This window comes from Paenibacillus sp. J2R1T-4, assembly GCF_059692235.1.
The window spans coordinates 115,343-173,013 of the sequence record NZ_JCAUBA010000013.1 but is presented as its reverse complement, the minus strand read 5'-3'; the positions used below and the strand labels follow the sequence as shown (position 1 = coordinate 173,013).

At 46.6% G+C, this 57,671-nt stretch carries 40 protein-coding genes (2 of these 40 running past the window's edge); 15 read left to right on the top strand and 25 right to left on the bottom strand.

Annotated features, from left to right (window positions below):
- The 3 genes in view from AC58QD_RS21325 to AC58QD_RS21315 are tightly spaced (at most 37 nt apart) and all read right to left on the bottom strand, a layout consistent with a single transcriptional unit that may run on beyond the window.
- Positions 1-168, bottom strand: partial view of a restriction endonuclease gene (locus AC58QD_RS21325; protein WP_497337016.1) — the 5' portion only. The gene continues 738 nt to the left of window position 1, outside the view; 168 of the gene's 906 nt are visible here — the first part of the coding sequence; it begins with the start codon at positions 166-168; the stop codon falls past the left edge of the window.
- Positions 169-184: 16 nt separating this feature from the next.
- Positions 185-1,051: a phosphorothioated DNA-binding restriction endonuclease gene (locus AC58QD_RS21320; protein WP_497337014.1), complete on the bottom strand. Its 867-nt coding sequence runs from the start codon at positions 1,049-1,051 to the stop codon at positions 185-187.
- 37 nt (positions 1,052-1,088) lie between these two features.
- The gene (locus AC58QD_RS21315) at positions 1,089-1,415 is read right to left on the bottom strand and encodes a pyrophosphohydrolase domain-containing protein (protein WP_497337013.1); all 327 of its coding nucleotides are present in this window, start codon (positions 1,413-1,415) and stop codon (positions 1,089-1,091) included.
- A gap of 105 nt (positions 1,416-1,520) precedes the next feature.
- Between AC58QD_RS21315 and AC58QD_RS21310 the strand changes: the two genes are divergently transcribed.
- Positions 1,521-1,916, top strand: a complete 396-nt coding sequence (locus tag AC58QD_RS21310) for a (deoxy)nucleoside triphosphate pyrophosphohydrolase (RefSeq protein WP_497337011.1) — start codon at positions 1,521-1,523, stop codon at positions 1,914-1,916.
- On the opposite strand, the gene AC58QD_RS21305 is transcribed toward AC58QD_RS21310, so the two are convergent.
- From AC58QD_RS21305 to AC58QD_RS21280, 6 genes are all read right to left on the bottom strand, one after another.
- Complete coding sequence (locus AC58QD_RS21305; RefSeq protein ID WP_497337009.1) at positions 1,913-5,101, bottom strand: DUF3427 domain-containing protein; 3,189 nt, start codon at positions 5,099-5,101, stop codon at positions 1,913-1,915. The two genes, AC58QD_RS21310 and AC58QD_RS21305, sit on opposite strands and share 4 nt — an antisense overlap.
- A gap of 35 nt (positions 5,102-5,136) precedes the next feature.
- A complete protein-coding gene (locus AC58QD_RS21300) occupies positions 5,137-5,283 on the bottom strand; it encodes an HTH-like domain-containing protein (RefSeq protein WP_497337007.1) in 147 nt (48 codons plus the stop codon).
- Between the two features lie 38 nt (positions 5,284-5,321).
- Complete coding sequence (locus AC58QD_RS21295) at positions 5,322-6,365, bottom strand: hypothetical protein (RefSeq protein ID WP_497337005.1); 1,044 nt, start codon at positions 6,363-6,365, stop codon at positions 5,322-5,324.
- A 66-nt stretch (positions 6,366-6,431) separates the two neighbouring features.
- Positions 6,432-7,355: an ADP-ribosylglycohydrolase family protein gene (locus AC58QD_RS21290; protein WP_497337003.1), complete on the bottom strand. Its 924-nt coding sequence runs from the start codon at positions 7,353-7,355 to the stop codon at positions 6,432-6,434.
- A 31-nt stretch (positions 7,356-7,386) separates the two neighbouring features.
- Positions 7,387-8,649 carry a hypothetical protein gene (locus AC58QD_RS21285; protein WP_497337001.1) on the bottom strand — a complete coding sequence of 421 codons (1,263 nt, stop codon included), beginning with the start codon at positions 8,647-8,649 and terminating at the stop codon, positions 7,387-7,389.
- 342 nt (positions 8,650-8,991) lie between these two features.
- The gene (locus AC58QD_RS21280; protein WP_497336999.1) at positions 8,992-12,678 is read right to left on the bottom strand and encodes a hypothetical protein; all 3,687 of its coding nucleotides are present in this window, start codon (positions 12,676-12,678) and stop codon (positions 8,992-8,994) included.
- A 225-nt stretch (positions 12,679-12,903) separates the two neighbouring features.
- On the opposite strand from AC58QD_RS21280, the gene AC58QD_RS21275 reads away from it, so the two are divergent.
- Positions 12,904-13,776 (top strand): alpha/beta fold hydrolase, encoded by an 873-nt coding sequence (locus AC58QD_RS21275; protein WP_497336997.1) that lies wholly within the window; start codon positions 12,904-12,906, stop codon positions 13,774-13,776.
- A gap of 103 nt (positions 13,777-13,879) precedes the next feature.
- Here AC58QD_RS21275 and AC58QD_RS21270 read toward each other — a convergent pair whose 3' ends face one another.
- The 4 genes from AC58QD_RS21270 to AC58QD_RS21255 all read right to left on the bottom strand — a co-directional run bounded on the left by AC58QD_RS21270 (position 13,880) and on the right by AC58QD_RS21255 (position 18,701).
- Positions 13,880-14,629, bottom strand: a complete 750-nt coding sequence (locus AC58QD_RS21270; protein ID WP_497336995.1) for an SDR family NAD(P)-dependent oxidoreductase — start codon at positions 14,627-14,629, stop codon at positions 13,880-13,882.
- A gap of 195 nt (positions 14,630-14,824) precedes the next feature.
- Positions 14,825-16,405 (bottom strand): DUF2339 domain-containing protein, encoded by a 1,581-nt coding sequence (locus tag AC58QD_RS21265; RefSeq protein WP_497336993.1) that lies wholly within the window; start codon positions 16,403-16,405, stop codon positions 14,825-14,827.
- A gap of 88 nt (positions 16,406-16,493) precedes the next feature.
- Positions 16,494-17,192 (bottom strand): LuxR C-terminal-related transcriptional regulator, encoded by a 699-nt coding sequence (locus tag AC58QD_RS21260; protein WP_497336991.1) that lies wholly within the window; start codon positions 17,190-17,192, stop codon positions 16,494-16,496.
- On the bottom strand, positions 17,193-18,701 hold the full coding sequence (locus AC58QD_RS21255; RefSeq protein WP_497336989.1) for a sensor histidine kinase: 1,509 nt from the start codon (positions 18,699-18,701) through the stop codon (positions 17,193-17,195).
- A 161-nt stretch (positions 18,702-18,862) separates the two neighbouring features.
- Between AC58QD_RS21255 and AC58QD_RS21250 the strand changes: the two genes are divergently transcribed.
- A complete protein-coding gene (locus tag AC58QD_RS21250; protein ID WP_497336987.1) occupies positions 18,863-19,306 on the top strand; it encodes an OsmC family protein in 444 nt (147 codons plus the stop codon).
- A 166-nt stretch (positions 19,307-19,472) separates the two neighbouring features.
- Complete coding sequence (lplA, locus tag AC58QD_RS21245) at positions 19,473-20,465, top strand: lipoate--protein ligase (RefSeq protein WP_497336986.1); 993 nt, start codon at positions 19,473-19,475, stop codon at positions 20,463-20,465.
- 1,139 nt (positions 20,466-21,604) lie between these two features.
- Here lplA and AC58QD_RS21240 read toward each other — a convergent pair.
- Positions 21,605-23,980: an Ig-like domain-containing protein gene (locus AC58QD_RS21240; protein WP_497336984.1), complete on the bottom strand. Its 2,376-nt coding sequence runs from the start codon at positions 23,978-23,980 to the stop codon at positions 21,605-21,607.
- Positions 23,981-24,337: 357 nt separating this feature from the next.
- Between AC58QD_RS21240 and AC58QD_RS21235 the strand changes: the two genes are divergently transcribed.
- Positions 24,338-26,776, top strand: a complete 2,439-nt coding sequence (locus AC58QD_RS21235; protein ID WP_497336982.1) for a hypothetical protein — start codon at positions 24,338-24,340, stop codon at positions 26,774-26,776.
- Positions 26,777-26,847: 71 nt separating this feature from the next.
- On the opposite strand, the gene AC58QD_RS21230 is transcribed toward AC58QD_RS21235, so the two are convergent.
- From AC58QD_RS21230 to AC58QD_RS21210, 5 genes are all read right to left on the bottom strand, one after another.
- Positions 26,848-28,212, bottom strand: a complete 1,365-nt coding sequence (locus AC58QD_RS21230) for an extracellular solute-binding protein (RefSeq protein ID WP_497336980.1) — start codon at positions 28,210-28,212, stop codon at positions 26,848-26,850.
- A 256-nt stretch (positions 28,213-28,468) separates the two neighbouring features.
- Positions 28,469-28,876, bottom strand: a complete 408-nt coding sequence (locus tag AC58QD_RS21225; protein WP_497336978.1) for a DUF6855 family protein — start codon at positions 28,874-28,876, stop codon at positions 28,469-28,471.
- Between the two features lie 142 nt (positions 28,877-29,018).
- Positions 29,019-31,052 carry a DUF5107 domain-containing protein gene (locus AC58QD_RS21220; RefSeq protein ID WP_497336976.1) on the bottom strand — a complete coding sequence of 678 codons (2,034 nt, stop codon included), beginning with the start codon at positions 31,050-31,052 and terminating at the stop codon, positions 29,019-29,021.
- A 205-nt stretch (positions 31,053-31,257) separates the two neighbouring features.
- Positions 31,258-31,767, bottom strand: a complete 510-nt coding sequence (locus AC58QD_RS21215) for a hypothetical protein (protein ID WP_497336975.1) — start codon at positions 31,765-31,767, stop codon at positions 31,258-31,260.
- A 346-nt stretch (positions 31,768-32,113) separates the two neighbouring features.
- Entirely contained in the window at positions 32,114-32,503 is a 390-nt protein-coding gene (locus tag AC58QD_RS21210) for a VOC family protein (protein WP_497336973.1), read from the bottom strand.
- A 338-nt stretch (positions 32,504-32,841) separates the two neighbouring features.
- Between AC58QD_RS21210 and AC58QD_RS21205 the strand changes: the two genes are divergently transcribed.
- The 5 genes from AC58QD_RS21205 (at position 32,842) to AC58QD_RS21185 (ending at position 41,084) form a co-directional block, all read left to right on the top strand.
- On the top strand, positions 32,842-35,220 hold the full coding sequence (locus AC58QD_RS21205; protein WP_497336971.1) for a hypothetical protein: 2,379 nt from the start codon (positions 32,842-32,844) through the stop codon (positions 35,218-35,220).
- Positions 35,221-35,407: 187 nt separating this feature from the next.
- Positions 35,408-36,019 (top strand): sporulation-specific diadenylate cyclase CdaS, encoded by a 612-nt coding sequence (gene cdaS / locus AC58QD_RS21200; protein ID WP_497337060.1) that lies wholly within the window; start codon positions 35,408-35,410, stop codon positions 36,017-36,019.
- A 154-nt stretch (positions 36,020-36,173) separates the two neighbouring features.
- Entirely contained in the window at positions 36,174-39,050 is a 2,877-nt protein-coding gene (locus tag AC58QD_RS21195; protein ID WP_497336969.1) for a PAS domain S-box protein, read from the top strand.
- Positions 39,051-39,084: 34 nt separating this feature from the next.
- Positions 39,085-39,987, top strand: coding sequence for an AraC family transcriptional regulator (locus tag AC58QD_RS21190; RefSeq protein ID WP_497336967.1), 903 nt, complete (start codon positions 39,085-39,087; stop codon positions 39,985-39,987).
- A gap of 101 nt (positions 39,988-40,088) precedes the next feature.
- Positions 40,089-41,084: a phytanoyl-CoA dioxygenase family protein gene (locus tag AC58QD_RS21185; protein ID WP_497336965.1), complete on the top strand. Its 996-nt coding sequence runs from the start codon at positions 40,089-40,091 to the stop codon at positions 41,082-41,084.
- A 353-nt stretch (positions 41,085-41,437) separates the two neighbouring features.
- Here AC58QD_RS21185 and AC58QD_RS21180 read toward each other — a convergent pair whose 3' ends face one another.
- The 4 genes from AC58QD_RS21180 to AC58QD_RS21165 form a co-directional block, all read right to left on the bottom strand.
- Positions 41,438-44,710 carry a choice-of-anchor I family protein gene (locus AC58QD_RS21180; RefSeq protein WP_497336963.1) on the bottom strand — a complete coding sequence of 1,091 codons (3,273 nt, stop codon included), beginning with the start codon at positions 44,708-44,710 and terminating at the stop codon, positions 41,438-41,440.
- 531 nt (positions 44,711-45,241) lie between these two features.
- Positions 45,242-45,694, bottom strand: coding sequence for a VOC family protein (locus AC58QD_RS21175; protein WP_497336961.1), 453 nt, complete (start codon positions 45,692-45,694; stop codon positions 45,242-45,244).
- Positions 45,695-45,907: 213 nt separating this feature from the next.
- Positions 45,908-46,627, bottom strand: a complete 720-nt coding sequence (locus tag AC58QD_RS21170; RefSeq protein WP_497336959.1) for a PHP domain-containing protein — start codon at positions 46,625-46,627, stop codon at positions 45,908-45,910.
- Positions 46,599-47,672 (bottom strand): ATP-grasp domain-containing protein, encoded by a 1,074-nt coding sequence (locus AC58QD_RS21165; RefSeq protein WP_497336957.1) that lies wholly within the window; start codon positions 47,670-47,672, stop codon positions 46,599-46,601. The genes AC58QD_RS21170 and AC58QD_RS21165 overlap by 29 nt, the downstream gene beginning before the upstream one ends.
- Before the next feature lie 301 nt (positions 47,673-47,973).
- Between AC58QD_RS21165 and AC58QD_RS21160 the strand changes: the two genes are divergently transcribed.
- The 3 genes from AC58QD_RS21160 to AC58QD_RS21150 are packed head-to-tail and all read left to right on the top strand — an operon-like array spanning position 47,974 to position 50,183.
- On the top strand, positions 47,974-48,675 hold the full coding sequence (locus AC58QD_RS21160; protein WP_497336955.1) for a PIG-L deacetylase family protein: 702 nt from the start codon (positions 47,974-47,976) through the stop codon (positions 48,673-48,675).
- A gap of 57 nt (positions 48,676-48,732) precedes the next feature.
- Positions 48,733-49,446, top strand: a complete 714-nt coding sequence (locus AC58QD_RS21155) for a glycosyltransferase family 2 protein (protein ID WP_497336953.1) — start codon at positions 48,733-48,735, stop codon at positions 49,444-49,446.
- Positions 49,447-49,463: 17 nt separating this feature from the next.
- Entirely contained in the window at positions 49,464-50,183 is a 720-nt protein-coding gene (locus AC58QD_RS21150) for a glycosyltransferase family 2 protein (RefSeq protein WP_497336951.1), read from the top strand.
- 159 nt (positions 50,184-50,342) lie between these two features.
- Here the strand turns inward: AC58QD_RS21150 and AC58QD_RS21145 are convergent, their stop codons facing one another.
- The gene (locus AC58QD_RS21145; protein WP_497336949.1) at positions 50,343-51,614 is read right to left on the bottom strand and encodes a DEAD/DEAH box helicase; all 1,272 of its coding nucleotides are present in this window, start codon (positions 51,612-51,614) and stop codon (positions 50,343-50,345) included.
- 198 nt (positions 51,615-51,812) lie between these two features.
- Here AC58QD_RS21145 and AC58QD_RS21140 point away from each other — a divergent pair, with 198 nt between their 5' ends.
- Together AC58QD_RS21140 and AC58QD_RS21135 are read left to right on the top strand one after the other, a co-directional pair.
- Entirely contained in the window at positions 51,813-52,427 is a 615-nt protein-coding gene (locus AC58QD_RS21140; RefSeq protein ID WP_497336947.1) for a response regulator, read from the top strand.
- A gap of 416 nt (positions 52,428-52,843) precedes the next feature.
- Positions 52,844-54,199, top strand: coding sequence for a sensor histidine kinase (locus AC58QD_RS21135; protein WP_497336945.1), 1,356 nt, complete (start codon positions 52,844-52,846; stop codon positions 54,197-54,199).
- A gap of 86 nt (positions 54,200-54,285) precedes the next feature.
- On the opposite strand, the gene AC58QD_RS21130 is transcribed toward AC58QD_RS21135, so the two are convergent.
- Positions 54,286-57,671: the 3' portion of an NACHT domain-containing protein gene (locus AC58QD_RS21130; RefSeq protein ID WP_497336943.1), read on the bottom strand. Its footprint extends 787 nt past the window's final position; 3,386 of the gene's 4,173 nt are visible here — the last part of the coding sequence; its start codon lies beyond the right edge, outside the window — the gene reads right to left on this strand; its stop codon occupies positions 54,286-54,288.

Below are 57,671 nucleotides of genomic sequence, written 5' to 3'. Positions count from 1 at the left end.
CCCTATAGAATAGTGAAGCCATGGGACATAAATCTCTGTCTCTGTGCCCATACTCGAATCATTAAGAGAATCTCCTAAAATCCAAACAGCAACCTCCAGCATTAAGCCAAATCCCAATAAACTTACAAGAAACTCTGAAATGGTTTGCTTCTTCCGTCTTCTACCCAAAACAGCACATCCTTTACTATTTCGCCTGATATCTAGCAGGTCCTCTAAAAACTTCACGGATATGCCATCCGAGAAAAAGATCTTTGGGTTGATACTGAGGGTGAATAGGCTGCCGTATTTCAGTTCCATGATATCTCATTAGCCATTCATCAAATCCCCTGGATCCATGGGCATCTTCAGCTACCAGCATCACTCGCTCTTGGGATATTGTAAATACACCTCTATCAAATAGTTTGTGATGTAAGGAACAAAGTGCTATTCCGTTGTCCTCATGATCTGGCCCACTGGCCTGATGCCATTGAATATGTGCTGCCTCTATGGCAACCAAATTTTGTCCTAATCGAACATTAAATCCACATACTGCACAGCTGTATTCGTATGCCCTTAGTATTCTTTCTCTAAAGTGAGGGTTACGGAAACGCTTAATTCTAAAAGAGAAATTAAGCCCAACTTCTTCCAGAATATCCTGATGGATGCTTTCCGGAAAATGCTCCTTTAATAATTGCTCTGCTGCTTCTTGAATTAATAAATCATTATTCTTAAAAAGAGAAAGCACTTCAGAATTGAATCCCCCAACTATTCGGTTAGCTAATTGTTTATCTGAAAAACTACTCTTATCTATTAAATCATTCAATTCCCAAATCCCATCATTAACCAATCGTACAAATGGTTCTTCAGGATGATAGGACTTCCTATGAGGACCAAATTCTATTAATAGCTTTTTCAGTTTCTCTCTTACTTGTTCATATGGCAATAAGGACTTGTTAGCCTGCAGTTGCCCAAGCGCATAGAGAATTAAGAGAGGCTTGTGAGGTGCGCGTTGTCCTTTCTTTTTCCAAATCGTTAAGTTTGAAAGGATATTCTTAAATTCATCAATATTCACTTTTTTCCCACCACCTAGTGTAACTATCAGATTTGTATCACTCTTCCTGGACCTCAATCAAATAGATGCGATCTTTAAACCCGCCGCGCTGTTCGGCCTTGTGTGATCTTACTTTTTCCAAGTCCTCCGGAGTCATTCCGTGAACCTCTGCAAGGGCGTGCAGCAGCTCCATGATATCAGCAAGCTCCTCGATAGCATCTTGGTCGTTGCTCGCCGCTAAGTATTCTCCGACCTCTTCGCCCAGCTTGTTTTTCAATTCTAAGATGTACTCAGAGTCATTCAGGATTCTAGTGGTTAAGGTTTTATTTTTCTTTTCTATGATTTGGGGGATAAGATCTCTGACTAATTTGTTGTAGGTTGGCATGGATAGGGCTCCTTGAGATGGTTTTATTGAGTCATTCTTGGAGACTTTATATAGTTATGAGATCGTGTTAATCTTAACGTATATTTATCTTAAAGGAGCTAACTAATGAAAAAGATAGACGTTGTAGGAGCTGTAATATTTAACAATAATAACGAAGTACTATGTGCACTTCGTTCACAAACCATGTCCTTGCCTGGCCTATGGGAATTCCCCGGTGGGAAAATCGAACCCAACGAGACCCCACAAGAATGCCTAGTTAGAGAAATTCAAGAGGAATTAAACTGCTCTATCCATGTTGGTGACCTAGTGGCTGATGCAACACATGAGTATCCTTCTATAATTGTAAGACTAATTACTTATAAAGCTATTATTACCCAGGGCACCCCAACACCAAATGAACATGAGAAGCTAGTTTGGTTACCGCTCGACCAATTAACTACTTTAGAATGGGCTCCTGCCGACCTGCCGACAATTGATCGACTTTCAATGAAAGCACACTAACGGATAAAATCCGTATACATGGACTCGGGAATGGGCTGATGGAGTTTCCACGTAATGTTCATTGGCTTATCTCCGTGACTACTTACGTAATCAATTTCACCTAGATATGTAAAAGGCAGGGTAGCTCCGTGCATGTTTTCAAATTTCCTAACAAGTAAATGGATATGAACTCCCTTTTGCTTATGGTGAATATACTCCTGTCCACGTTGGGAATCATGAGATGTAGGATTTTGACTCTGCCAATGAAAATGTTGCTGATCAACAAAGTAATCATGATAGAGGAGATGGTCAGCAACCTTCTCCCCCTTATTCAGGTTGATAAATAACAAGATGTGATTCCCTACTCTACTTACTCCTTCGCGCCATGATCCCTCTTTGGCTTCCGACTCAAATAAATAAATGAGATCATTCCTAGTATAATTCTGATATAACACGACGTTCTTTTGACTTTCAAAGAAAACATTCGGTCTATAAATCCTGCGAAACTCAGCTAACCCGTATTCTATTCGATCTTTTATGTAATTATATATGGTTTGATTGCTTATTATTTTTTCTGCATAAGATGATAGAGTGAATTGCCCATCCCTATACTCGCCAAATGCCCAATCCTGTTTAGGTAAAGAGGTTGCCATCTTCCCCATAGCCTTGTCGATTTTATTGCTATGAGCTTCTTCAGAGATCGGTAAAGCAAATCGATACTGCAACTCCGATATCACATCACTAATCGTTACAGCTTTCTTGTTCTCAAAGGCTTGAGCTAATAAGGAGAATTCATATGGCCATTTCACTGGGAGCATATTCTCTATACGTTTGATAAATGGAAGAATTTCTGGATGGTCAAGAATTTCTTGATCGAACTCTGTAAGGTCCTTCATCTTTCTTTTTGTTTCAACCCAGGACCCGTATTTCGCGATAAAAAAGTGTAAACTTGGGGCTCCATCAAAATACAAAAAGTCAGTCACCTCAGGGGAGTATCCCAGTTCTCTTCTGAATTGATTATATAAATCCATGAGCATTAAATCTTTATCCATACGGATACTATCGATTTTATTGAGGATCTGTTGCCTGGATACCTCTTCTAAATCAACGAAGCAACCTTCAGGAAGATCAGCAAACTCTGTCTCAATTGCGATTCGCAAAGAATCTCGATCGAAAGCTTTATGGTTATGTTGACCTGATAAAGCTAGAGGGACAATAAATGATTTTTGATAGTTTCCAATAAAATCAAGTATGGTTACGTACTCTTTTCCAGGCACCTTCCTTAATCCACGACCAAGCTGTTGAATAAAGATGGTGGCCGACTCCGTAGGTCTCAAGAATAGAATCAAATTTACTTTAGGAATATCAATACCCTCATTAAAGATATTAACGGTAAAAATAATTTGTAATGGATGGCTATCGGATTCAAGTTGTGATATTAATAGTTGTCTTTGTTCTGGTGAATCGTTCCCGGTTAAACATCCCGTCATAAAGCCCAGCCTATTAAACTCCTCTGTCATGTACCTTGCATGTTCGATAGATGCACAAAAACCTAGTGCTCTAATAACGATGCCATCATAACCGTATTTCTTAATCATATCGATTATGTACTCTACTCTTTCGTGGGTATTCAATACCCGGACAAGTTCTTTTTCGATGAACTGCCCATTCTGAATGTCTATTTCCGTGTAATCTACTGTTGGATCGCTTAATCCGAAATATCGAAAAGGCGCCAATAGACCCTCTTCTAAAGCATCGCGCAATCGTATTTCATAAACGACATTATGATCACACAATGCAAGAACATCTCGACCGTCCATCCTATCTGGAGTAGCCGTTAAACCTAAAAGGAATCTTGGTTCGAAATGATCTAGAACTCGTTTATATGTCGCAGCTTCCGCATGATGAAACTCATCAACAATAATATAATCAAAATGATCAGGAGAAAATCTACTTAGAACCTCCTCCCGTGATAACGTCTGTACAGTACTAAAAAGATAGGGCTTCTCCCATTCTTTAACGTGTCCAGTCAACTTACCGCATGAGTCAGGGTTATCAAATACTTTAGAAAACGTCACTCTAGAGCTCTCGAGAATTTCATCTCTGTGGGCCAGGAACAGAATTCGATTTGCTCCAAAGTTCTTAACGTCGAAAGCGGATAAGTAAGTTTTCCCAGTCCCAGTAGCAGCTATGACAACGCCTTTGTCATGGCCATTTTTCCTAGTTTGCTCGAGAGCTTGTAGAGCTTCTTGTTGCATTTTATTAGGCTTAATGTCGGCAGCTGGTTTCGACGTATCCTCGAGATTCGCCACCATATCAATATGATGTGCTGCTAGGTAGGGATTGACGAGCATGACTTTTTTATTGTTGTATTCCTTCTCATAGTTAATAATAAGCTCCTCATTAAGAGGTATAGCTTTGGGGTTATTCCAATAAGCCTCGAAGGCATTTCTTGCATTTCCATAAACGGAAGAGTAAGTTTCTCCAGGTAATTTCACATTCCATTCATGACCCGTTTTGAGCGCGGAATAAGTAAGGTTGGAGGATCCAATAATGACCGTATTTAAGTTTGAATACCGCTCGAACAAATAGGCTTTGGTATGGAATGAGACATTACCCGAATCATAAACTCTCGTTTCCACATTAGGGAGCTCAAGCAGCCGTCTAAGAGCTTTTGGTTCCGTTATTTTAAGATATGTAGATGTTAGTATTTTGATTTTCTTGGATGCATCTTCTCTTCTGAAATCATCTATAGCGCGAATTAATAATTGCAAACCAGACCATCGAATAAAACTAACCATAAAATAAGCCTGATCAGCAGTTAGTAGCTCATATTTTAATGCCTTAAATAAATGAATAGGATCTGTATGGGAATTAGTCAGTAGTAAAGGATGGGAAAGAAAAAATTCAGGATAGGTGGGTAAAGTTAAATCGTCATTTCTATAATGAATGGCCTTAAGCGGCATATCAAAATCAAACTCCGCCAGATTGGGAATAAGCTTTCTGAGCTGATGGGTTAATTGGAGGATCTCACTGTACTTGTTCTGATCAGCAAGCTCTTTAAACGTGTTGCTTATGTCTTTTACAACTTGTTGGATTAATGCTTCATTATGTTTTTGTGGAAGCAAGTTATATGTTTGCTGATTGCTTGGGTATGGTTTGTCTTTATGTAATATTTCCTCAAAAACTCCCTTTGGCTCACTCATGGTGTTCCTCCTAGACTTAACTTTCGATTATTGCTTCATGACTTAGGCACTACATATTCAGACAGTTTAATACCCTTGCTTACTTCTGTTGCATAAGAGGGATTCAGACCCGATGCACTAACAATATCGCTCACTCTATAATTATTTCTATGAATAATCGAAGCATATTTAATTCCAAACAAATGAATGTTTGCAACCTGATATCCATGTGGGGCCTTATCTAAGTCACTTGAATAATCGGCTCCCCACTTAGAATTTGTGACAACGTATAATAACGAACACCGGTATTATTCTTTAATGGCTTGGGTCGATGCTTTAACGTTATTACCTCTTTTTCATTCAAAATGTAGAATCGATAGTCTTCATCTTTTCCAAACCCAAAGTTCTGACGGCGATCCGTGATATATTGCAAGATACGATTTTGAATAGATTCCGGTAAAGACGCTAATTGCGCCTCCAGGGAGGGAGAGTGCGGGTCTAGAACCAAAACCTGATCGATCTTGTACAGACACTCCATTTCTCCTCCCCCCTTTTCTCTAAACGTGATAAATAGCGGGTTTTTATATTGATAACCGGCAGCGTAATGCGGACAAGCATGTATGAAATGTTTCTTTGGCAACTGAGATGTTCCGCCTGCAGCGACCGATAGTACTTCGACTTCATAATAGTGCATCCCTTTACTCACCCCGCTCAAAAAATCCATATACTCCTGTAAGATAGTCTTATCTTGATTCCTGCTATTTGATATATACTTTTTGATGAGTTGGAGTATGTCGGTCCAAGTTAAACTGATAAACCCGCTCTGCTTTGTATGAATTATTTTGTATTTTGTTAATGTTATTCCAAGCTTTGGTGTCCCGGCGTCAATAGGAAAAAGCTGTGGGTTCATGTAGGATTGAAGCTGATTATTGATATCTTTTTGGACAATGCCCAGTGCTGCGCTCTTGGCCTCAATAATCATGACAAACTTCCTCACGTTATCTTTGAAAAATGTTATGGTAATATCACGCCTGATTTTCTGCATTCCCACAGAAAGCATTTCGGCATCGACTTGGATATAATCCGTGTTATTGTAGGGGGGAAGCCAATTATCACTGCTTAATTTAATATGATTAAGCAATAGCTTCACCAACTCAGGGTATTTCGATAAAACATAAGCGAGTCCTTTTGTCTGCTTAGTTTCTTTATCCCCATCAATCAAGTCAAAGAAAGTAGAGTGTTGTTTATTGTCATTATACTGATATAGTTTAAATAAAGTTTTCATATTCTCTTCGTCACATCCTCATACAAGCAAAACTCGAAACGTTGAATTCATTAGCCTGTTGTAAAATCATAGACTCAGATCATACAATTGATCCCCCATACTTTGGATGATATCGCGGTCTACAATTGTATCTAACCACTCATCTGGTATTCCTCTGATTCCATAATACGCTCCGGCCAACTGGCCATAGACAGCTCCAGTAGTATCCGAGTCTTCCCCGAGGTTGACGGCTAGCAATAATCCATCTCGGAAATCACGGCTGTGGTAGAATGCCCACAAAGCTGCTTCCAGAGATTGAACAACGTAGCCTGTTCCTCTAATTGCGGGCGGATTTTTATGTTTAAACGATCCATTAGCAATATTAGCAATGCCTTCGGCCAGTAGGTTCTTAGACCAATATCCATCTATTGAACAATAAGAGCTACTAAGGAGCCTCTCCTTAGTTTCACCTTGAAGTGCTCCAACGATTAATGACCCTAAATAACGGCAAGCGTCTAAAGCCTCTAGAGCAGCATGAGTTGTCTTGGAGCTTAAGGCCGAGTATTTAATGGCCTGCTCTGGATTGCGCGCATAGTACATAGGAACAGGCGCCAGCCTCATGATAGAGCCATTTCCCGCTTTCATGGGATCAGCGGATCCGCAGTAAGCATTCCCCGTATGATCAAATACATTTAACGATTCAAGTACGGTTATTCCGATATCGAAACATGAGCCTTTGCTGCTGTAGTAACCTTCACTATACCATTTCCAGTAACGCTCCAATTGATCGATCGGGTTAAAATCGTTGCATTGGATCAAGCTCTCCGCCAAACATAATGCCATAGAAGTATCGTCTGTCCATTCTCCAGCTTTCAACTTGAAGGGGCCTCCCCCAAGCATATCGTTAATAGGCTGAAAACTTCCTGGACTTGTAAATTCAAGAGTTACACCAACGGCATCCCCAACAGCCAAACCAAGAAGACAACCCCGGTAACGATCTAGTTTATCCATGCTTCATCCTCCCTCACAACATTTATCCCATCTAATTCGAAGCTTCAACAACCAACACTCGAAACTCCTGATTCTTACCTTCTCCAAGGGTGAGGTACGGCCGCCATTCGAGTTGATACTCACCTTCTAATTGAATTGGTTGTTCCCGATTATATGTAGTCCCTGGCGTCGCTCTCTCTCCCCAAGCCAAATAACCATGAAGAGTGTGATGATCATGAAGATGGAAATCCGCGTCTATGTTATTAGAGTGTTTGGGTTTGTTCCAATAAAGATGATCGTTTGTAATGAGCAATGCATAACCTTTTACTACAGGCCTCTCACGAACAATCCGTTCCAGTTTTTCTATATCCTTAACGTAATCATATCGTGAGATGTCGCGGGCCAACTGGTTCTTCAATGAGATAGGCTGCCCATTGTAGATCGTATCCAAGTTAGCTGTCTTGTAGCGAACCTCCAGGGCTATAATTTCATCACCTTTTTCAGCCCAAATATCTATTTTCAGCTTCCCTAAATCACGATTGATATGTACTTGATAACCTGAGTCCCGCATACTATCCGCGAGTCGGTCCCGGAAGTCTGTTTGTGAAGATAACAGAGGCTTCGCCAGCAAGAAGGGATCCAACAATACACTGAGGTTATTCGCTTCTGGCTTGGGTACTGCTAGTGTATCAGAGGTAACCCGTACAACAAGTGAATTAAAGGCCCCCTGCTGGGTCAGATTCACACAACTGTAGGGCGCCCATTCCATCGAATACTTCCCTGTAATTTCTAACGGAATTTCACGACCCTTCATGGTCCCTGCACCCGTACTGTCACCCCATCCCAGACTCCCGCCAACCGTGACCCCTTGGTGGATTCGAAAATTATGATCAGCCGTGATCTTATCTCCCACTCGTTCCATGTAGTACGAGGAATCATTGGTCAATAAGACTAGAATTCCTTCATCAGCCAACCCTCTAGAGACTAATTGTTCTAATCTGTGCAAATCTTTTAGTATGTCATAACGCCCTATATCTTGTGCTCCTTGGTTACTTAGAGAGAACGGTTCTTCATTGACCTTACATTCCAGTGCTCTAACCTTGTATTTGAGTTCAATTGCTGTCTTGTAATGATCTTGCTCGACGAATATATCAATGTAGAACTTTTGACCGTCCACATCCATACGGCGCTCTAACCGAATGGTACAATTCAACTGTTCCTTTATTTCCCAAGCTAGAGCATGTTGAAAATCGGCTTCATTGTGAAATATCGGTCTCTTCGCAGATAGTAATCCTATTATTTCTTGAATATTCATATTAAGTCTCCTTTTCATTAAGTGATCAGTTGAACATTTCTACGACCTTATTAGATGGGTAATATTCCCTATATATAGTTAATTCGCCCTACCGTTAGGAGAGTCCTTCCAATACTTTTCAATATAAAATGTTAACATATGGCTCAGGCAGCGGGCTGTCAGGGAATGGTTGTCATAATTTGAGGTCAGAGCGTGGACTCTGAATAGTCACTGGAGAACAACAAAAGGCTGTCCCTAAGGTTAGAAGATAACCCTAAAAACAGCCCCTCAATAGATTGACGATTCCCATCAAAAATGATTGAAAGCTTGTTCCATTTCCATATTAACGCATCTATCTACTCTCTACCGACTATCAACCCACACCTTGCTAAACACCGAAAAGCGGTCCCCCGGCTTCAGATCCACATATACTTGTTGTCCATCGCTCTCGATCAACTTCTTCCCCGCCAGTCCGTGCCGTTTCTCAGGGGCTTCCCAATGCGAGTCCAACAGAAGGAGCGATACTTCCGATTGGAATGTGAGTCGATTACCTTCCATGCGAACATCGTGCAAGACATAAGAGGAAGGCTTCACATAGTCCGGCGCATCGATGAGGGCCGCTCTCCCCTCCAGCTCAGATGCAGTGATTGAATGGACAAGATCCAATTCCACAGAGACCAGACCCGTTTCATAGTCAAGCTCTACAACTGTGCCTGTGATCGAGGAGCCGGGGTGAACGATCCGGCGCTCTCCCGCCTTCACTAGGCTGAAGCCGACTGCCTCTGTCTGTTCGAGCACATCCCCGTTATAGCGCATAAGCAGCGCACGGGCATCTGTCTCATAAGTGAGACCCTGCGAATCAGCAAAACAGATTGCCTCCGTATCTTCGCGATTCGCGATTACGATATCCCGCCGACCATCCTCGAACAATACCTCGATCCCAACCGGTCGGAAATCACCTGACGCCGGGCTGGATGTAATACGTCTGAGCGGTCGAATCTCTCGGATGAAGCGTCCAGATTCGAACGGCTCCAACACTGAGACGAAGCTGGCCGAATGGGTGTCGGCCTGCTCTGCGCTATCGCGCCACATGACGAACGGAAGCCATTGGGATTTGCCCATTTCCTCCCCGCCGCGTTCGCCAAGAGCGAATAGAAGCTCCCGATTCGATCCATCCTGATCCGGTATAGCGTGAATCCGCAAGGACGCTTGCCGGTAACCGAACGTCCACGCACATGAATGATCTGGCTGCTGCACTTTCCTCATTGCTCTCATCCAGCCGTATCCCGGTTCGCTATACAGCGACACATCCGGTCCTGCCAACGTTCCTTCAAGAGGCTGCCACTGTTCGTCGGTGATACCTTCGAAGCTTACATCATCGGCTGACAAATCAAGCCCGACCGTATTGTAATCGAATACCCGTCCACCCTTTGCATGGTTGATGTCTACAACGTAGGCGTCCTCGCCATTCGGAGCAAGCACCACCCAACACCAACGCTCCATATGGGAACCGGGATACGCGATGGTATTCTCCATACCTGAGCCTTGAAGAAGCGTTCCTTCGTAATGGCATTTCAGCCTGGAATAGGACGGTTTCTGGTTCTGGCCGTCCTTGACAACAATGGTACAGGCGGCGGAATGCACCTCCCATGCCGGGAACTTGATACTTGCCCAAGTGAAAGGATAACGGCCAGCAGAAGCGAGAAGATGGTAGCCATATGCTCCGATCCATAGCCCGAGCTTGTCCCCGTGCACATGCGGAGCCGTAGGCTGGCCGTACAGGACGACATGCTTACAGTTATGCGCATTCGTGCCTGCGCGCAGAATACTCGTCTCTGAATCCTGCAGCAAGTAAGACGGCTGGACACTGGTAGGCGACGAGCCGTACGAATCGTATTCAGCCCGTTCGGAAGCGGTCGACAGAAGCAGCAAAGCCTGATTGAGACCTGTTTGCTTAACGCTCCTCATCCTGTAGGTTTGCAGCTCCTCATCGTTGAATTGGGCAAGGATCGGACCGATAACGGATCTCATAGAGCTCATACGTGTGAATGCGATTTCCATGGAGGGACTGTAGCCGATCACTCCGTCCCTGCGTCTTTGCGCAATCGGCTCCTCGTTGTCGACCATGGTATCGCCGAACATCGGAGTCAGGCTGCCCGATTCAAGGTGAAAATACAGCTTGCCGATTTGATAGATACCGTATTTGCTGTCCTCGAACATGTCGATTCCATCAGGAAAGGCGGTTTCATCCGTAAATCGGTAGTTATTGTTAGCCATAAGCAGCATCTGTTCGCAAATATGCCCAATATAACCCGGTGAATCATAGGCATAGCGGCCGTCCCTGAAGAAGCTGTTCCTTATCTTAGACTGCAGGCTGTATTTTCCTTCATACAAAATATTGCGCATCAGAGGGCCGCTTCCCATGAAGCTTGCAATCATCAACTGCAGATGAATATACCGCATGGACCAATCGGATCGCTTGCTTTTCTCCAGCTCACACGAATACAGTAAGTATGGGATCATCTCGTACAACGCTTTTTTCACACAGAACGGCTCGTCTCTCACGCCATAATCAGGAGCAGGCCATGAGGCGAAGCTTTCCTGCAGCCTTGAGCTCAAGCCGTCGATTTCCTCATACAGAATATCCGCCGCTTCGAAGAAGTTCGACATCCACGCCGATTCGGTCGTTGAAGGCTCCGCGATATTGACAGTATCTGAGAATGTCCCATCCCCATAATTCCCGTTCATATATGGAAGCAGCTCGGCAATCCGACCGATCAGCAGAAGCGCTTTGTGAGCATACTCACTGCGTCCGGTCAATACGAAAGCGTACGCCAAATGATTGATCGCGCCCGCATATTTCTTGCCGCTGGCCTCCGGGCACACGCTCTGATCTTCCAGGACAGGGCAATAAGGGCTTCCTAACAGCATGGACAGCAGAAATAGTCGATAGGATGCAGTGAACATATAACGAACGCCCGGATTCGGGAATCCGTCTGGAGCCATGAACCCGCTGCCGTCATCGTGGAATTCGAGCTCTTCGCCAGTGCCCGGATTGGTAAGCCTCATGCCACTAAGCCACCAGACTCCTGTAGTGGGATTGTAGTACTCATACGGCCTTTCCAGGCACATTTGAAAAGCAGTGCGGTTCCCCTCATTCAGAGGATCACCGAAATATTGGCCAGGGGTCAGCGCGCGCGGATTACCTGTCGGCACTAACTCCAACAGCTCTGCATCGCTCTTACCCGCCCAATAGTCGGCTACTTCCAGCACCGCTTCTTTCATCGCTCTCCCCCATACTGTGTGCTCCGCCTGATGGCGGGCCCTCTTGGCATCCTCCCGGCCAATTCGTATGGTGAACCCTTGCTTTTTCGGTGTGATCCACTCTAGCAGCTCATCCGGATAAGACTGCTTCTTCCATTGTGTAAAAGCGGTCTCGCTCTCTTTCGCAGCCCGTTGCGTCCACTCCCCAACCTCTTCATCCGTTAATCCATATGCTAACAGCAAATCGCCTGCACCCTGCCCGTTATATACAACGTCTCCCGTTAATCCTGACCATCTATATTGGGAGCGCTTTTCGCCCTCCAAGACATGATGAATCATATTGAATCCGATCACCCGACGATTCTCGCTCAGGTTACCGAGCATTGTAACAGGAAAAGACAACTCATAGACGGAGCGCCCCTCCTCGGTGCGGTGATTAGAATGAATCTTGTCCTGATCTTGCGCTTCTTCCCACAGGTAACCGTAGCGTTCCGCCTTCAGCTGCCCGTCGTTCATAATTTTGATCTGAAAAGCGTTGTGCGGCTTCCGTCCTGTATGAGCGGGGTCGAACATCAGCACGAGCTCATGGGTTGACTCAGAAAGACCTCGATCGAAGCCCACATTGATATGCAGGTTCCCGGTAAGCGTATACATCCGAAATTCGATCCCATGCTCGGAAGTCTGATTCGAATGGCTGGTGTAAAACTTAGATTCTACCGTTATGTCCCGCCCAGATTCTTGTTCATTCACCACATATACCGGGTACACGTACTGTTCTTCAGACATGAGCTGTTACACCTCCGCGGGGTATGAAAACTGACAATGTAAGCTTGATTCAATTCTTGGAGCTTCGCTATGCCTATACTTTCGACCTATTGTTAGGAGTGTCCTGCCTGCTGAATAAATCAACTTGCTGGTTTTAACCTACGTTCCTTCTGGATATAAATGGACCGATCAGGAAAAGCTAATTTACAGCTTATGCCAAGTAGACCAGTGAGAGGAGTGAACCCTTTGCCGCTCGAAAACATAAACGGAACTATGCTTCATTATGAGACTTGCGGGGATGGAGTACCGATTGTATTCATCCATCCTCCCCTCCTTACAAGCGCTAATTTCAGGTATCAGCAAGCGCAGCTATCCGATGAATTCCAAGTAATCACATTTGATATACGAGGACATGGACAAAGCGACCCTTCAGAAATTCCAGTCAGCTATGAGCTGATAGCCGAGGATATTAAGCATTTGATGGACCATCTTAAGATTGATAAAGCGTTTGTGGCTGGTTATTCAACCGGGGGCTCAATAGCTTTGGAAGCGATGCTGGCTTATCCGGACCGTTTTGAGGGAGGCATCCTAATCAGCGCTATGTCTGAGGCTAGTGATTTTATGTTGAGGAACCGAATTCGCTTGGCCATGGGATTATCCGGGTGGAAGCCTACGATTGATTTGCTTATGCTGGTCATTAGTTGGGGAAATTCAGATCGTACACAAACCTTCCGTGATCTGCTGAGAGATTCGAGGAGTGGCAATCCTCACAATATTCATGAGTATTACTCGTATAGCCTGAACTACAATTGCACCGAACAGCTTTCCCAGATCACATCGCCTATCCTGTTACTATACGGGGGGAAAGACCGGGGCTTTAAACGTTACCGCAAAAAACTGCAACAAGGTCTAAGCCAATTCAAGACGGTCATCCTGCAAAAGGAAAAGCACCAGCTTCCGACGAAAGCGGCCGCCGACCTTAATAAAGTGATGACTCACTGGATTCATACCGTGATCGCGGAGAAATCGAATACATTGAGCGAGACAGACTCCATGCCAGCAGCCTTGCCTATCGCTCAAAAAGAAGAGCCGGGGGAGCAGCTTCAATATCCTGAGTAATGGAAAGGGCTGTCCCAAAGGTCAGAAAATAACCTTAAGACAGCCCTCATCATCCAGCCTCATCGCGACGTCTCTAGGACAATCCTCAGAGTCCTCTCTTGATTTATTCGACATAAATCATCTTTTTGGTCAACCCGCCATCTACGGTTATGTTGATCCCGGTCACAAAATCATTGCGCGAATCCGTGAGATAGAGACAAGCACGAGCGATATCATCAGGCTTGCCTACACGCATGGACGGATGCTGGTTATGATCTTCATCCCGCAGCTTGGCGTAATCTCCTGTTTCAATCCAACCCGGACTTATCGCATTGACCGTAATCCGATCGGGCCCGAGGGAAACAGCTAGAGCATGGGTCAGGGACAAGATCCCTCCTTTGCTGGCTGCATAAGCCTCCGAGTTCGCTTCCGACATGAATGCTCGTGTCGAGGCAATATTCACAATAGCGCCTCCGCCATGCTCTTTCATCATCCGGCCCGCTTCCCTGGAGCATAGGAAGGTTGCTCTCAGATTCGTATTCATTACGTAGTCCCATTCCTCAACGGCCAGGTCATAAGGAGATTTCCATTTACCCAATCCTGCATTATTGATCCAAACGTCGATCCTCCCGGGCACTTCCTTCAACAGTCCAAACACATGGTCAATTTCACTCGTGTTGCTCAAATCTACCTGGTGCAAGCTTGCATTGAAGCCATTCTTTTGAAGAAGCTCCTTCGTCTCCTGCAGTCCTTCCGCATCTTTATCAAGAAGTACAACCTCTGCCCCTTGCTCCGCGTAAAGGAGTGCAAGTGAACGACCGATCCCTGCTCCTGCCCCGGTAATACCCACGACTTTCCCTTCAAAAGCAAGCATATGCAAATCCTCCATTTATTTTGAAATTATGAATTAGCACTTCGGTGATTCTTATCCTTCTTAACTTCTATTTCTATCCATACTTTATCGTATTCTCTGCATTTAGCCAATTTTACGCCCCGCAGTTTTTGAGCAAGAAAAAGCCTGCTTCAGCACTCTAGATGCTAAGGCAGACTTGTAGCTTGAAAGCTCTATTTACCCTTCCGACTCACGTACGGCTTCGACCGTCCACTTGTTGCGGATGATGCTGATCGCGAACGATAGCAGGCCCAGGACAAGCAGCGTCAAGATTTTATAGATGGCCTGCTCCCCGCTTAAGTCGAGGAAGATGGCTTTGATCGCAACGGCTACGAGCACGAATGATCCGAATCCAAGAAACAGCTTTTGTTTGTAATAAGAACCCCACAGGAAGAGCAGCAGAGCATATACCCCCCACACACAAGACAGGGTCAGCGACAACGCGGTATGGTTGGTGATGGAGCCATATTCTTCAAAGGCGCTTTCGATCTGCACCGTGAGGAGTCCCCCTATGATTAAATGCGCCAGCAAGGCATATAGGCTTGTTAGCATACGGTCGACATGGGCAGTGAGGCGGAACTTGCGATACAGGGAGAAGTAGAATCCGAGTGCAGCAAGCAGCATCCATGAGACCGCGCCCCAATTGAGAAAAGGAATGAACACTCCGAACCATTCACCGCGAGGCGTATCCCAAGTCACTATATACCAGTAAGCTCCGACGATCCCCCAGATGGCGATGGCGGCGAGCTCTGCTATTCTCCAATGTTTCAGTCGTGCTACACCGGTCAGTGCAGCTGCAATGGCACCCCACACAAATACGTTGAGAAGGGGCTTGAATGTCAAGCCGTCTCCGAGCTGACCTGCTGCAATGAGCATCAGGAGCACCCCGCCCAGCCCATGACTAAGGGAGAACGTGATGGCGTTGGGAGCTGCCCGGAATACGACTGCACCCGTCAGCGTATAGGCCAACCCAATTAATGCTAGCAGCACACCCATCGGGAGATCCCCATCGAGCAAATACAAGGCCCAGCAGCCGAACAGGACGCCATTAGTCAGACTCAGGTACAGGTTCCACCCGTCGAATGAACGTCCATTTCGCCAGGAGGCGAACAGGAATCCGATCAGATAAAAGACGAATGCTGCGGTTGCATACCGGACGGGCATCGTCCACAAGCCATCTACTGGCGGATTGAACTGCACAAAGTAGACAGCATAGATGAGCCATGTCCCTATAAAAGATGCGCTTCGCAGCTCACTCCATCGTCGAGCAATGCTTAATATGAAGAAGGCTACATTCATGACCAACAAGTAGAGGAACAGAGTGAATACCTGATCCGTCTCCGGACGCATAAGCACAGGCGACAATAATCCTCCGACAAGTGCAATGTTCATAACCAGCCGGGAATTGAAGCGGAAGGCCAAGATCGACAGCAGCACAGTTACTGCGGTCATACTCAGCATTACAGTAAACGGCGACCATAGGTCGAAGTAGATGCCTGCGAAGGAGAACGTCGCATACAGAATGCAAGCGCCTAATCCGATGACGATGTCACCGACTGCTTTTCTCCCCTTTGTCAGCGAGAGGGTGACTCCTGCAATGGAAAGACCGATTCCGCATAAGAGACCGGCTCCGATCTTGATCGGATCTGTGAGCCAATTCTGATCGAGCGTGTAACGGAACAGCGTAATGAACGCAGCCAAGATGAACAATACACCAAGAAAAGATGTCCAATGTTTCCTTAGTAGCGGTATCAACATAAGTGTTCTTCCTCCTCAAATCCTCGTATGGGATTCTTACTGCATGCCTTCATTCTAGTAAAAATGGCCAAAAAAAATAGTACCATCTTTATCTGGTACCATCCTCTTCCCGCTTCTCCGTTCGGTTGCGTCCAAGCAGTCCAAGCGCCTTCACCTGCCGCGCAGCCTCCCTGGAGCTTGTCGTTTGCAGTTTTTTGAGTATATAGTTGATCTGGTTCTTGATCGTACGAATCGACACGAAGCGCTTGTCGGCGATCTGGGATTGGGAGTAGCCTTGATCAATTAAGTCGAGCAGCTGCATCTCCGATGGCGTAATCTTGTCGCTCATACGGTTGACCTCGAACTCCCGCTCCAGCTTCTTCAGCCGGCGGAATTCCTCTCGCATACGCTCCGCCGCTACTGGGCTGATGGCCGATACCTTCGCCACAGCTTGACGGATCGCGTCCGGGAGGGACTCGAAGTCCGCCTTGATCCGATAGTCGAGCGCGCCAGCCTGGAACGAGCGGAGAATGAGGTCGCGCTCCTCCATTGAGGTCAGCATAATGACCCTGGCACCCGTGACGGCGACTGTCTCCTCCGCAAGGGCAATCCCTTCTGGCACACCGTGCAGCATGATGTCCATCAGGACTACATCGGCTGCTGCATCAGGCTCTGTCAGCTTAAGCCGCACCGCTGCCGGTTCTCCCGAGGTGAACACCAGGGCAAGATCGGCCTGATTGCTCAGATACTCCGTCAACCCCCTCAGCCAATCATCATCTTCTATCAGCCACACCTTGATAGGCTCCATCTATGATCCCTCCGCTGTGTGCAATGGATTCAAGCGAACTGCATTCACGCTCCGTTTGGGGAAGGTCAGACTAATTCGCGTTCCCACTCCCGGCTTACTGCGGATATGCAGAGAGCCTCCGTGCTTGCGCATGACCTGATACGCGTAGGGCAAGCCAAGTCCGAAGTTCGTACCGCTGCCCGATTTGGTCGTATAGAACGGATCGAGTGCAAGCCTGACCTGTGCAGCGTCCATACCTGGACCGCTATCGCTTATTTCGAGCGTTAGGTCCTTTTTGCCTTCGCTCCATTTGACCGCCATTTTACCTTGTCCGCGCAGCGCCTCGACGGCATTGGACAACACATTCCCGATCGCCTCTGCTGTCTGGGCTTTATCAACCGTACACTGCCAGCCTTCCGTCAGCGAGACCTGCAGCGCAATGCCGCCCATTTGCGGAGCTAGCGCGTCAAGTACTTCACGGATCATGACGGCAGAATCGGTGGCCGCCGGCCGCAGAACCAAATCCTCCGTTTTGCGATGTACGCGGGCTATCATCTCTTGCATATGCAGGGAAGCCGACAGCATAACCTCGATGTCGGCAAGCAGCTCTTGATCCCCGCTAGACGATGCCCGCTCCCGAATCCTATGACCGAACAATCGGAGCTTAGCCGCATCGTTCTTCATGGAATGGTTGAGCAGCACAGTCCCATTGGTCACAGCCCGAAACGCCGAATCCAGCCTACGCCGGTCGATAAGCACTCTAATCCCCATGAAGCCGTAAGTCGAAAGAGCAATGATGAAGAACAATATCCCAGTGCCAACGAACCAAGTGTTGTACACCCACATCCGAAGCAGGCCTATACTTGGAAGTACATAGTTGAGAAGCATCGACACAAGAACGGGCACCAGCACCGCCAAGCTGGCAACTCGGTAGGTTGCGAGATAGGCCGGATGCTGAGGACGCTGCACGATCATATTAACCGCCCCGAACAAGATAAGCGGCACCGCCCACCATACTACCACTCGAAAAGTGATGGGATACACTTCATTATAGGGCGGAGTGAACAGCAGGAAGCAGACTACCGGTAGAAGTAATAAGACTGGAAGCCAGCGGCGCAAGCTGGACGGCATTCGGATCGGTCGGAATGCCAACGTATACATGCAGAAAGAATATGGAAGGCCGTAATATGAAACTAGCGACGATGACGCCTGAAGGCGATAGAGCGCGGGCTCCCAGCTGGCGTAACGTAAGGATTGCTGGACTGCCGGGATGAAACGATCATCCAACGTGGCCGCGAGCGCCCCAGCACCTCCGCAAAAAGTAACCAACGCAAGCCAACGGATCGAGGCCGTGCGCGGCTCGTTCACGATCAGGAATAACCCGATCCCCCACAAGGCGATCCAGACGAACAGCATTCGGGTACTCCTCTCATATGGAAAAGGGCACGGGATAACCCATTCCTTCTTCGGTATACTAGTAGTCATTCTCCATCCTTGTACGAATTCCTTGATGTGATGAGCAATTTGCATACATTACCACCCGAAAAGGCCTATGTACTTGTTCGCTGTGGAAGCCGCAATATTGTTGTCAATAGGGAGGGTACTCAAAAATTTTTACAATCCCTATTAACATTATCGGAATTGTATGTTAAGATATTTTCAATTTATATCAATCCTAGGAGTGAGAAATAATGCCAATTAGCACATTTAAAGCTACAGCACAATTACAAGAAGGCGTAGTTGTCAAAGTACGTTCCAGAAATTTCGAATTGACGATTGACGAACCCAAAAGTTTGGGCGGAACCGATACAGGCATGAATCCAGTTGAAGCGGTGCTTGGTGCGTTGGCAGCATGCCAATCGATCGTGGCTAGAGTATATGCCAAAAAGTTTAATGTTCGTCTAGATGATTTCCGGGTAGAGGTTGAAGGAGACCTTGACTTGGACGGCTTCTTTAAAAAATCTGACGTGCGTCCCGGGTATTCTGAAATTCGTTATACGTTTCATATCAAAACCGATGCCTCCAAAGAACAGGTCGAACAATTCGTGGAATTCTTAGAACAGACATGCCCCGTTGGAGATACCATTGCGAACCAAGTCAATCTCAAATTAAGCGGCATTGTTATTGAAAACTAACTTGAAGGAATACATATAATTCGCACCCAACAAGGGTGCTTTTATTTTGTCAGGAGATTCTACCAAAGTTCAGGTACAGCAGCCACTCGAATGGCCTCATAAGGAGATTCGTCCTCCATTGTGTTATCATTAGATCCATTAAACCTCAAATTGGAGGAGACGACCCATGCGTTTCATAAGCAACAACAACATTAATGATCCATCGCTTAATCTGGCGTTAGAGGAATATATATTGAGTTCTCTGCCTGATCATGACGACTACTTGTTGTTCTACATCAACGAACCGTCGATTATCATTGGTCGAAACCAGAACACCGTTGAAGAGATTAACGCGGAATATGTGGAACGCAATGGCATCCATGTCGTTCGCAGGCTTTCGGGGGGCGGGGCTGTCTATCATGATCTCGGCAATCTGAATTTCAGCTTCATTATGAAGGACGACGGCCAATCGTTCCATAACTTCAAGAAGTTTACCGAGCCTGTTGTTCGCGCTCTTCGCAAGCTCGGCGTAGATGCCGAAATGACCGGACGCAATGACCTGCAGGTGGGTGAACGCAAAATATCTGGAAATGCACAGTACTCTACGAAGGGTAAAATGTTCAGTCACGGTACGCTTCTCTTCGATTCCGAGATTGAGAATGTGGTCTCGGCGCTACGAGTGAACCCCGATAAATATGTATCCAAATCAACCAAGTCGATTCGGAGCAGGGTTGCGAATATTTCGGAATTTCTTGCACAGCCGATGACGATTGAGCAATTCAGACAGAGCCTGTTGGAAGCACTATTCGAAGGCGAGAACGAGATTCCTTACTATGAGCTCACGGAGCAGGACTGGTCCGAGGTGCGGAAGCTGGCGGACGAGCGTTACCGCAGCTGGGATTGGAATTATGGCCGCTCTCCTGCCTTCAACGTGCGCCAGACACGAAGGATCGAGGGTGCAGGTACGTTCGATGTTCGACTACAGGTAGAAGAGGGTCTTATCACAGGCGCAACTATATATGGGGATTTCTTCGGTCGAGGGGACAGCAGCGAATTGGCGGCAAAGTTTGTCGGGGTTCGTTATGAGACACAGGCTCTGAGCACGCTGCTTGAGGATATTGATCTGCACTATTATTGCGGTCAGGTAACCAAGGAACAGTGGTTAGAGTTGATGCTGTAACTTGAAGCCGATCGTTTAATTGCCCCACCACCAGGGCATCCGCTAACAACAATGAACCAGCTCAAGCTATGACTCCGCTTGAGCTGGTTCATTTGCATGTTTTTTTATATTGGGACCTGAATCAGTGGAAAGAAGGAGACGGAATGGAGCGTTAGGTACCTGCGAGGTACCTAATGGACGCCAAGTGGTCGGTGAAACGTCGAATAGGTGCTTGGGAGGTCCTTAACTATTACTGGAATTTAGGTGTAGAAATAAAGCGTTAGGTACCTACGAGGTACCTATTGGACGCCAAGTGGTGGGGTGAAACGTCGAATAGGTGCTTGGGAGGTACTTAACTAATCAGATTTAGTGGAATTTAGGTGGAGGAATGGAGCATTAGGTACCTGCGAGGCAACTAATGGACGCCAAGTGGTGGGTGAAACGTCGAATAGGTGCTTGGGAGGTACTTAACTAATCAGATTACTGGAATTTAGGTGGAGAAATAAAGCATTAGGTACCTGCGAGGTACCTATTGGACGCCAAGTGGTGGGTGAAACGTCGAATAGGTGCTTGGGAGGTACTTAACTAATCAGATTACTGGAATTTAGGTGGAGAAATAAAGCATTAGGTACCTGCGAGGTACGTATTGGACGCCAAGTGGTGGGTGAAACGTCGAATAGGTGCTTGGGAGGTACTTAACTAATCAGATTACTGGAATTTAGGTGGGGAAATGGAGCGTTAGGTACCTGCGAGGCACCTAATGGATGCCAAGTGGTGGGTGAAACGTCGAATAGGTGCTTGGGAGGTACTTAACTAATCAGATTACTGGAATTTAGGTGGAGAAATAAAGCGTTAGGTACCTGCGAGGTACCTATTGGACGCCAAGTGGTGGGTGAATCGTCGAATAGGTGCTTGGGAGGTACTTAACTAATCAGATTTAGTGGAATGAAGCAGAGATGCGGCGTACTCGTTAGGTTTTCGCGTGCTGTAAAGCGGTTTTTTCGCTTCAGAGCAAGGCCAAGCTCTGTTTAGCCAACTGTAGAGCGGATTTTCCGCTTAGAGCAAAGCCGTGCTCCGTTTAGTTTCACGGAGTGAACAAAGGGCAGCGACATGCAGATAAATCTGCACGCGCTGCCCCTTAACCCTAGTTATCCCAATCATCACGATTCATCCGTGCCGTCATCGGCGTCGTCATCAACATCATAATCATCATCACGATCGTCCTTATCCTTGCCCAACTTCACAATCAAGTTCGGCAGCTTGGCTGCCTCGCTTCGATTACCAGCAGCATCAATTGCGACAGCTGTAAGCTTGTTGTAGACACCCGCACTCGGCAACGTCAGCGCCACATCCGTAGCTCCGTCTGCTGAAGCAATTGCACTACCTACAATCTCATCCCGGTCTAACACCTGAATGGTAGAGCCGGCTTCTGCGGATATCTTCACGATAGGACTAAGTGTGTTAGTCTTTTCCGGCTTCTGAGGGCTAACCACAACAGGTGCCGCAGGTGCCGTGAAGTCAGTATCACTTACCTGAATACGCGCCAGTCGGGAGCCTTTGGTGTAGTAGAGATGTCCATCATCTCCAATTTCCATCAAAGCGGTTGTATCCAACACTTTATGCTCCAGCGTAGAAGGATCGATTACGGTCAAGTTGTAGCCAACCGTCGTGTATAAAAGACCATCGTCACCCCAATGCAGATAGGTCGGACGCCACAAATGATTGAAGTTCCAATCGGTTGCTTTGATTTCCTTGCTTTTAACGATCTCAAACGTGTCAGGATTGGCTGCAAAGATCGTCCCGTATGCGGCTCCCCACAACAAGCCGTCCGGCCCAAATGACAAGCCTCCGATTGCTTTCGGTTTGACCGCACCTGGAAGCTGTGGCGTTACTTCGTTCAGCTTCTCACCCGTATCCGGATTCATGACGAACAGCTTCGCTTCTGTCTGGCTGGGATCAATGCCGAGGCCGCCCCAGATGGAGGTAGACCCGTACAGCTTGCCATCCCGGTAAGCGAGTCCGATTACACTTTGATCTTGCACAACGTTACGATAAGTTTTGGCAGCATTAGGCCCAGTCGGATCGACAACGGTCACCGCGCCGCCAAGTTGTCCGTATGTCGGAATTGTACCAGCGAACAGCTTGCCTGCTGCGGCTAACATGGCGAACGGACGGTCCTGATCCTCAGCGATATCGTAGAGCAATCGCGGATTCACATTATTAACCACGGGTTGAGCAGGATCGAATTCTCGTAGAACAGCCCCCGTGTATAAACCGAAGTACATTTTCCCGTTGGCTGCCACCATGCCTTCTGCTTGCCCCAACGGGAACGGGAGCTTGTTTCCTGTAACAGGATCCACTTGTGCTGCCGTTGTTCCCATGTAGCCGCTGGCGTACAGCTTGCCACTCTCGTCTTTACCCAGTGACTGGATTTCAATGGGGTTACCTTGGACAACAGGCTCCACTGTCTTTACTTTCTTCGTGGTCAGGTTGAAATACGTGATCGCGCCGCCGAATTGGATCGTTACCAAGCTTTTACCTGGCAAATCTGGATCACCCGGAATTTCTACCCACTCTGAATGGCGCAGGTACGTTCCAAAGGCAATTCCCGTGTCTTCAACAATTAGTGTAGTAAGATCAAGAGACTGCAGCTTGCCTCCAGCGACAAAATAAGTTTTCCCATCAAGCTCTGGCGATGTATACAAGCCTCGGTAGCCCTTCACCCAGACATTGGTCCATTGCTGCGACTCAAGGTCATACACGAACATATAACTCTCCGTGCTCAAATGGACGAATAAGTATTTGCCGACTACGTTCAGATCGTAAACGAAACCGAAGTTAGCTGTATTGTAATCCGGTCTCTCCGGAAGTGGAATTTGTGTTTTGGCACCCGTCTCGGCATCAACTTTGACCAGTGATCCTTTTGAACCGATGCCCGCATAGATAGATCCGCCATAATAAGCAGCGCCTCGTACATAATCCTGCCCTTCCTGCACAGTGCCGTAATCGCGGAAGGTACTAGAGGCCACGTCATATTTGAACACCTTGGCATTCGGATAAGAACCTCCATAGACGTTACCCGCTTCGTCCGTGCTTAGCCCATAAATAGCTCTGCCCGGAACTGCTCCCAAGTCCATGACGGTTAGAGCCGTCGGTGAATAACGGTACAGCTTGCCATCTCCGGCGATATACACATTTCCTGAAGCATCAACTGTATGTGTCCAAACACTGCCCACCCCAGGCAACGGGAATGTACGCAGCAACTGGTTGGACTGGAGATCAATGACATTGAAGGTCGACGGCGTACCGCTTGCGCTCGTATACATGACAGGCTTGCCGTTTTCCGTTCCGTAAGCGGTATCAATTGTGGAGATGCTTTGCAGAACTGTACCCAGATCCTCCGGCTGTCCGAACGTTCTAGTCTCCAACGTTGAACGAGCCGTATTACCGTCGGTCTCAACAGCAGAAGCGGCCCCGCTCCAACCCGTAACGGTCAGGACTGCCGCCAAACAACCAACCATAAGCTTCCTCTTCATTGTCATCCTCCTCAGTTCTGGTTTATATCTGAATCATATTCAACTCAATCTTAATAACATAACGAATTGACTGTCAATGGAATGGAACCAAATTGATTCTGCAGACTCACCCTCCGACATTATATTACAATAACCGCATTTTAAAAGAATTTCTTGAGTACTTACGTCTCATAAAGGATCCCATTATCCCTAGTCAATATGTGTTGACAGCGCTTTCAAAATAAAATAATCTAAAGATGACCTGTATACCAGATATAGACTAATGGTCGAAGGAGGTGCCTCAGACTTATTTTACAGTATAGCCCTGCAAAATCTGCCCGCGGTTATCACAAAAAAAAGAATAAAGGAGAATGAAAAATGATGCTTAGTAGGCCCGTTACGATCTGGATCGGTCGATTGCTTTGTATGCTTCTTCTGCTCAGTCTGTTGCCATTCTTACCTTATCAAAATGCTCATGCAGCACCTACGAATCTGAACCTTGCTAACCCCTCTTTTGAATCACCTCTATCCGGTTCTACCATTCCGGGTTGGTCACAAACATTCGGATCCACAGGAGTATCCGTAACTTCCGAACGGGCAAGCGACGGAACCAAAAGCTTGAAGCTGGTTGACAGCAGCACGACCGGTTCGATTGGCGCTGAGAGCGCCAAGGTAGCCGTAACCGCGGGGAAACAGGTCGATGCTTCTGCGCAAATCTACGTAACAAGCGGCAATGTAAGCATCTTTTTGCGATTCTGGGACGCCAACAACGTGCTGCTGTATTCTACGTCAAAAGCATTCAGCGGCAGCTTATCCCAATGGACTCAAGCCGCTGTCTCTTACATTTCCCCGACCGGCACAGCTAGTGTTAGCGTCTTGCTCTACAGCTCTATAGGCGCTACTTCTACGGCCAACTTTGACGCCATTACCTTAACGACCCCTCAGATTATTAATCTTGGCGTTCAAGTAACGAACGCAGCCGTCTCTTATTCCGCATTCGGCAAGGATTCCAGCGGGAATGACTACCTCTATGTGGGTTCAAGCGGGTCCACTTCGAAATTCGTAGTATTCAACGCAATCACCGGACAATTCATCCGCTCGCTCGATCTTCCTGGAGCATCTGCTGTCTGGGGCATGGCTGTAGCCACCGATAATTCAGTCTACGTGGGCACCGCTTCCGGCAAGCTTTTCCGATATATACCCGGTTCGACGACCATCAGTGATCTTGGTGTGGCCATTCCTGGAGAAACGACGATCTGGGAACTCACACCTGGAACGAATGGCAAAATATACGGAGGCACATACCCGGGCGGTAAAGCGTTCAAATATGAGCCAGGCGTCGGAGTAACGGCATTCGGCGGGCAAATCGAACCAGGCGAGCAATATGTCCGGTCTATCGCCTATGATGAAAGTGCCCATCAGCTATACATGGGGATCGGTTCTCACGCCCATTTGATCCGATACGATAACAACAGCGGAGTGAAGACGAATATCCTCCCAGCCGCTTATGCTGCTTCCGAATTTGCTTATTATACGAACTATGTGAATGACAAGCTTTTTGTCAGAATGTCGCCTGAAGACGAAACGATCGTAATGGACAAAACCACGCTCCAAGTCGAAAAAACTATCATCGGACTTACTTCCATTGGGGTCAGCAAGCTGTCTCCAGTTGCAAACAAAGTGTACTACACCAAGACTGGCGACTTGTATTCCTACGACCTGACCTCCAAGTCGGAGGCGTTCCTTGCCTCAGTAGGGGCGAATATAAGCGGGTCAACGTTCCTCACCTTGAACGAGCCCGGCTATCCCGGCACTTCACTGTTGGCTGGGCTAAGGGATGGACATATCCTGAAGTATAATCTGCAGACAGGCACCTGGTCCAAAACCCCGATCAGCGTTCCCGCATCGCCGACGAGCATCCAATCCGTCAAGAAAGGTCCTGATGGTAAAATCTACACATTCGGCTATCTCCTTGGAGGGATGGGGATTTATGATCCTGTTGCTGGCACCAGTACGCAGCTCAAGGGACCGGGTCAGGCGGAGAACATAACGTCAGCGGGCAATATTCTATACTCCGGTATTTACCCTGGAGCTAATATCCAATCCTACGATGTAACCGCGCCCGGCGCACCGCAAACGCTGTTCAGCTTGAAAACCTGGGACCAAGATCGTCCGTTCGGGATGCTGGGCGTATCCTCGCTGAACAAGTTGTTCGTTGGAACCGTGCCCGTTTATGGCCATCTTGGTGGGGCTCTGGCCGTTTATGACATTGGCACTGCAGGGCTCAACGTATACAACAACCTGATTCCTGACCAGAGTATCATAACGCTCGCTTACAAGAATAATGAGGTGTTCGGAGGAACATCCGTGTGGGGCGGGCTCGGCAGCACACCGACAGCAACGGAGGCTAAGCTGTTCGTATGGGATACGGTTACCAATACCAAAGCATTCGAGATCGTACCCGTTCCGGGCAAGAGAGCCATAACCGAGCTGATGCTTGGTCCGGACGGGAACATCTGGGGAATAGCGGAGGGAACCTTGTTCATCTTTAATCCGACTACACGGACTATCGTATACAGCGCGGACAAATTCCCCGTGAGCTATGCCGGAGCCGGTCATGTATGGCGTGATGCCAAGATGGAGATCGCTGATAACGGCTTCATCTACGTCACGATTGGCGCCAAGCTGTACCGGATGGATCCTGCAACGAAGGCTGTTGAGCTGCTTATAGGTAGCGGAGTCGGACTTCTGACACAAGACAACTCGGGTGATCTCTACTACGTGTCAGGCACCAATCTAATGAAGTTCGACAAGTGATCGATTCACTCAAAAGGCCGTCCGGTGTAAGTAGAACCGGACGGTCTTTTGACACTGAGCTATTAGACAACCTACAACCCCTCTTGAAGCCGTGCGCATACATCCTCTAGCTCCTCCATCCTGGACCAGAACAGCTTCAGCTCCCTGCTAAGCGTTGTGTATTCCCGTCCACCTAGACCAAGCTCGGAGAACAATGCGAAAGTCGGCATGATATCCCGGTATAGATGGAATCTGGAGGGACGATAGAACAGCTCCTTCCCTTGCCACTCAGCTGCTCGTTTCATGCTTGGAAGGCTCAGTGTATGCTGCCTGATATAGAGCTGAGCTTCATAGGAGACAAAATATTGCACGAACTCCTGTACAGCCTGCTTCGCCTTAGATTGCTTGCTAACCCCGAGTCCAATGGACAGCAGCAAGGTCTTTGCCTGATTCAAATAGGGCAGCGGCGCAATTTCAAACGGAAACTTAGCTTCCCGCAGAGCATTCAGACTGAAATACGTCGTCATAATCATGGATACCTTACCCTTCAGGAACAACGATTCGGCATCGGAATCATTCTCAGACAGGTAGGTTGGGAATATCTCTTTATTATAGACCAGATCACGGCAGGCGGATAAACCGTGCTTAAGTTCAGGTGTGCAAATGCCCTTGCGCTCATCCCCGCTGAAGTGTGCGCCGCTTTGCAGCATGAAGATCGGCCATCGATTGTCGGACAAGAGGTGAAAGTAGAAACCGAACCGATCATTGCCGTCGCTAAGTACTCGAGCCTGCTCCTGCAGGTCCTTCCACGACCAACTGCTGTCCGGCTCCGATACATGATTCTCTATAAAATGCAGCTTGTTATAACATAAGATAACCGGAGAGAAGGTTACTGGCTTCACATAGGTTACCCCCTGCTCTGTAAAAGCCTGGGTTAAGAAGGAGTACAAACCTGGATCCTGCTCGATAGGTTCCATAGCGCTCAACGCACCGTTCTCCACCAAATGTAAGAAGTTCAGGTGATTCACGGAGACGACATCCAGCTCATCGTCCATAAAAGCATCTCTCGCCGTATCCGCATAATTCTCATAGGGAAGAGGGATCAATCGAACCCGAATATGAGGATATCGGGAATGGAACGCAGATACCAGCTGGTTCAGATGAATATCCTTAACCAGCAGTGGATGATATCCCATACGGATCGTAACCACTCCTTCGGATGCAGGGGTACGGATCCGGTTACCGACTCGCGGCACCTTCTCAATCAGCTTCTCGGCGACCAACAGGTCCAGCCCGATGCGGACCGAGTTCTTGCTCAGCTGATATTGCTCCCCGAGTGCTGTCTCCGAGGGCAGATACTTGCCGGGGGCAAGGGCGCCTGAGATAATATCATTTCTCAGCTTGGAGACCATATTATCCAATCTTGTTCTGAAGGTGGTCCGACTGGCTTTGTCCATGCTCCGGGGCTCCTCTCGACATCTGGTATTTATCTATTTAAGATACACGTTCAAGTTCATATCTGATTGTAAAAATCATATCCTCTCTCCTATTAGGTGTCAACTTCCAGTGAACATGTGGCATATATAAAATGCACCCCTTAGAATTCATAGGCTAAACCCATAGGTTCTCCAATGTCTTCTAAGAGGTGCACTTTAAACCGTTCATGAACCGTATGCCAACCACTGTCTTAATCGACATTGATCCATTTCCTGGTCATACTGCCCTCATGCGATTATTCTTAGGATTATGTTCGACCTCTGCAAGCCCTAACGCCTCCATCAACGGCGGCACATACATTCCGAATCGTCCGCGCAATCCTTTCTTAAGGCCATACCAACCACCGACTGGATTGTCCTCTGAACGTCCCCAAGCTTCGACGGTTCCATCTTTTGCCGGCTTCTGCTCATCTGCGCTGCCCAGCTCCATCCAGTCCCCATGCTCCAGAAGCATAGTGTGCAAGTCTTTTATACACCGATAGTCATAATGCAGCACCGTCTTGCCCACTGTACAGACAATGATTTCTTTCCCGTCTTTTTCGTCTTTGTACATTTCGTATTCAGAGGTTTGAGGCGGCGTTTTGAGCTTCCACGGGTTATCTTTTGTACCTTGTTGTGTAGTCATTTAATAGTCTCCCTTAAAAGCTTGGTATAGTCGGTATGTTCATAAAGATAGCACAGTTAAGCGCCGCTTACACACATTAAGCCTATTGTAGCAAGAAGAAAGCGGTAATCAAGTCTCTCTTGACTACCGCGCCTTAGGCGACTTATGTTTCTATCGTTCTGAAATCTATATTGGTAGGCGGGGGGAAGCTCTTCTTAGCTTCTTCCAGATGCTCCTGGGTCAGCGGTTCATTTCTAGCGCTCGCCAGCTTCCGGGCGTTGTATTGATACCACAGCTGCACAATCAAGGTCTCGCCTTCACGGATCACGGCAAATTCTGACTCGAATAGCTTGCCTAAGAAGGCTTCCTTGTTCAATTCAAGCGCGGCTGCTCCCACAATAATCTGCACTCGATCACTCGCTGCAAATTCCTCAGGCAATGACTCGTATATACGCCAAGCCTTCTCGTACTCCTTATACTGGATAAGCAGGTCCAGATATTCTTCAGCAAAAGCCCTGTCCGGGAACCCCTCGGATACAGCATAAGCTTGCTCCAAATAAGACAAAGCGGCATCCTTGGCTCCTCTCCGCTTCATGACCTCAGCCAAGTTCCTGTACACCCATGCTGATGGCTGCAGCCTTAATGAGGCCTCCCATGCCTCTAGTGCATCCTCTTCCAAGCCTTGCTCGTATAACATTACACCGTAGTGCATAAAGGCTGTCCAAGATGCCTGATTATTATCAGCAGAGATAAGGCTCGCTCGAAGCAGCTCCACCCATTCCTTCTGCACCATCCAGGATACCGGGATATCCTGGGCAGCCTGCTCAGGGAATTGTCCGGTAAACAGCAAATCAAGCCAAGGCTGTTGCGACTCTGTAAGGGTTGCCTCCCCGAATGGAAGTCCCGCCGGAACGCCTCGTCCCTCTAATTTCTCCCGACGTATTCTTTCCAACGCTCCCCAACCCGATCCGACATTCAATATCGCTTCTGGCTGCTTGTCCGCATAAGCTCGGAGCTTTTGGTGCGCAGCATTCACTTCCGCTTCGCTGAGACTGCCGTCCACCCGCTCCTGTATGTATTCCCGTGCATCGTTCCAGCTCTCCTGATAAGCCCGATCGGTATCCGCTTCCGTTACACCCAGTATCTGCGTGAAGTCCCATACCGTATTCGCCGGCATATTCAGACCATGAAGCTGCGTAGGCGCCAGTCCACCTTGAATTTCAATATAGTTACCTTGACCCGGCTTAGCCAGAAAATCGCACCACCGTCTGCCCCCTGCGTGGTTGCCCCAACAAAACATTTTACGATATCGCAGCAGAGGGGTAGAACGTTCATAGAAAACCTTGCCATCCTCATACACAACGGCCTCCCAAGGAGACTTGCAAGATTCCGGCGTTTGGAAAAAATATTCATTCGCAAAAGGGAAGCGCATCGGGTAAGAGACATCCGTATGAGGAACAGTAGGCAAATAGGGCAGGTGATCTGCTCCAAACCCTCTCACGTGATGATCGATATAGATGACTTCACTGGTAGAAGAGAACACCCTCGACTTCTCTGTCTCCTCTACCGCAATATTCGTCCACCAATACATAGGAATGGAGTCCGGGTTGTCATTGATCATACGCACATAGACGAGAAGCTGCTCAGCGCCCTTAGGCAGGTGAAAATCAATATGCCAGAACATATTCTTGCAGCGTTCATACTCATACAGTCTAAGAAACTCATTCCCCTCATCATCACGCAGCTTGGCGGCATGGAGCGGAGAGGAAGTCGAGAAGGTATGGCCGAGCTGCCCAATATTCCACTCAATCCCACCCGAGAACCACGCGTTCAGAATAGCTAGATTAGCAGGTTGAAACACCGGATTTTTATATAAAATCTCACGTTCTGTTCTTTTATCATATAGCGAATATAATCGTCCCCCGTAATCGGGCAAAAAGATAGCTTTCAACACTTCATTCTCAAGAACGATCGTCTTCAAATGGATCAACTTGCGATCCCGTGAATATCGATCCTGCATCCGGTAAGGCAAGTACCTTTCGCCTGTCTCGTAGCCCAAAAGTTCTTTACTCTTGTCCGAAAGACTGCCGTTGGTCGGGACCTCTCTATGGTGATTACGGTTACGGAACTTCGGCAGCGGATTCTCCCCTTGCAGTTCAGCGCCTTCGATAGGTAGGTAGGAGCTATAAACGTTCATTTTGCCTCCTTTTCATTCACGTAGGTGAAAGTTTTTTATAATATAGCCATTTCTATTATTGTATGAGGTTTTGCCAGAGATTGAAATAGTCAGTTTTCCGGATTGTTCACGATTTGTTGGCTCGCCCTTAGCTGCATTCCAAAGAACCCTTTCCCAGCGAGGCAAAAAGGTTGATGTGCTTCTAGAAGCCGCTTAGTGAATATTGTTATTTTAACGCCCTTATGTACATTTTTTTGATGCTGTCTTTTTCCTCGGATTCAACAATAGTGCGCAGCTTGCTTCGGAATGGGTCGTTAGAGTATGAGGGCAGGCTCACGATTCGGGTAAGCGCATAGGCGGCACTCCAGCGAACGACGGTACTATCGTCTTTGGAATTATCCAGCAGACCCGCAACCGCTGTGTCGAGTTGTGCCGAGAAGAGATGTGCGATGTTGCCGATGACCTTTGACGATTCCCATTTGAGACGGGGAGCTTGTGCTTGGAGATGGCTGGCAGCGAACTCCAGTACCTCCGGCGTTGTTGCGACCTCTGGTTTCTGACTTGTGGCATATTCCAATGCTTCCATACAAGTGGCCTTTGCCGGCTCTTTGGCGGTGGAGGCAAATTGGATCATGTCCGGAATGGCTAGAATGCCGCTCATAAGCGCTTCCGCCAAGAGCTCTGTTTTTTCCTTTGCCTTGAGGTCTTTCTTTTTTAACAGTTCAGCTACATCCATTGAAAATCCCTCCTTATACTAACAATGCACGTTCTCTGAGTCGGTCGATGAATCGTGCGATCTCAAGAGCGTCCGCTGGCATAACAACATTTCCTCTATAGCGCTCACTGGCACGATGCTTTCGCATACGCTGCTCTCCTCCGACATGATAGCACAATCGGCTTTAGCTTCAAATGGCTAAATGCTTGAGATGCAGATAGATCTTCTCGCTTCTCTATGATTTTCGACCAAAAGAAAACCGCCCATTGAAAAGGCGGTTAATCCAACTATCGTTTCCGATAGTTTCTACGATTGTGTGGTATGGTTCTCCACGCTGTAAGTGGTAGAAAAAATATAAAAACGGTCATTAAAGAGGGTGTTTGTATAGTTCAATCACATTGCCATCGGGATCGCATAAATGGGCAACCCTGGCATTCCAGGCTTGTCGATCGTGGGGCTCGCGAAGGAGTACCGCCCCTTTTTCTTTCAAACGGGAACAAACGTCATCGACTTGGTCAACAGAAAAAGCGAGTAAGAATTTCGATTGTGATGCTCCATTGGTTGGAAGATTGTTCTCACCAATCACTTCTGCCATGTTTTCGCGGGAAAAAATTTCGATTTTGGTTTCGCCAGTATTAAACGATGCGAACTGCATTTCCTCAGAGGAAAATCCCAAAGGAAACTCCATCACGTCTCTGTAAAACGCTACACTTTTATCAAAGTTTTTTACCAATAGTCTAACTTGCGATAGTTTCACCGTCCCACTACCTTTCTGTACAAAATGGGGGTAACCAAATATTAGAAGGCTTTCCTATACCCAGTTTAACATAATCGCGGAACCCTGTAGTGTAATAACACGACAACTTACCTTTAGGAATAAAGCGGCACTTTTACATTTGGAGTTCAAAAACAGATTACAGATTACAACAGATCCCTCCTTACCTCCTTACCCCTAAGCCGTAGCGATGAATCTCAATGGCATGTTTAATTAGAATAAGCTGACTTCCCGCGATAGTATTGTTATAATATATATTATAATGTTATATTGTTACTCAATAGCTTCATCCATCCTAGTTGAGGAGTGAAATTGATCCTATGACAAATCCAGATAACTCGAAGCCACCCCAGGCCAAGCGGATTGGCCTGCGCCCGAGCGCGATCGGATACCCGCCAGGTACTGAGCGTCCTATCCTTACCGAAGAATACAAAAGCTCGGTATGCCAAGCGCTTGCAACGCCTCAGGATGTGTGGGGCCAGCAAGTTATCGGCATGCCAGAAGGACCCACGTATGACAATGTGAAGGATTACTTCACACCTATTATGTATGCCATAAATGGAGCCGATAATGGCAGCTTTATGACGGATACCGGCGTGTATTATATTCCGTTCGGGCAGCCGAAGCCACCAACCGGTCTGGGTGATGTAGCTCTCACTGTAGCGGATGGAAGCCAAATTATATCGAACCGCACCGGCGGGATCAGCACTCGTATCTACGTAGGGGCCAACGGCAAAGAGCTATTCGGCTCGTGCTTGGCTAATCTCGGCACCCCCGAGCTGTATAAGGAATACCTCCCTATTCTAGAGCTGAATTATCAGGACTATGAAGGTGTTCAGTACCACCAGGAGTCGCTCGCCACCTACTTGCCGGGGACCGACATTTTAGCCAGCTTTGTGGAAATTACAGCTGATCCTGGACAGTCCGGACTTCAATCGACTACTATTCGCATCCAAGTGTGTGATAACAACAACCTCCGCCAAGACGGCAACCAGTTGTTCGACGATCAAGGCCGCAGTTATATTTATTTCAGTCCGGGCTGCTCGTTCTACAATACGGATTTAACCTACAAGTTTAATTTCGACAATGAAGGGCCGCATACGGTCTACTTGGTGAGACTGGTCACTCCTGCTCAGAATACGCCTAAGCTTAATGCTGATCAAGAAGGACAGCAGCGGGCAAGAGCCGAGTCCAAGGCTTATTGGGAGAATCGGTTGGCGGAGGGGAACCTGTTCCACGTCCCGGAAAACCTCGTGATGGATGCTCAACGCAATTTACTCATACAGGACCTGCTGATGACTTGGCGCTACAGCCTGGGGAATGCCTATCAAGCTTTCTATCAGCCGGAGAGCAACAGCACGGTGGCCATCCTTGGCCGCTATGGCTTCACCGACATTTACAGACAATCGCTGAAAGACTTATTGCCTATGTCCAAAGGGGCGAATCGACGCAGCTGGGAATTCGGCGAGAAGCTGACCCACGCTGCAGATTATTACCGGTTAACTGGAGATGCGAGTCTGATACTGGAAAATATGGAGACACACATAGCATTCGCTGATGATTTGGCGACCCAGCATGCCAACGACCCCAATCATCTGCTTGAAAGACAGCAATATTCAAGTGATGTGAAGAGCTCGGTATATGGGCTTCATCAGATCGGGACCGCGGTGTATGGCTTGCAGAGCATAGTGTCTGTCTGGAAGGAGCTCGGGGAGGATAAGTTAGCCGATAAGTATGGGCCTATTGCAGAGAATTTTCGAAAGTATTATGACGAGGCTGTTGCTAAGTCCAGTACGATTCTCCCTGATGGCAGTTTGTTCACATCCGTATCCCTGCTAGACAAAGAAGAGCCTTATACCCATCTGGCTGCTACATACCTGGGAAGCTACTGGAACCTGGTTGCGCATTATGCATATGCCGCTCATCTTTACGCTCCGGGATCGCCGGAAGCCCAAGCCACACTCCAATATCTCTACAACCACGGCTCCCGCCTGTTAGGGCAGATTAAAGTACGGGATGGCGCGATCAACGATGTATATGCCGTCAAACATGCCAAGTTTCTAGCTGATAACGACCAACCCGATCAGTTAATACTCAGCTTTTATGGACACTTGGCTCATGCCATGACTCGAAACACCTTTATCTCTGGTGAATCGGCCAATGTCGGTCCTTTGGCATCCAAATGGCCTCTGCAATTCGGTGCCTGTGAAATCGGCGCACCTTGCACCCCTCCTAGCTTCGAGGAAGGTTGGGCACCGGATGAGTATTACCGCGGGATCTACCTGTCGCCAAACAGCGCCAATAACGCTTTTTCCCTGCAGATCTTGCGGCTAATGCTCATAAATGAAGTAACCAATCACAAAGGGGAGCCACAAATTCTACAGCTTGGATTCGCGACACCGAGAGCTTGGCTTGAACAAGGCAAGAGAATCCAAGTATACGATGCGCCTACTCTGTTCGGTCCGGTTACCTATACTATGAACTCCAATATCGAGCAAAATGAAGTATTCGTTGATCTTGAAGTGCCAAGCCGGACGAAGATTGGGAGTATTCAGTTACGTCTCCGGGTTCCCGCAGGCAAGCAGTTGACCAACGTCATGGTGAATGGCCATCCGTACGCCAAGCTCGATCTCGATACAGAGACGATTGATCTCACAGGTATGAAGGGCAAGATGAAAATTCGCGCAAGCTATAAATAAACACTTAGTCGATAGATATATATTGTGCAGCCATGAAAAAAGGGTTATCTCACAAGCCGTTCGTTCAACCGCTTGCAGGATAACCCTTATTCGGATGCAGGTAATATTCTCTAGTCCATGTGGAGATAACTGGAATAACAGTTTTCATGAACGGGAACGCTATTGTAAAGAAAGGAAGGTTGGAATGATGGAAAATAAAGAATGCGACTTCTCTTATTTGAAGTTGGAACTAAAAGATCAATTAATGGGCATATCCGAAAATATAGGCAGCATCATCTCCAATCTCGATCAAGAGAAAGCGTGCCTTCTTAATGACATCGACCGCATTTCTAAACTTTTCTCGAACATAGGGGCTTTGGCATCCACTTATTATTTAAGTTGCTTTTTGGCTCCCTACACGAATAAATATGAAGAGATCTCCCAAGCCATCTACCGTATGAGTTCAAAACGACAAGGTGCTCTTATTGTCATACAAAGAGAAGATTCCTTAGACGCCTTGATCACACCAGGCATTCCCCTTTCCGCAGAAATTTCCAGTTCATTGGTGGAATCTATCTTCGTCCCGGGTAGCCCTTTGCACGATGGGGCCGTCTTGATCCGCTACGATATCATTGTGTCTGCAGCCAATATTCTCCCCCTGACCGACAAAACGTATGGCCAACAAAAGATGGGCACCCGCCACCGTGCAGCGATCGGGATGTCCGAGCATACGGATGCATTAGTCCTTGTAGTTTCTGAAGAAACAGGTAAGGCATCCTTTGGTATGAACGGGACCCTATATCCTTTCACCCTTCTTTGAATCTGCGAAAAGAGCATCTCCTTTTTTTGATATCCGAATTAAACCTATCCCTTCTATTTCCCCAACATATTCCCGAACCAAATTTGTTTTCTATGTATTGATGCAGGAAAATATTCCCCCTATAATTAATTTATCACTTGCTAGGGGGGCAGTTATGGCAAAAAGCAGATTCGACACTTTCAGTAATAGCATTTCTCCGAAAAGTGATAAAGCAACAATTGAACGCGAGTGGGAAAAATTCATGTCCGGAAGATCCTCGCAGGTTAATGTCAGGTCTTTCATGCACCATTCTTGGCAGCGCTGCATGGAGCAAGGACTCAACCCGCTCCACATCAAACCGTCCTATAACTTGGGAATGGATCAAATTCAAGAGTACGTGACGTCTGACCCGTTATTCCGAATGGTCGAACCGTTCCTGCAAAAGCTAAAGCGGCTTGCCGCGAATACTGGCTATCTCGTTACCTATTCCAATGCAGCCGGCGAACTGATTTACTACGACGGCGATATGTCTCTAATGTTAAAGGCGGAAGACATTAACTTCTCGCCTGGCTCCGATTGGAGCGAAGGTAGTGCAGGGACGAATGCGATAGGGACAGCCCTGGTCACCGGGGTACCTATTCAAGTTTTTGCCAGCGAGCATTTTTGCCAGGAGATTCATGGTTGGACATGTTCCGCTGCTCCCATACACGACCCCGCTACAGGCAAAGTTCTCGGTATTATCGATTTAACCGGCTTTTGGACGGTGAATGATCCCAGATCGCTTGATGCCGTTGTGGGAACGGCCCGCGATATCGAGAATATGCTGTACACGCAATTGAAGTTTGAGCGCTTCCGACTGAGTCAGTATTTTGTTGAGCTCACCAAAAAGACGACCCAGCCTCTTGCTGTTTTGGACCGTGGAGGACGAGTCATTCAAGCTTCCCAACTGCTCTATCAAAAAGGATGGATCTCACCCAAGCATTGGAAGGAGCATTCATCTCTCATACAACAATCTTTTCCTTCAAGAGTAAGCTGGGAAATGGAGTATGACAATAAGATGTGGCTATTTGAACTCTCCCCTTACTTTTACGGCGGAGTGGTGATCGGATCGATTGTACATGTCCTTCCCCCGGACGTGGCCATGTTCAAATATTTACCCATTTTCCGTCAACCGCAGGTTACCTTATCACCCCTCAACAAAGACGAAGCTGCAGAAAGTCGCACAGTTTCACAACAAGATCACTTCTACAAATCGCTGTTCGAACATCATCCCGACGCCATCTTCTCTTATGATTTGCAAGGAACACTCCTCGACGCCAATCCGGCTGCAGAAAGAATGCTCGGCTATGACGCGAGTGAACTGAGAACCAAAGGTCAAGATTTGACTCTCCCAGAATACAAAGAACGAAAACTACGAGCTTTTGCGGATGCGGCTAGCGGTATACAGCAAGAGTACGATTCTGCTTTTCGGCATAAGCAGGGGCATAGTATTCATGTCTCGTTAAAAAACTTTCCGATCATTGTGGAGAACGAAATCGTTGGCATCTATGAAACCGTGAGGGAGATTGCATCGAATCATCAGCAATTATATGAAGACTTGAAGTCTACTAAAGAACAGCTAGAGTTCTACTTCCGCAATACCGAAGATGCGATTCTCGTTGTAAACGCTAACTTCCATGTGGTAAAAGCCAACCAATCTTTCGAAAGAATATATGGCTGGACGGAGCAGGAGCTGCTCGGTCAAGAGCTCCCGACGATTCCAGATCACCTTAAAGGGGAAGCCGTAGAAATTTACAACAGCTTGTTGAGTTCCCGAAATGTCATTCCTTATGAAACGGTTAGACAGCGCAAGGATGGCAGCTTGATTGATGTCAGCAATTACGCCACCCCACTCTTTGACAGCAAAGGCAATCCCGTCGCGTATGTGCTCATTTCAAGAGATATTACGGAGCTCAAACGAATGGGCGAAGAGCTAATTGGAAGCGAGAAAAGGCTGCGGACGCTGATTAATTCCATGCCTGACTTCGTTGTATTCAAGGACGATCAAGGAAGATGGATCGAAGCTAGCGATTATACAGTTGCTTCTTTACAGCTAGAGGATACCGACTACAAGGGTATGACAGATCATGAACTTGCCGCGTGTAATGAATTTTATCGAGACACTTATCTGCAATGTACGATGTCCGATCATTTGGCTTGGGAAAAGGGCAGTTTGATTCGCGTCCAGGAAATCATTCCACATCCTAGCGGCAGCTTTTCGATTTGCGATATTATCAAAGTTCCAATCTATCATACGGACGGTAGACGCAAAGGTATTGCCGTTATTGGACGTGACATTACGGAATTGAAAAAAACGGAAGAATTGCTGCGAAAAACGGAGAAGCTTGCCGTTGTCGGTCAGCTAGCAGCAGGGATTGCCCACGATATTCGCAATCCGCTTACGACACTCAAAGGGTTCCTCAGCTTACTGAAGTCCCAAACAACGGATAAAGACAGTTGGTACTTGGATGTCATGTTATCCGAGATCGAACAAATGGAATGGATTACTACCCAATTCCTGACTGTGGCCAAGCCGCAAGCATTGAAATTCGAAAAGAAAAACTTAGATACTGTGATCCGACAAGTTACTTCTTTTCTTTATCCGCTTGCGACCATGCACAATGTGCAGATTTCCATAAAGTCGGATTCTGAGGCTCTGCTCATTGAATGCGAAGAAAATCAGATTAAACAAGTGTTTATTAATGTTATCAAAAATGCTATTGAAGCGATGCCGCAAGGTGGACAAATTAATATTATAATTAAACACAACAAGGATTCAGTTTCAGTTCGAGTCGACGACCACGGTTCCGGTATACCGCAAGACAGAATTCCCCACCTTGGCGAACCTTTTTACACTCTGAAGGAAAAAGGAACAGGGCTAGGTTTAATGATCTGCTACAAAATTATTAAAGAGCATCAGGGAACCATTCAAATTGCAAGTGAAGTGGGCCGGGGAACAACCGTTGAAATTGTTTTGCCGCTCAATTTGTTGCAGCAACCAGAGAACTTCTAAAGTGGAACCGAACACCTTAGTGGAGAGGAGCCTCATGATGCCGGAATCACTGCTTCGCATTCGTACTGCAGGGGACTTCACCGTCAAAGGAGGCCATCGGATCGATCAACGGGTCATCAACGATTATGAGATCGTTTGTTTCCCGGCCGGATCACGGACGCTTTATTCTGTTTCCGGTACGGACTTTGTGCTTCTCCAGCCGAGCGCAATCGTTACCCGTCCCGGCGAACCCCATGCCTATCGGTTCGATCCGGAGCATCCGACGCGGCATATGTTCGCGCATTTTCAATTTGACTCGGACGTAATGGCTGCGCGGTATCCGCTGCTGACAGGCGGTCCCGCGTCTCCGGTTATGGAGCTGCCTGTGGCATCGCTCATCCCGCAAATGATGAAGCAGCTGTTCGTGTTCCTGTACAAGCAGCCGCCAAGGTGGCGGATGCACGCGGAGGCGCTGCTTCTGGTCGCACTGGAGGAGCTTGAGAGTGCGCTCGGTCCGGCAGGAAGCGATGCCAACGAGGAGGAATTCCCGGCACCGCTTGCACAAGCGCTGCATATGATGGAGACGCGGCTGCAGGAGCTGGTCCCCATCGAGCAAGTGGCGCTCTCGGTCGGCTGGTCGCATGAGCATTTCACGCGTGTGTTCCACCGCTATCTCGGGCAATCACCTAAGGAATGGTTGACAAGACGACGCGTCGAGCTTGGGGCGCAGCACCTGCTTAGGCGGACGGACACAGTAAAACAAATCGCCCGCAGCATCGGCTTCGCCGACGAATATTACTTTCACCGCTTGTTTCGCCGCCACATGGGCATGACAGCCGTCGAATATCGCCGAAGGTACGGCGATCCGAGGCTTCGCGAGCTTGTTCCTGCCGATGATGGGGCACGTCTTTATCCGGTCAATCATTACTATACTTTTCACGATGACACCCAAGAATAGCAGATCAAGTTTATCCATCCTTTGTCTGTATGCGTATATTGTATTCACGCGTGAACCTGGCTGATAATGAGAGACAAGACAGGTGAAAAGGTGGGAGAAGCATGACCGATACGACATTGAATCAGCGGCTACGGTATAGTGTCAGCGTGGATGAATATACGTTTTATCACCGGCAAGGGTATTTAATCGTCAAAGGACTTATGGCGCAAGATGAAACACAGGAGCTGTCTGCCTGGATGGACGGAGTCTACAAGGGAGATATCAACTTGGACCATCTCTCGCATGAAGCGAAGTGGCAAGGGAACGAGCCTAAGAAGGAACGTATCGCCGGGTCCAGACTGCACATGCCGCATCGGCATAACGCAACCGCCGAGCGCGGTCTGCTCCATCCCCGTGTCGTTGACGTGTTGGAGGCGTTGATCGGACCGGACGTCCTGGCGCTGCAAACGATGATGTTCTTCAATCCGCCGGGCAAGGGCGGTCAAGGCTGGCACCAAGATTCGCTATACATTCAAACGCAGCCGGATTCACTTATCGGAGCATGGATGGCGATCGACCGGGCGGACGAGGACAACGGTTGTCTATGGGTTGCGCCAGGCTCGCATGTCGAGCCGATCTATCCGCCGGAGACGCGCCAACCCCAATACGCGCATGCCGATGAGCGGCATATTGAAGGATTGTTCCCCGCCAAGGATGCGAGCAACATGGATGATGAGGTGAATAAGCTCTCTGAAGTAGCGGCCAAGTACGGAGAGAAGGTATCGGTTGTGCTCGACCCAGGCGATGTGCTGTTCTTCCATTCGCACCTGCTTCACCGCTCGTACCGCAACGATTCATTGGACCGATCCCGGCGCGCATACGTATGCCACTATTGCAACGCCCATTCATTCGTTCCGTGGAATCACGGAGCCGCTTATGAAGGCGATTCGGCCAATGGGCAGCATATTCTGGCCCGCGGACGGACGCGGCTGCCATTTGCAGCACCGAAGTTCGGCACGCCGGTCGAGCTGAACGACGAGCCCTTCACCGGTGTGAATAGCGGCGGTACGATGATGGTGGCCATGCCGGACGGCAACATGGGCAAGATGGAGATGTAATGAGGATGGTTTACGACCGCCGATCGTTCTGCAGCATGCGCTGCAGGGTGATCGGCTTTTTTGTGTGCTAGCAAAAGCGGCGCATGATCAGGGAGTCTTCCGTACGCCTCGCGTTCGGTTCGTTTAGTCGTAAAGCGGATTTTCCGCGCTACAGCGATCGGTCCATCTTCAGATTCACTTCTAAAGCGGTTTTTCCGCTCTACAGCGATCGGCCCACCCTCTGAGTCACCTCTAAAGCGGATTTTCCGCTCTACAGCGATCGGTCCACCCCAAAAACTTATATACTGTATAATCACAACGAAAAAGGGGTGTCCCTTAAGTCATCTGCGATGACTTAGGGACACCCCTTCCTATTAGTTCGTTGGGATGATCAGCATTTGGTTCGGGTAGATCAGGTTCGGATTTTTCAGTTTGTTGTACTGAGCAATCTGTTGCCAGGATACGCCATACTTCCTGCCAATCGCGAACAAGGTGTCGCCTTCCTTCACCATATAGGAGCCATCCTCCGAAGGTGCAGAAGCTGCTGCGGTTGCTGCTGCTCCAACTGCTTTCTCCACAATGCGTCCTTCCACTTTTGGTGCAACCGTGCCTTTGGATTGAATATAATCGATAACCGCCTCATCCAGGGCTGGGTAATGACCGGTAATCGGATTGTCCGCGAACATCGTATATTCGTCGCCGCCTACCGCCATGAAATCATTCGTTGCTAGCACGTAGGTTTTGTTCAAGTCGATCGGTGCTCCGTTCACTTTCACGGAATGCACTTTCTCTCCCTTCTGCATTGCAGGATCTATCTCATAGCTCAAGCCTGCTACTTGCGGGAATGCGCCTTTCAGATCGGGATAATCTCCAGCGCCGTGTTGCAGCGCCGCAACAATCTCTGAGCCGGTAACGTTCAGCGTGACGATATAGTTGCCGAACGGAAGAACCGTGATTACTTCGCCAGTGGTGATGTCACCTACGTCGATCGTCGCACGTATGCCTCCACCGTTAATCAACGCCACATCCGCTCCGGTCGACATCAGCATAGCGTCTGCAATCAAGTTGCCCAGATTGGACTCATTCGCGCGTACGGTTTTGCGCTCTCCATCCATCAAGGCCCCTGCCTTGCCAACCACTCCATTCAGAATAGAATCTTGTGACGTTTTAATGGAATTGATTAAGCCCGCAACCCGCAGATCCGGAACGGCCTTAGCCATGTCTTCCTTAGCTATCATCTTGGATGCTTTCCCTGTTAATCCGCCATTCTGGAAGGTCAGTGTTACAACACCTACGTTTTTCAAATATTCGCCCGTTTGAACGACTAGCGTATTGTTAATCGTTTGCGTAATCACCTGATGGCTGTGGCCGTCGACAATGACATCAATGCCGTCCACTTGCGCGGCAACTTTGTCGCTAGTGTGCGTGCTGGATTTATCCATGCCTAGGTGACCTACTGCAATAATGACGTCCACTTTATCTTTCAAGAAATCGACTTGCTTCTGAGCCTCGACAACCGGGTCAACGAAGGTGATGCCTTCTACGTTTTTCGGATGAGTTTTGTACGCCGTCTCCGGTGTCGCCAGTCCAAAAATACCGATACGAATGCCGTCGATCTCCTTGATCACGTTCGCAGGCAGCACGTCTTGCTCGCCCTTGTCCACATTGCCACCAAGAATCGGGAAATCGGCCATTTCGGAAAGCTCAAGCAAGCGATCTGTGCCGTAGTTGAAATCATGGTTGCCCGATGCCTGCGCATCAAAGCCCATCATGTTCATGATCCTTACGATGCTCTCGCCGCGGACAAGCGTAGAGAACGTCTGACCATGGAACGTATCGCCTGCATCAAGCAACAGCGTGTTCGGATTCATCGTGCGGTATTCCTTCACCAACGTCGCCATTTTCGCATACCCCATACCGGCATTAGGATCTTCGAATACGCGGGAGTGAACATCATTAACGTGAATTAACTGAATTGTAGTATTCTTGGGTGTAATCTCATACACTGCGATTGTTCCACTGATTTCATGCGCAGCAAGAACGAGCGCTTTGCCTGTTGGGCTGTCGACAGCCGGCACAAACGTTAAGCCTTCCGGCGCTATGTCCCCGCCTACCTCTTTCGAAGAAAGGTCACGGCTGGAGAAGTATTTCACGAACTTCGGCGCCGCAGGATCCGTCAGATTGTAAACCATGATGCCGCCTGTGCGCTCCAACCCTACAAACGCATAGGGAACTCCTCCGATTGTCCCGGATGTAGCGGTTTCGGGTTCCGGACCTTTGTCGTCGCTGCGGTCGTCAAAGCTGTTCTTTTCGTTGTCAGAATTAAAGAAGCCCGATACCGCATCAGAAGTAATTTTCTCGAAATCGCTGCCGCTGTCATATACCATGCTCATATCATCCGCGTTCCAAATCGTGAAGGAACGTGCACCGAAGCTGTAGATCGCTTCATATTTGCCTTCTGCATTCTTAGGAGCGGAGGTGGTCGTCTTCAGGCGGCCCAACTGCTCTTTTTTAAACAAGCCGTTCTTCACAAGCTCGTCCAATTCAGCTTGTGTATAGCCCTCGTACATTTCTGCGTTCAAAGCGTATTTGTCGACCAGCTCCTCCACGCGCGCTTCCTCGGAGAAGCCGTCATAATCGGCGGCATCGCCTTCATTCGGCGTGATGATGTAATCTTTACCGTTTACTTGAATCAGCGTCATGCCGTCCGGCATGTACATACCAAGTACTGGCCATTTCTTGATATTGACTTTGCCATCCTTATCCGAGGCGTCCAGCATATTGCCTTCTGCTGACCAATCCTTGTAGCCGAGTCCGTTCACGGCTTTGAATTGCTTAGCTTCGATATCTAGCACAGCGATGCTGTTGCTCTCTTGCAGCGCAACATATGCCGTTTGGCTATTCGGAGAAACCACGATGTATTCCGGCTCGTAGTTTTGCTCATATGTATGGTCCGGATACGATTTGCGGACGGCGCCTGTCCTCGGAACGTCCTTGAAGCCGACCAACGTTGCCTCAGCGTTCTTCGCACCGCCGGAAACGTCAATAATCGACACACTGCCTTCCGGGTTGTTCTTATAGTCGCCGCTCGGCTCGCCTTCGTTCGCAACGAGTACCTTCGCACCGTCAGGCGTGAACGTGACCATGTCAGGCAATGCGCCGACTTGAATATGGTTCAAGTAACTCCCATTTACATCGAGAAACACGACATAACCCGGATCCTGCTTCGGATCTGCCGTTACTGTGATGGCAATGAAATCTTCAGTAGGGCTCTTGGACACACTTGTAATGTCGTCAATCTTGGTTAAGCTTGCGTGCAGCTTATTGAGCGCGATTCGCTTCATAAGCGGGAGTGTCTGTACGCTGCTGCCACTTCCGAGTTCTGAAAGATCAATGATATCGAGCGACTTCTCAGCACCATTTACTGAGAACATTCTTTGGTGCATCGCATCGTAAGCGACGATTTCTGTGCCGCCCTCTGCGAATTCTGCACCGCTTGTGTAACGCCCGATCAATTTCATGGAGAGCTCGTCCGATGTGCCGTAATCGAGAGTCTTGTTGCTCTCCGCTGCACTCGCGGCCGGCGCCATCGCCACAACCATCACTAGAATCATCATGGAAATCACGGAAATCCGAATCTTCTTCATTGTGTTCCTCCTCTATGAGAATGAGCAAATAGGCTCTCTATAAATATAGTTAATATTTGTTAAGGGCGTATTTACGTCATGTTGCGGTTTTGTAAGGATTTTCTCAGCTCCAGAGCCAGTTTATATATAAGAAAACCTAGCCTTTTGGCCAGATTCGTGTGTTGAGTTCAGTTAGGCACGTTCAGTTTGGATTATAGTGGCAAGCCGTTTACAGATAAGCCATGTTACTGCTGGCTATTCAGGCCATTTCATCGCTCAGACGCTAATTAGCCAATCTGACTATCCCCTATTTTCGCATTGTGAACCGATTTTCCTCAAATCCAGTCCAATAACCAGTAGTAAAACAGGCTATCCCAAAAAAAACTGCCTTCTCCACACAAATAACCTATACTAGCAGTGGCTATCGATCTCCACAGGACCCTAAGTAGTAACACCTATCTTAAATGTTAAAAGAAGAAAGCCCCACTCGTTAGAGCGGAGCTTCTTCTTCGTTCGTGTTAAAGTTGTTGTCGTTCGACGCCGTGCTATATCTTATCCATTATAGGCTTGCTTTAGAATTTCTATGTCGATCTTATCCATTTGGAGCATAGCGTTCATGACTCTTCCTGATTTCTCAGCATCCTTGTCATGCAACAACTCACCCAATACTGTAGGAATGATCTGCCATGACACACCATATTTGTCCTGAAGCCAACCGCATCTTTGCTCCTCTCCACCTTCGGATAGTTTCTCCCACAGTTCGTCCACTTCTTGCTGCGTCTCGCAGTTCACGAATAACGATATGGCTGGTGAGAATTTGAAATGAGGACCGCCGTTTATGGCCATAAATGTCTGTCCCTCGAGTTGGAATGTCCCGGACATTACCGATCCGTTCGGTCCAGGAATAAGACTCTCTATCTTTGAATTTTTAAAAATAGAAGTATAAAAATTTATCGCCTCTTCGGCTTTATCGTCGTACCACAAGAATGGGTTTATTTTTTGCATAATAGTTTTGCTCCTTTTTCATAGTATTTGAACGGTTTGATTGTTGATGCAACTATACGTTCATGGATCGCCAGTTCCTGCTGCCACCTCCCGTTTAGGACCATTACTTCTCTCAATTAAATACTAGCATAAAAATGAACTGCGATTTCTTATAGATTGCTATATTTATAATGCAAAAAAAGGAGCAAGATTTTACCCGCTCCATTCAGGGACTTATTTTTTCTTGTCTAGTATATATTGATCAATATTTACGATTCGAAATCCTTTTCCCGTTACCTCTTTCACCATTTTACTGTTGACTATCAAATCCTTTACGGTGTGGCTATCAGAAGAGATCAGGAAGTGAACCCCTCTGTCTCTTGTTTGTTGGATTACCTGTTCATCCATTGTGTTGTATCGGACGTTATATTCCATTATTTTATTCGAGCCAGCTATTCGATCACTGATTTCCCGCATGGGGAGTTCATCTTCTCGCACCCCGAATCCCTTTAACTCAGACAACGGATGAGCGATAATATCTACTCTTGGGTTTTCAAGCATCCGATAAAAAGCGGTAAGCCAATTTTCAACAATCTGTTCTCTGGGTATGCGCTCCACGTCCGCTTTTGAGAAGAAACCCTCCCGATTAGGTATGCGATGAAAGGAACCCAATACGAGATCTACATGAGCATCAAAAGTGGGATCGGCATCAATATCGCCTTGTAATGAAATCACTTTCGCTTCAATCCCTGAATAGAGCCTTATCTTACTTTCATATTTCTTTTTCAGCGTTTCCAGATGAGCGGCATATGCCGGAACCCATGCACTGGTTTTCCACACATGATCTGTAATGGCGACCGCTTCATATCCAATATTGATTGCCGCTTCAATCATCTCTTCTGGCGTATTCTTACCATCTGAGTACTTAGAGTGCATATGAAGATCCATGAGCATCGTGAAATACCTCCCCCCAATATCGTGACATTCGGGTTCCCCATTTCACGTTCAGTTCTGCTTCGTCTGGAGCAATTCCTAAAGCTTGTTTCACTGCAAGCACCGGAAGGTTGATTCCTGCCGCTGTACAATGAACGATTGTACCTTGTATTCTCGGATTGATTTCAACAATTTTCGGTATTCTATTCCGGTCCCTTCTGACCTGCACTCCGATAATTCCATTTAATTGAAGTTTTTCTACGACCATCACTGCATAATCAATAATATCCTGCTCTTTTATTATGACACTTTTCGTGGTTATACCATTTACTGTAGCCTGCCTTAACCTGGGAACGGCCACAACTACCTCGCCTTTGTTCACAAGAAGATCTACACTAAATTCCTCAAAAGGCAAGAACTCCATTACAATCGTCTCCGGGAGCTCGCTTTTCCCTTCTATAATTCGATATAGTTCTTCCTTAGTTATGTGAGCTGAATTAGGCTTATCATTAAAAAGCATTTGAAACCTGTCCATGTCGTTATCCAATATATGAAACCCTCTGCTTCCATCAGAGACGGTAGGCTTAAAACAAACCGGGTGATCCGGGTAGCCTAAATTATAAATGGCCTGTTTCAGGCTATCGCAAGTACGGACAATACGAAAGTCCGGTACCGGAATGCCTAACCGTTGAAGTTCCTCGTATAACTTCCCCTTATTAATCACCTTCTTGAGAGCATTCACAGGAGATTCGAGCAACCGAGTACCAAGCTTGAGAAGCTCTTGTTCTGCCTCAGACAATGGAATCAGCTCATCCGTAACGAGTGAAAAAAGTAGATCAATCCTCTCTTCCGAACAAATTTTCTGGACAAACGGCATAAACCCATCCTCCGATGCACGAGGACATATGAAATGCAGGTCTGCCATGTGAAACCCAACAGCGTCAGGATTGCAGTCCATGACAACAACGTAAAAGTCAATCTCATTACTTAAGCGGAGGGATCGAATGACACCGGCTGCAGCAGGAGAACCAGCTCCCGTCAGAAGAATTCGAATGAATGGCTTCACGGCTTATCTAACACCACTTTCTTTTTAATTGATCTTCGTTCCGTTACCACGGAGAATCGGGAGACGTACTGCATTATTATGATATATGCTTGGACATTGAGTGTGGCTACCGTTACTTCAAAGATGGGGCTAGTCGACCTGTGTTTTTACAAGCTCAAGTAATATACGAAATGAAAGAGCGACAATCTTTGGACAGACAACTAATTTTCAGAAGGATAGGCATCCACATTAACTATTCTATGTTTTTCACATAGATTGTGGTTGAGATACAAGGAACTTAACAAAGGTGGTGAGACGACGAATGTCAGGTATCCTATATTCCAATCAACGTGTACTAGTCTTAGCACCCCATGCTGATGATGAGACGCTTGGCTGCGGCGGTGTCATCCAAAAGTATATCCAAAGTGGCAGCCAGGTCAGAATTGTCATTGCTTCCTTAACGCTAAGTGACTCTAAACGTTATAAGAAAGAGATGAATTCCTACGGTTCCTATAGCGGACAAACCCGGATTGAAGAATTAAAGGAAGCCATGATTCTTCTCGGGGTTACGGATTACCATATTATGTACCCGGATCATAGCGGACAACAAATGTATGACGGTAAGTTGGATCGAGTCCCACGAGCAGAAATAGTATCTCATATCGAACGACATATTGAGGAATTGGGACCTTCCATCATCTATATCCCTTCCATTACCAAACATCAGGATCATGAAGCCTTACATCGGTCAGCCGTAGCCGCCACACGTCCCTACTTTTGGAACGGCACAATATTAATCTATGAAACGGACGGGGAAATTTCATTTCACCCCAATCTATTCATTCCGCTTACAGCGGAAGAGATGAACAAGAAAATGAAGGCTTTGGAAGCCTATCAAACCCAGATCGGAACGATTCGGCACCCTGTTCACCCGGAAAGCTTGCTGCATAAAGCGAAATTCCGTGGGAATCAAGTCCACGAGGAGTTTTCTGAGGCATTCCAAGTTCTTCGCATGCGTGGCTAGCAGCTTATAGAGGATACGATACGAGGCGTGTTCTAATGTCGGGAGGTACACAAAGAAATGCCCAATTGCGTCGCGGGAATTAGTGTCGTCACGTGTACAAACAGACCCCACTTTTTGTCCCATATGCTTCAAAATTATCAGAGGCAAAAGTGGGCAAATAAAGAATGGATCATCGTCGTAAACATGGATGGGATGAATCTGACACGTTACAAAAAGATGGCCGCACAGCACAAAAATGTACGTATTTTTCAGCTGCCTTCCCGTTATACACTTGGAGACTGCCTGAACTTTGCCTCTGCCCGCGCCAGGCATCCTTATATCGCAAAGATGGACGATGATGAATACTACGCTCCTAACTATTTGACCGGTATGATGCTCGCATTTCAAAGATCGAACGCAGATGTTGTGGGAAAACGAGCGTATTTTATTCATTTAAGCGGAAAGCACATGCTCATTCAACGGTTTTATGCACAAAACCGTTTCGTCCCCATTCTCGCAGGGGGCACTTTAGTGTATAAACGAAGCGTATGGAGAAGAGTAAGGTTTTCCAACCTTTCCCTCGGCGAGGATGTTCAATTCTGCCGTGCTTGCCGACGGAACGGTTACAAGCTGTATGCTGCGGATCGCTACAATTTCTGTGCTTTGAGACGTAAACAGCCTAATAGCCATACTTGGAAAAAAAGTGACCGAGGGTTTCTTGCACATCCACAAACGAAAATTATTTCGCATACTGACAATTACAAAAAATATGTAATCCGATCTAATTTTTAAGGTGGAGGAGATTTACTTTGAGCACTACTTCAGGTAAGCAAAACGGAGTCTCTGTTATAACTTGTACGAATCGACCTCATTTTTTTGAGAAAATAATTAATAATTATCAAAGGCAGCGGTACAGAAGCAAACAGTTAATCATCATATTAAATAAAGATAGTATGCGGCTATCCGACTATCGCAAAAAGGTTCGTTTTTTTCCGAGCATTACCGTTTACAGTGCACCTGAGCAGATTACATTAGGTAGATGTTTAAATTATGCGGTTAGTAAAACTAAATACCGGTATATCGCCAAGTTTGATGACGATGATTATTATTCACCCTATTATCTAAGCGAGCAAATGAGGGCCCTTCGCCAATCAGGCGCTGGCATAGTCGGGAAAGCAGCCCATCTGAAATACTTTGAGGGGAAAAGAGTGATAGCCGTTACTTCCCCGAAGGAACGGCATAAATTTGTCAAGTTTATAGCGGGGGGCACTCTACTATTCAAGAGGCGCGTATATAATGCTGTTCGCTTTAGAAACATTACCCTCGGTGAAGATTCAGACTTTTTGCTGAGAAGCCGTCAAATGGGAATTAGAATATACTCCACTTCCCCCTATAATTTTGTGGGGATTCGAAGAAAAAATAAAAAGAGCCATACTTGGAAAAGAAGCGACGAAGATGTCCTAAGAGGAAGCCGTTTTATCGCAAGAACAATCCGGTACCGTCATTTTGCTATTCGTCCGCTTAGATAGTGGTGCGGAGGGGCGTGCTGTAAACCGTTGATATATTCATTTTGGAGACGAGCGAAGACATGGCAAATGCCGCTGCACAGCGGGACTCAACCCTATTAGGTGTCCGGCCTATGCTGAGCGGCATTCCGACCATAATCATTTCAATATCGAACTTCCGTATTATCTCCTTGTATTGCTTCCTCTTGTAAACCACTCGGACCTGGGCTTGAGCTTCGGGTTCGCCTTGGATTTGGCAGGTTTGGAGGAGGCTGCTGCTGTCGATGATGTTTCCACCTTTATAGGCTGAGTCGTACCTAGCATCGGATAGGGATGTTCTTTCACTTCGGGAATCGTCTTTTTGATTAATTTCTCAATATCCTTGCGATACGGAATTTCTTCCACTTCGCAGAAGGAGATAGCAGTTCCGCTTAGTCCGGCTCTACCAGTACGGCCAATTCGATGAACGTAGGTTTCCGGAATATTGGGGAGGTTGAAGTTAATTACATGAGAAAGCTCATCGATATCAATCCCTCTTGCTGCGATATCCGTCGCTACCAACACTCGTGTTACGCCGCTCTTGAAATTGCTTAATGCATTCTGGCGGGCATTTTGAGATTTGTTCCCATGAATGGCTTGAGCGGCAATTTTCACTTTGGTCAGTTCGCGCACAACGCGATCAGCGCCATGCTTCGTACGGGTGAACACCAGTGCCGAAGCAATGGATTTATCTTGTAAAAGGTGATTCAACAGGCTCTGCTTGTTCGCCTTGTCCACCAAATAAATGGATTGCTTGATCCGATCCACAGTTGAAGACACCGGTGTGATCTCCACTTTCACGGGATTAACCAGTATGGACTTGACCATTTGGGTTATTTCAGGCGGCATCGTTGCCGAGAAGAAAAGCGTTTGCCTTTTGCTCGGCATTTTGGTGATAATTTTCTTCACATCATTAATAAAGCCCATATCCAGCATCCTGTCGGCTTCATCCAGTACTAATATTTGGACATGTTGTAAATTAATAAGCTTCTGATTCATTAAATCGATGAGTCTGCCCGGAGTGGCAATAAGAATGTCTGTACCTTGATTTAGTGCTCGCTCCTGTACATTTTGTGAAACACCGCCAACGATAGCCGAACAACGCAGCTGCGTGTATTGACCATACGCTTCCATGTTATCCGAAATCTGAAGAGCCAGTTCTCTTGTCGGGGTTAGTATCAAGGAGCGAATACGGCGTTGCGTGTTAGGTCTAGTTTGCTGTTCGCTTAATAGCTGGATAATCGGTAACGCAAATGCGGCCGTCTTCCCTGTTCCAGTCTGAGCGCAGCCAAGTAAATCTCTACCGGCTAACACAGCAGGGATCGCCTGTTCCTGTATGGGTGTGGGCGTAGTATAGTTCTCTTTGCTTAAGGCTTTTAAAATCGCGGGTATAATATTCAAATTATTAAATGTCATTTTGTCTCCTTCATTGTCCATACATATATTGTTAATCGCGTAACTATAACATCTCTTTGTAGCTTTTCCATTTATGTCGTAACACATAAGGATAACATAAATGTGGGCAAATATAAAAGGTTCCACTATCCTTCCAATATATATTACAATGACAATGTAAATAATTGGAGGTGAAGCGGAATCGACAAGGTTAGAGTGATGTTCGTCGAAGATGATATCGAATGGCAGCGTGGCTTATGCGATTTTTTCAGCGATCATCCCCAGATTGACATCATATGCTGCGTCTCCGGAAGAGCCGAATGTCTGGCCGTGCTACCGACCGCAAACGTGGACGTCGTGCTAATGGATATTATGCTTGGTGATCCGACCGGAAACGGGCTGGACGCTGCGCTCGACATTGCAAGTGAGTACCCCGCGGTAAAAGTAATCATCCTCAGTTCACTGGACAACGATGACGAAATGTTTTACGAAGCATTTTTGAGCGGGGCATACGATTTCGTATATAAGAGCGAATTTGAGCAACTCCCTCAAGTAATTGCGGATACCATGCACAACAAGACGTCTAAATACGGCGATCGGTTGAAGAAGCTTGTCTACGACAAGAAAAAAGAGCTGCTCACCCCAAACGACTCCAATCTGCTGCGGCTCATTGCGCAAGGACGAACACAGCAGGAAATTGCCCAATTCAACAGCGTTAGTCTGGCTGCCGTCAAGAAGCAAGTCGGCAGACTGCTTGAGAAGTTCGATTGGTCCGGTTCCAGTAAGGAACTGGCGGATAAATGCTTGAAGTGGGGCTTGATCGACAAGCTCTGATACATTTAATCATCATCCCTGGCCACTTCATCGTGGCAGCGGATGTTTTTTTGTTTATTTGGGTCTTTCCGGCAGGTAGACAATAAAGTGTCTACTATACGGCTTCAAGGAACGGATAGTACTATTCTCCTAATACCCTAGCAACTTTAGTATCATTTGGAGCGTGAGGAGATCGAATGCCGTACTACCATTTCAAGGAAATATGGACCCCACTCAAACTGCTGGGCATACGCATTTTTAAGGATGACAACGATCGAATATGGTATAAATTGTGGGGATCCAGGAGAAGGCACCTGTAGAAACAACATTAACATAGCATGTTGCTTTTAAACGTGTTTCATAGTAAAACAAGGTAAATAGACTGCGTATTGTCTGTGGTGACATGATGCATCACTGTCGGGGGAAGGAGCAGACGAATGATCGTTACGATCTATTTGCTTTTGTTTTGCATCATGGTGCCGATTAGTCTGTATTTGCTGGTAGTACACTACCGTAACCGTCTCGTTTTTTGGGGAGCAATTACTCTTTTGTTCGCAGGTATGAGCGGGCTTCAAATCGGATTGGAAGATATTATAATTCCGTTCTTCACAGATCGCGGCATGTCTTCGCTCTGGATTGACAGGTTCACTTGGATATCTGACAAATTAAACAATACGATTCATTCGGTTCCATATTGGTCTATTCTGCTATTTTTTCTGAACTATGCCGGGTTATCGAACAAATACTTCAACATGATCTTGTCTATCCCGGTTTGGATCTCGATTTGGAACGATAAAATTGAAGGTGTTACCCTTCCGACGGTGAACTATCCGTTTATTTTGTCATGGGGAGTACCTTATGCAATTGTCTCCTTGGCGTTGTTTGTTTATGTATTGTGCAAGGAGAGAACATGGTCCAAAGCTGTTCGCCATCTGTCTATCGCTTCCATCTTCCTTGTACCTGAAACTGCTCTGATTTTGTATCAAAGCGAAGGCTGGTATACGTATACCGGAGATCACCATATGTTCTATATATCGTTCTTGTGTATTTTCAGCGCCCTGTTGATCGTTATTTTGTATCTTAAAAATGCGTTTCTTGGCATTCAGCGAAGAACCGCACCCGAGAAAGTACAGATCGGGACAAGAATGATGCAACACGCGTTCAAAAATACGATTGGAAAAATCAAACTAAACGCGCTTAACATTCGCCGAAGTCTGCACCGCGAAAACTACGAGGATATTGATCAATATTTGGACAATCTGTTGTCCGCGAACGATCACATGCTTGCAATGATGAACAAATTATCTTATATGACGAGGCACAAGATTTCTCTAACACTGGAAGTCCATGATTTGCGGAACGTAGTGGAAGAAGCAGTAGCCCCGTTTCGTGACCAAGCAGAAATATCATTAGTTGCCCCTACGACAGCGGTTCTGGTCAGGGTCGATAAAGCGTTGGTTGTCGAGTGTTTGACGAATATTATCAACAATGCGTTGGAAGCAGGGGATAGGTCGGAGACTATTGAATTTATTTTGTTGCAGCAAAAATCAAGCGCTTCTGTGTCGGTTAAAGACTCGGGGATAGGGATGGATCCAGTACAGCTTGCCAATGTAACGGAGCCATTATATTCCACCAAATCCAAATCCGGACGGAACTTCGGACTAGGTATGTATTATGTCAAGAAAATCATGGACGCGCATAACGGCAAATTAGAAATAAAAAGTTCCCCGGGCAAAGGAACTTCGGTCATCTTGAAATTCCAGACCAGCCAAATCGACAAACAAACAGGTTAATCGTCCCCATTATTACTCCATTCGATGAGTTGACCCCACACACTCCACATGTGTCGAGTAAACAGAGTCAAAACATCAGAACAGTCCTACAGAAATAAATTCATCACAAACGATCTAACATTTGTCCCGTTATTTGACAAACTTGAAGCCTGATCTTTCAATATATCCTTGGTAACTTGTAGTCCACATGATGGAATTGCAATTTTACGATTATCAGTCACATCCCACTTCGAACTTTCAAACCAACCAATTACGTATAGGCCGTACTTACATTTTCCCTCTTTTAAATATCTGTTAACTAATTGAGTTTCCATGGCTTGAAATAGCTCGCGATTCCAGTTTCCTTTAACTTCTATAATAACTGTAATGACTTCAAAAATTCCCCTTGATCTTCCTGGTAATATTGCATTAACATGAATATCTGTACGTTCTCCAGGTAATGACCCAGCGCTTCTCCGTATTTCCACCTCTCGGTTAACAACAATTCCCTTCCCTAAAAGATCCTCTTCCAAATGCTGCTTTATATAATCGGAGAATTCATTTTCAGATCTTGGTCGGTATTCCTTCTGATCGATTTTATTCCAGAGCCACACTACTGCCGGTGTAATTCCATGCAGTTTCAGCTCCAGCCTATTAAGTGATTCAATTAGCACTTCCAATAGCTGATTTTCACTTTGAACCAGCCTACGGTGCCTATTTCCCAATAGCTGGACGACTTCTATAGGAGTTGGCGGGGACCAAGTACTACGGCGTGTGACACTTTGTGCTTCAAGTAGTGTCCACTTTAACCACGGAAGTTCTGGCAGTTCTGAGACTATCCGTGCAATCTGATTACAAGATTCTAATGTCCCTTTGTTTGACAAGTAGCGTAAAATTCCGTCCCTGAAATCAGCTATCTTTTCACGAGGTCCCACCCTATGTGCCATTTCGTCATCATCATGATACGGATCTTCTTTATATGGAAATCTTTTTACCAACCAGATATAAAAATCAGTAAGCGCCGTCTCTGACAAAGCTTGAAGTAATTTGTGTCCTTCAAATCTACTTGAAAAAGAAAGAAAAATATCTTGAACAAAATCGGGATAAGACTCTTTAAGTGACCATATAGTATCCCAACCGACGTTCCGAGAGTTGTTCAATAACGCAACAGCAGCAATTATGGCTAGCTTACGAGAGTCTTCAGCAACTAATAATTCGGGCTTGATTAAAGACTTAGCATATTCCTCTGCTCCATCTATTTGATGTCGTAGCAAATCATCAAGTAAGCACTTTATAGATTCGGGCATTAAACTCTGAGTCTTTAACTTATTTAAAACCACTTCACCTAATCGAGCATCCCAGCATTCCTTCATTGATCTAATAATAAACACATTAGAATGCTGTTGATTCTCTTTATCTATTAGTTGCATCAAGTCTGAAATTACTCTATCAGGAGCATTGTTGTAAGCTAACTTGACTAATTGATCATGTATCGTTCTTTCGTCACGTTCTGACGTTACCCATTGCGTAAAGATAACTGGAGACCAGTTTTCCCAATGAGACGACGTCAAAGATAGTAAAATTTCATAATCTTGCTCATAAACCAACCTTAATGCCTTATATCCTGCCATAGCTGGTCTATGCCAAGTATCCGTTCCAAACCAATTGGCGGCTTCCGAATTTTTCTCAAACAAATATTTCCTTGCAGCGGACACGATACGCTCTTCATCATAAGCGTTAACCTTATTCCAGTTTGGTAATGCTTTTATATTAGGCTCATATTCCTCCACACGCCTATTCTCTTTTTTAATTCCTAAATCCCAATTTAATCGCCACCAAGCATCTAAATTCCCTGCCTCGAATTCATCCAAACGCAGGCTGATTCTTTCATCAACAGGTGGATGAATTGGTGAATACTTATCTTTCGGCTCCTGCCATTTTGCTATCCTCATGGAACTTTCTTTTAACTCACGAGCTTGTTCAGAATCTAATAGGATACTTTGAAAAAAAACTTGGCAGTGTTCAGCTAACATTTTATTATTCTGTAAAGCACAATAAAGCAACTCCACTTGTTCGGAATTAGTCGTATTAAATGTCCTTTTTATCAAGGTAGCCCATTTTTGTTGAAACTCTGGGATGATATCATTCTGTAGTTGTTCAATCATCCACGGGAAATCCTCTGACTTAATAAGCCAAGAAAATGCGGATGAATGAATAACTTTTTGTTCAGCTTCTGTGTTCAACAATGAAAGAAGAAGTGTTCGGCGTATAATCTGATTTTGTAACAAATCTTTGATGTAACTTAAATTATCGAAATGTACCAATCTTGCATGTATAACATCAGTAAATGCTATACGAACGTCATGTGCATCCAAATACTGACCTGCTTTGTTCAGAATCCCATACACTAAATCATCAATTTGAGAATCAAATCGATCATTGACAGCATACTTTAGAACCCATCTTAATGCAGCCGACAGGTCCTTAATTTGCAGCTTATCGAGAATTTCATAGTTTAAAAACATTCTGTATGATCCAGTGAAATTTCTACGCTTAGGGATAGTAAGTATGGAAAATAGTTCTTCACCGGATATATACTGAGGCCAAAGTGCACTTAGTGCTGCACCTTTCAATTGATCATCAGCATCTTCACCTGCCTCCGATTTGGCTAATGGAAGCAACTTCCTTTTAGTATCTTCATCTGCTAACTCACATATTGCATAACCTGCTTGGATTCGAATTTGATAATCCTCATCCTGATTTAACGCAACTTTCAGTAAATCATCCTGCAATGCGCTTAGTTTACACGCTCTTGCTATTCGAATGGCAGCGCGCCGTGCTACATGACTACGCTGTTGGTCTAACACATACGGTTTAATTTGTTGTTCAAGAATAGGGTTAATCAATTTATAGAAATATTCATCAAAATCCCAGTCTCTAATTTTTTCTGCATTATATAGCTCTAAAAGACCATCAACCAAAGATTTTTTATCTTCAGTATCTACACTTGTCACATCACTTCGAAGAAGTACCTGTGGATCACGGATTAGTATTTGACGAAACACGTCTACACTCATAGTTGCTATCCAAGCTGAGACCTCATGGAGTTGCGGAATTAGCTTTCGTTCTGAATCAAGAGGATGTTGAATCAAACTCATAATTTGTACAGGAGACAGTTCATTTTGAGTGACGTATAACGCTGCCAAAAACTCCGCATATGTTTGATGAGCCCACCCAAAGCGATTCAACCCCCTTGAAGAAAATAAGCCTGTAGAAAGAGTTTCCTCAATTTCTGATTCAGGAATTATTAATGAAGCATCTCTTTGCTGCGGATTCTCACCCGAAATATCACTTATGGTGATATCTTCCTCAGGAACATCGCCAAAATTAATGTCACGCCACACAGCATATTTATTAGATAACACCATCAAAGCTGCAATTCGCGAGGCTACTTTCAAACGATCCTTAGCTCTTATTCTCCCTGTATTCCGAG

What these genes read in the sequence shown, in the direction of transcription:
- AC58QD_RS21190 (WP_497336967.1), top strand. Translation starts at nt 39,085, where the DNA reads ATGATGCCGGAATCACTGCTTCGCATTCGTACTGCAGGGGACTTCACC.
- AC58QD_RS21270 (WP_497336995.1), bottom strand. Translation starts at nt 14,629, where the DNA reads ATGCTTGCTTTTGAAGGGAAAGTCGTGGGTATTACCGGGGCAGGAGCA.
- AC58QD_RS21225 (WP_497336978.1), bottom strand. Translation starts at nt 28,876, where the DNA reads ATGACTACACAACAAGGTACAAAAGATAACCCGTGGAAGCTCAAAACG.
- AC58QD_RS21170 (WP_497336959.1), bottom strand. Translation starts at nt 46,627, where the DNA reads ATGCTCATGGATCTTCATATGCACTCTAAGTACTCAGATGGTAAGAAT.
- AC58QD_RS21175 (WP_497336961.1), bottom strand. Translation starts at nt 45,694, where the DNA reads ATGCAAAAAATAAACCCATTCTTGTGGTACGACGATAAAGCCGAAGAG.
- AC58QD_RS21285 (WP_497337001.1), bottom strand. Translation starts at nt 8,649, where the DNA reads ATGAATATTCAAGAAATAATAGGATTACTATCTGCGAAGAGACCGATA.
- AC58QD_RS21295 (WP_497337005.1), bottom strand. Translation starts at nt 6,365, where the DNA reads ATGAAAACTTTATTTAAACTATATCAGTATAATGACAATAAACAACAC.
- AC58QD_RS21265 (WP_497336993.1), bottom strand. Translation starts at nt 16,405, where the DNA reads ATGTTGATACCGCTACTAAGGAAACATTGGACATCTTTTCTTGGTGTA.
- lplA (WP_497336986.1), top strand. Translation starts at nt 19,473, where the DNA reads ATGCGTTTCATAAGCAACAACAACATTAATGATCCATCGCTTAATCTG.
- AC58QD_RS21145 (WP_497336949.1), bottom strand. Translation starts at nt 51,614, where the DNA reads ATGACATTTAATAATTTGAATATTATACCCGCGATTTTAAAAGCCTTA.
- AC58QD_RS21290 (WP_497337003.1), bottom strand. Translation starts at nt 7,355, where the DNA reads ATGGATAAACTAGATCGTTACCGGGGTTGTCTTCTTGGTTTGGCTGTT.
- AC58QD_RS21255 (WP_497336989.1), bottom strand. Translation starts at nt 18,701, where the DNA reads ATGCAAATTGCTCATCACATCAAGGAATTCGTACAAGGATGGAGAATG.
- AC58QD_RS21215 (WP_497336975.1), bottom strand. Translation starts at nt 31,767, where the DNA reads ATGGATGTAGCTGAACTGTTAAAAAAGAAAGACCTCAAGGCAAAGGAA.
- cdaS (WP_497337060.1), top strand. Translation starts at nt 35,408, where the DNA reads ATGGAAAATAAAGAATGCGACTTCTCTTATTTGAAGTTGGAACTAAAA.
- AC58QD_RS21240 (WP_497336984.1), bottom strand. Translation starts at nt 23,980, where the DNA reads ATGAAGAGGAAGCTTATGGTTGGTTGTTTGGCGGCAGTCCTGACCGTT.
- AC58QD_RS21235 (WP_497336982.1), top strand. Translation starts at nt 24,338, where the DNA reads ATGATGCTTAGTAGGCCCGTTACGATCTGGATCGGTCGATTGCTTTGT.
- AC58QD_RS21155 (WP_497336953.1), top strand. Translation starts at nt 48,733, where the DNA reads ATGCCCAATTGCGTCGCGGGAATTAGTGTCGTCACGTGTACAAACAGA.
- AC58QD_RS21180 (WP_497336963.1), bottom strand. Translation starts at nt 44,710, where the DNA reads ATGAAGAAGATTCGGATTTCCGTGATTTCCATGATGATTCTAGTGATG.
- AC58QD_RS21230 (WP_497336980.1), bottom strand. Translation starts at nt 28,212, where the DNA reads ATGGACAAAGCCAGTCGGACCACCTTCAGAACAAGATTGGATAATATG.
- AC58QD_RS21220 (WP_497336976.1), bottom strand. Translation starts at nt 31,052, where the DNA reads ATGAACGTTTATAGCTCCTACCTACCTATCGAAGGCGCTGAACTGCAA.
- AC58QD_RS21160 (WP_497336955.1), top strand. Translation starts at nt 47,974, where the DNA reads ATGTCAGGTATCCTATATTCCAATCAACGTGTACTAGTCTTAGCACCC.
- AC58QD_RS21195 (WP_497336969.1), top strand. Translation starts at nt 36,174, where the DNA reads ATGGCAAAAAGCAGATTCGACACTTTCAGTAATAGCATTTCTCCGAAA.
- AC58QD_RS21185 (WP_497336965.1), top strand. Translation starts at nt 40,089, where the DNA reads ATGACCGATACGACATTGAATCAGCGGCTACGGTATAGTGTCAGCGTG.
- AC58QD_RS21315 (WP_497337013.1), bottom strand. Translation starts at nt 1,415, where the DNA reads ATGCCAACCTACAACAAATTAGTCAGAGATCTTATCCCCCAAATCATA.
- AC58QD_RS21140 (WP_497336947.1), top strand. Translation starts at nt 51,813, where the DNA reads ATGTTCGTCGAAGATGATATCGAATGGCAGCGTGGCTTATGCGATTTT.
- AC58QD_RS21250 (WP_497336987.1), top strand. Translation starts at nt 18,863, where the DNA reads ATGCCAATTAGCACATTTAAAGCTACAGCACAATTACAAGAAGGCGTA.
- AC58QD_RS21310 (WP_497337011.1), top strand. Translation starts at nt 1,521, where the DNA reads ATGAAAAAGATAGACGTTGTAGGAGCTGTAATATTTAACAATAATAAC.
- AC58QD_RS21135 (WP_497336945.1), top strand. Translation starts at nt 52,844, where the DNA reads ATGATCGTTACGATCTATTTGCTTTTGTTTTGCATCATGGTGCCGATT.
- AC58QD_RS21260 (WP_497336991.1), bottom strand. Translation starts at nt 17,192, where the DNA reads ATGGAGCCTATCAAGGTGTGGCTGATAGAAGATGATGATTGGCTGAGG.
- AC58QD_RS21205 (WP_497336971.1), top strand. Translation starts at nt 32,842, where the DNA reads ATGACAAATCCAGATAACTCGAAGCCACCCCAGGCCAAGCGGATTGGC.
- AC58QD_RS21280 (WP_497336999.1), bottom strand. Translation starts at nt 12,678, where the DNA reads ATGTCTGAAGAACAGTACGTGTACCCGGTATATGTGGTGAATGAACAA.
- AC58QD_RS21305 (WP_497337009.1), bottom strand. Translation starts at nt 5,101, where the DNA reads ATGAGTGAGCCAAAGGGAGTTTTTGAGGAAATATTACATAAAGACAAA.